The following is a 57,671-nucleotide window of genomic DNA, read 5'->3' on the forward strand; positions in this document are numbered from 1 at the left end:
GCAGACCTACAGGACGACCGAAGTGTTCGTGTGCGCGGCGCTCATCTATCTGGGCCTGAACTTCATCGTCGTGCGCCTGCTCGGTGCGCTCGAATGGCGGCTCTCCGGTCACCTGCGCGCGCCGAAGCCGTCCGCCGCACCCGCCGCGACGACACGCAATCCCCGGCGCGTGGCGTCCTGAGCGTCCTCGTCCTTTCCAGGAGAATCCGATGAACACCGCTGCTCCCGTTGCGCTGTCGGTCAAGAACATCCACAAGTCGTTCGGCGATCACCACGTGCTGAAGGGCATCTCGCTCGACGCGCACGAAGGCGACGTCATCTCGATCCTCGGCGCGAGCGGCTCGGGCAAGAGCACCTTCCTGCGCTGCCTGAACCTGCTCGAAACGCCCGACGACGGCTCCGTCGCGCTGGCAGGCGAGGAACTGAAGATGAAGCGGGCGCGCGACGGCAAGCTGCAGCCGGGCGACCGGCGGCAGGTCGATCGCATCCGCTCGCAGCTCGGGATGGTGTTCCAGAACTTCAATCTGTGGTCGCACATGACCGTGCTCGACAATCTCGTCGAAGGGCCGTTGCGCGTGCTGAAGCGCAGCCGCGCGGAAGCGGTCGAGGAAGCCGAGGCGCTGCTCGCGCGCGTCGGCCTCGCGGACAAGCGCGGCTACTATCCGGCACACCTGTCGGGCGGCCAGCAGCAGCGCGTCGCGATCGCGCGGGCGCTCGCGATGCATCCGAAGGTAATGCTGTTCGACGAACCGACGTCGGCGCTCGACCCGGAGCTGGTCGGCGAAGTGCTGCGCGTGATGCGCTCGCTCGCGGAGGAAGGGCGCACCATGCTGGTCGTTACGCACGAAATGGGCTTCGCGCGGCACGTGTCGAATCGCGTGATGTTCCTGCATCAGGGCGAGGTCGATTCGGACGGGCCGCCCGACGCGTTGTTCGGCGGCCAGTGTTCCGAGCGCTTCCGCCAGTTCGTGTCGAGCCATCACGACCGCGCCGCGAACTGAGGACGTCATGACCGTATTCCGTTCTGCACGGCCGCTCGACTGGCGGCAGATTGCGGCCGTCGCGGCCGGCGAACCGCTGGGGTTGACCGACGCCGCGCGCGAGCGGATCGCCGCGGCGCGCGGGCTCGTCGACGAGATCGTCGCGCGCGGGATTCGCGCCTATGGCGTCAATACCGGCGTCGGTGCGCTGTGCGACGTGATCGTGTCGCCGGCGCAGCAGAGCACGCTGTCGCGCAACATCCTGATGAGCCACGCGGTCGGCGTCGGCATGCCGCTCGGCGCGGCCGAAACGCGCGCGATCATCGCGGCCGCGATCAACAACTTCGCACACGGGCATTCGGGCGTGCATGCCGATGTCGTCGAACAGCTCGTCGCGCTGCTCGAACACGATTGCCTGCCGGAGGTGCCGGCGCACGGCTCGGTCGGCTACCTGACCCACATGGCGCACGTCGGGCTCGTATGCATCGGGCACGGTCATGCGCGCCATCGCGGCGAGCGCGTGCGCGGCGACGAGGCGCTGCGCCGCATCGGTCGCGAACCGCTCGCGCTCGGTGCGAAGGAAGGCCTGAGCCTGGTCAACGGCACGCCCTGCGTCACGGGGCTCGCCGCGCTCGCGCTGGCGCGCGCGGAGCGGCTGCTCGACTGGGCCGACTGGATCGCGGCGGCGAGCTTCGAGAATCTCGGCGGGCAGCTTGCCGCGTTCGACCCGGCGTCGCTCGCGCTGCGGATCTCGCCCGGCATCGGGCACGTCGGCGCGCGCCTGCGGGCGATGCTCGCGGGCAGCCCGATGCTCGCCGCGGCGAGCGGGCGGCATACGCAGGATCCGCTCAGCCTGCGCACGATCCCGCACGTGCACGGCGCGGCGCGCGACGTGTTCGCGGTGACGGCGGAAGTCGTCGACCGCGAGCTCGCGTCCGTCACCGACAATCCGATCGTCGCCGGTACGCGCGACGCGCCGGTCGTTCATTCGCAGGCGCATGCGGTCGGCGCGGGCATCGCGCTGGCGATGGACAGCCTCGCGGCGGCCATGGCGCAGGTGGCGGCCATCGCCGAGCGGCGGCTGGACCGTCTCGTCAATCCGCTCGTGAGCGGGCTGCCGGCGTTTCTCGCGGCGCCCGGCGGCACGTGTTCGGGGTTCATGATCGCGCAGTACACGGCGGTCGCGCTCGTCGCGCAGAATCAGCGACTGGCGGCGCCGGCGAGCCTCGACGGCGGCATTACGTCGGGGCTGCAGGAAGATCACCTGTGTCATGCGACGCCGGCCGCGCTGAAGGCGCTCGACATCATCGAGAACGCGACGCGCGTGCTCGCGATCGAGTTGCTGGCCGCCGCGCAGGCGTACGATCTGCAGGCGAGCGAAACGGAGCGGGCGGCGTCGACCGATGCGCTGTGGCGACAGGTGCGCGAACGGGTGAGCGCGTATCACGACGACCGGCCGCTTGCCGACGACATCGCGATCGCGGCCGGGATCGTCGCGGGCGAGCCGCCGTCCGTGCTGTAGCGGCACGACGCGCGACGCGTGACGCGCGGCGGGGCATCCAACCTTCATTCGGTCGAGGGCGCATGAACGAAACGGAACGATACATACCGGCGCGGCGGGCGGTCGCATCGGGCGACGACGTGCCGGCACGCGCGCTGCCGGCGTACCAGCAGATCAAGCGCTACGTCGTCGAGCGGATCGCGAACGGCGACTGGAAGCCGGGCGGCGCGATTCCGACCGAGGCCGAACTGGTCAAGGAGTTCGGCGTTGCCCGGATGACGGTGTCGCGCGCGCTGCGCGAGCTGACCGCCGAGCGCGTGCTGACGCGCATCCAGGGCGCCGGCACGTTCGTCGAGCGCCGGCATTACGAATCGACGGTGCTGGAAATCCGCAACATCGCGGACGAGATCGCGGAGCGCGGTCACCGGCACAGCGCACGCGTGCTGCTGATCGAGCGCAGCGTCGAGCCGGAAGCGATCGATGCGCTGGGGCTGCGGTCGGGTCCCGTGTTTCATTCGCGCATCGTGCACTACGAGGAAGACGAGCCGATCCAGTTCGAGGATCGCTACGTCAACCCGGCATTGTTTCCCGACTACCTGGAGCAGGATTTCACGATCGAGACGCCGAACCATTACATGGTGCGGCTGGCGCCGATCCAGCGCGCGGAGTTCCGGATCTACGCGGAGAAGCCGAATGCGCAGGTGCGTCGGCATCTCGTCATGGAAATCGGCGAACCGTGTCTGTTATTGAGCCGCCGCACATGGGTCGGCGAGCACGTCGCCACGTCGGTCAGGCTGTGGCATCCGGCGTCGCGGTTTCATCTGGCGGGGAGGATGTAGGGTATCGGCGCCGTTGGCGTGCAGCCGTTTGCGTATGGGTCGAGATGCCCGGGATGTCGCAGTCGGGCACTTGCTCGACGCGCCTGCCGCAGCCGGCGGCGGACGAAAGATCGGCGGCCGCGCTGCGTACCTTCCCCACGGGATGCTCGGCCTCGATTGCCGAGCCGGCTGCCGCAATGGCGTCACGATCTTGCGCGGCGCTCGTGCGCGCCTGATGCTGCGTGGCCGTGGCCGAGCGCATGCTGTCGATGGCGTTGACGTATGCGATGGAGCGCAAGCAGTTCGGCAAGCCGATCGCCGATTTCCAGCTCGTGCAGGCGATGCTCGCCGACAGCAAGGCCGAAATCTATGCGGCGCGCTGCATGGTGGTGGATGCCGCGCGCCGGCGCGACGCGAAGCTGCCGGTGAGCACCGAGGCGTCGTGCGCGAAGCTGTTCGCGTCCGGGATGTGCGGGCGCGTGGCCGATCGCGCCGTGCAGATTTTCGGCGGCGCGGGCTATATGGCCGAGTACGGTATCGCGCGCTTCTATCGCGACGTGCGCCCTGTTCCGCCTCTACGAGGGCACGACCCGGATCCAGCAGTTGGTGATCGCGCGCAACATGATCCGTGATGCGCGATGACGGGCGTCGGAAAAGGTGCCGCAGTGCCGCGGCGGGATGGAGCCGGCACGCCGAACGACAGCGCGGCGAATGGCCGGCGGGCGCCGGCGCGGCCGGGCTCGAACGGCGCGCGCCGCGACGATGCGAACCGGGCATGGGTGAAAGGCGCCCCCCATTACGACTGGATGGATCACGCGCCGCCTTTCGATATTCGCGACTGATCGGCCGCCGGCCTTTCATCCGACATGCGTCGGCCGACGGCCCGCAGGCGGAGTCTCGCGCCCGGTCGGCTGGATACCATTTGCTGTCGCGATGTCGATTGCCGTTTGCGCAAAGTGTGGCAAGAATGCTGATGGCCGGCAGCCGGCCCGATGCAGCTGTGCGCGACGACGCGATCCGCGTGCCGGCCACCCGATCCGGCGGCGGACAGGTCGCGCCGACAGCTTTCTTCAACCCCAACGATCCATGGCAGCCGTGACTCCTATCCCCATCCAGTCCATCCTGATCGCGAACCGCTCGGAAATCTCGATTCGCGTGATGCGTGCCGCCGCCGAGCTGAACATGCGTACGGTGGCGATCTATTCGAAGGAAGACCGGCTCGCGCTGCATCGCTTCAAGGCGGACGAGAGCTACCTGATCGGCGAGGGCAAGAAGCCGCTCGCCGCGTATCTGGACATCGACGACATCCTGCGCGTCGCGCGGCTGGCGAAAGTCGATGCGATCCATCCGGGCTACGGCTTCCTGTCCGAGAATCCCGATTTCGCGCAGGCCGTGATCGACGCCGGCATTCGCTGGATCGGCCCGTCGCCGGACGTGATGCGCACGCTCGGCAACAAGGTGGCCGCGCGCAACGCGGCGATCGCCGCCGGCGTGCCGGTGATGCCCGCGACCGCGCCGCTGCCGGACGATCTCGCTGCATGCAAGGCGCTGGCCGCGGAAGTCGGTTATCCGCTGATGCTGAAGGCGAGCTGGGGCGGCGGCGGGCGCGGGATGCGCGTGCTCGAGAACGAGCGCGATCTCGAGACCCTGCTGCCCGTCGCGCGGCGCGAGGCGCTGGCCGCGTTCGGCAACGACGAGGTGTACGTCGAAAAACTCGTGCGCAATGCGCGCCACGTCGAGGTGCAGGTGCTCGGCGACCTGCACGGCACGGTCGTGCATCTGTACGAGCGCGACTGCACGGTGCAGCGGCGCAACCAGAAGGTGGTCGAACGCGCACCGGCGCCGTATCTCGATCACGACGGCCGTCACGCGCTGTGCGAATCGGCGCTGCGCCTGATGCGCGCGGTCGGCTATACGCATGCGGGCACCGTCGAATTCCTGATGGACGCCGACACCGGCCAGTTCTACTTCATCGAAGTGAATCCGCGCATCCAGGTCGAGCACACGGTGACCGAGATGATCACCGGGATCGACATCGTGAAGGCGCAGATCCGCATCACCGAAGGCGGCCGGATCGGGTTGGCCGAGGACGCGACGGACGGCGACGGCGCGCTCGTCGCGCGCGCGGCCGGCGTGCCGGAACAGCAGGCGATTCCGCTGAACGGCAACGCGCTGCAATGCCGGATCACGACCGAGGATCCGGAGAACGACTTCCTGCCCGACTACGGGCGGCTCACCGCGTATCGCAGCGCGGCGGGCTTCGGCGTGCGTCTCGACGCCGGCACCGCCTATGGCGGCGCGGTGATCACGCCGTACTACGACTCGCTGCTCGTGAAGGTGACGACCTGGGCGCCGACGGCGGCCGAATCGATTCATCGGATGGATCGCGCGCTGCGCGAGTTCCGCATTCGCGGCGTCACGTCGAACCTGCAGTTCCTCGAGAACGTGATCAACCACCCGGCCTTCATCGCGGGCGACGTGACGACGCGCTTCATCGACAAGACGCCGGAGTTGCTCGCATTCGCGAAGCGCGGCGATCGCGCGACGAAGCTGCTGCGCTATCTCGGCGAGCTGAACGTGAACGGCAACGCCGAGATGAGCGGCCGCACGCTGCCGGCACTGCCGTTGTCGAAACCCGTGCTGCCGAAGATCGATACGGCCGTGGCGATCCCGGCCGGCACACGCGATCGCCTGCGCGAGCTCGGCCCGGAGAAATTCGCGAGCTGGATGCTCGACCAGAAGCAGGTGCTGCTGACCGACACGACGATGCGCGACGCGCACCAGTCGCTGTTCGCGACGCGCATGCGCACGGCCGACATGCTGCCGATCGCGCCGTTCTACGCGCGCGAGCTGTCGCAGCTGTTCTCGCTCGAATGCTGGGGCGGCGCGACCTTCGACGTCGCGCTGCGCTTCCTGAAGGAAGACCCGTGGGAACGGCTCGCGCTGCTGCGCGAACGCGTGCCGAACATCCTGTTCCAGATGCTGCTGCGCGGCTCGAACGCGGTCGGCTACACGAACTACGCGGACAACGTCGTGCGCTTCTTCGTGCAGCAGGCCGCGAGCACGGGCGTCGACGTGTTCCGCGTGTTCGACTCGCTGAACTGGGTGCGCAACATGCGCGTGGCGATCGATGCGGTGGGCGAGAGCGGGATGCTGTGTGAAGGCGCGATCTGCTACACCGGCGACCTGTTCGACACGTCGCGCGCGAAGTACGACCTCAAGTACTACGTCGGCATCGCGCGCGAACTGCAGCAGGCCGGCGTGCACGTGCTCGGCATCAAGGACATGGCCGGCATCTGCCGTCCGCAGGCGGTCGCGACGCTCGTGAAGGCGCTCAAGGAAGAAACCGGGCTGCCGGTGCATTTCCATACGCACGACACGAGCGGGATCGCCGCGGCGTCGGTGCTCGCGGCGGTCGGTGCGGGCTGCGACGCGGTGGACGGCGCGCTCGACGCGATGAGCGGGCTCACGTCGCAGCCGAACCTGTCGAGCATCGCGGCCGCGTTGGCCGGCAGCGAACGCGATCCGGGGCTGGATCAGGACCGCCTGCACGAAGCGTCGATGTACTGGGAAGGCGTGCGCCGCTATTACGCGCCGTTCGAATCGGAGATCCGCGCGGGCACGGCCGACGTCTATCGCCACGAGATGCCGGGTGGCCAGTACACGAACCTGCGCGAGCAGGCGCGCTCGCTCGGCATCGATCATCGCTGGACCGAGGTGTCGCGCGCGTATGCGGACGTCAACCGCTTGTTCGGCGACATCGTGAAGGTCACGCCGACGTCGAAGGTGGTCGGCGACATGGCGCTGATGATGGTCGCGAACGACCTGAGCGTGGACGACGTGCGCAACCCGGACAAGGACCTCGCGTTCCCCGAGTCGGTCGTGTCGCTGTTCAAGGGCGAACTGGGTTTCCCGCCCGACGGCTTCCCGGCCGACCTGTCGCGCAAGGTGCTCAAGAGCGAGCCGCCGGCGCCGTATCGTCCCGGCGACCAGATTCCGCCGGTCGATCTCGACGCGGCGCGCAAGCAGGCCGAGGCCGCGTGCGAGCAGCCGCTCGACGACCGGCAGCTCGCTTCGTACCTGATGTATCCGAAGCAGACGGTCGACTACTACGCGCACGTTCGCGCGTACAGCGATACGTCAGTCGTGCCAACGTCGGCGTTCCTGTACGGGCTGCAGCCGCAGGAGGAAGTGGCGATCGACATCGAGCCGGGCAAGACGCTGCTCGTATCGCTGCAGGGGCAGCACGCCGATGCGCAGGACGGCATCGTGAAGGTGCTGTTCGAGCTGAACGGCCAGTCGCGTTCCGCGCTGGTCGAGCAGAAGACGGTCGTGCAGGCGGGCAAGGAGCGGCATGGCCTGCAGCGCGCCGATCCGGGCAATCCGCTGCACATCGCGGCGCCGATGCCGGGTTCGGTGGTGACGGTGGCCGTGCAGCCGGGGCAGCGTGTGACGGCCGGCACGACGCTGATCGCGCTCGAGGCGATGAAGATGGAAACGCACATCGCGGCGGAGCGCGACTGCGAAATCGCGGCCGTGCATGTGAAGCCGGGCGAGCGGGTGGCGGCGAAGGATCTGCTGATCGAGCTGAAGGGCGAGGCCTGACACGCAGATGGGGCGACATCGCGGCGCAGCGCGTCGCGATGCGATGGCCTGGCGTCGCGTCGAATGATGGTCGACGGCGCAGCCGCCGCGCACGAGCTTGCACGTGCGCACGCGGCTGCATCGGGATCCATGTTCCGTACTTTGGTGGTCCGCGCCGCATGCGCTTCGTCTCGAAAGGGGCGGGAGAGCACCGTGCAGCAGAACCGCACAACGATGCGGGACCATGTCCACATTCGACCGCTGTTCAAAGCACGGAACATATCGCCGCTACGATTGACTCGAGTCAAGGAGACCGTCATCTCGTCGGCGACCCGATCGGCACCGACACGAATCCGAAGCGGCGCACGCCACGCCGGTCGGCATCCGTCATGACGCGAGTCGGCCTGAATCCCGGCAGAGAGTGGCGCATAATGTTTTGATGTCGACCCTTGGCAGGAAGAGGGTTTTATGCGCTGCACGATATGCGGATCCGAGAATCCTCCCGGTGCGAGGTTCTGCCAGGAATGCCAGGCCGTGCTGGCCCGCACGTGTCCGCATTGCGGGCATGACACGGAGCCTGCGGCCCGCTTCTGCAGCCATTGCGGGACGTCGCTGGCTACGCCCGCGGCTGCGCCGCCGCCTGCCCGATCATCGGGGCGGGAGCCGCCACCGCCCCCCGTTCATTACACGCCCGATCATCTCGCCGAGCGGATCCGTGCCGAACACGCGGCCATGGAAGCACGCGGCGAGCCCGCCGGCGAACGCAAGACCGTTACCGCGCTGTTTGCCGACATGGCCGGGTCGACCGCGTTGATCCACGATCTCGATCCCGAAGTCGCGCATCGCTTGATCGTGCCCGTGGTCGAGCTGATGATGGAAGCGGTTCATTACTACGAAGGGTACGTGGCAAAATCGCTCGGCGACGGCATCCTCGCGCTGTTCGGCGCGCCGATCGCCCACGAAGACCATGCACAGCGAGCGCTTTTCGCCGCGTTGCGCATGCAGCAGGCGATGCGGCAGCACGGCGATCGCATTCGTCTGCAGGAAGGCATTCCTCTGCAGATTCGCGTCGGCGTCCACACGGGCGAGGTCGTCGTCCGTTCGATCCGTACCGACGACTTGCACACCGAGTACGATCCGCTCGGGCATACGATCCACATCGCGTCGCGGATCGAGGGCATCGCCACGCCCACGTCGATTCTCGTCAGCGAGTCCACCCACAAGCTGGCGGAAGGCTATTTCGAGTTCAAGGCGCTCGGGGCGACGCAGCTCAAGGGCATTCCCGCGCCGCTCTGCGTGTACGAGGTGCTCGGCCTGGGTGCGTTGCGCACGCGCTTGCAACTGTCGGCGCACCGCGGTCTCGCGCGCTTTGTCGGCCGCGAAACGGAAATGGAACACCTGAACCGGGCCCTGGAGACCATGAGGGCCGGGCAGGGGCGCGTGGTCGGCGTGGTGGGGGAGGCCGGCGTCGGCAAGTCTCGCCTGTTCCACGAGTTCAAGGAGCGTTCGCGGCGTGGCGTGCTGGTGCTGGAGACGTTTTCGGTATCGCACGGCAAGGCGTTTCCCAACTTGCCGCTCATCGAACTCCTGAAGAATTATTTCCAGATCACGACACAGGACGACGAGCGGCGCTGCCGGGAAAAGGTCATCGGCAAGGCGCTCGCGCTCGAGCGCAGTTTCGAGGACCTCGTGCCGTACATCCTGTATCTGCTTGGCATCGGCGAAGGCGGGCCGGTACTCGTCGAGATGGATCCGCAGATCCGGCGCGAGCGCACCTTCGACGCGATCAGGCAGCTTCTCGTGCGAGAGAGCCAGAATCAGCCCGTCCATTTGCTGTTCGAGGACCTGCAATGGCTGGACCGTGAAACGGAAGCCTTTCTCACCTACCTGATCGACCACGTGCCGGACGCGCGCATCCTGCTGCTGGTGAACTACCGCCCCGAGTATCGGCCCGCGTGGGCGCGCGCCGCGCATTGGAGCACGCTGCGGCTCGAACCGCTGGGCCCCTCCGATGCGCAGGGGCTGCTCGCGGCGCTGCTCGGCGAGGATCGCTCGCTCGTGCCGCTGAAGCAGCTCATTCTGGAGAAGACGGAGGGCAACCCGTTCTTCATGGAGGAAGTGGTCCAGACGCTCGTCGAGGAGCAGTCGCTGCTTGGCGATGCGGGGCGCTATCGCATCGTCGAGACGCCGGCGACGCTGCACATTCCGACCACCGTGCAGGGCGTGCTCGCCGCTCGTATCGACCGGCTTCCGATCGAAGAAAAGGAACTGCTGCAGGCGCTCGCGGTGATCGGCCACGAGTTTCCGTTCAGCCTGATCCGGCGAATCTGCGGCAACGAGACGGCACGGGACGACGAACTGCGGCGTCTGCTCGCGCATCTGGAAGCGGCGGAATTCATCTACGAGCGTCCCGCGTTTCCCGAAGTCAATTATTCGTTCAAGCACGCGCTGACCCAGGAGGTGGCCGGGCGCTCGTTGCTCACGGAGCGGCGCACCACGCTGCACGAGCGCACCGCGCAGGCGATCGAGGTGCTGTTCCCGACGCGCATCGCCGATTACTGCAGCGAGCTTGCGCACCACTACAGTCAGAGCGGCAACATTCCCAAGGCGGTCGAATACCTGCATCGTGCGGCCCAGCAGGCGTTGCGCCATGCCGCCCATCACGATGCCATGAATCACCTCGGCGCGGCGCTGGCGTTACTGAAGGGCTTGCCCGACACACCCGCGCGTGCGCATTGGGAGCTGACGCTGCTGCTTTCCCTCGGGCCGGTGTTGATGGATGTGCGCGGGTATGGCGCGACTGAGGTGGGCGCGACCTACAGGCGCGCGCTCGAGTTGTGCGAGCGCACCGGAGAGGCATCGCAACGCTTCGCGACGCAGTTGGGATTGCGGATACATCACGGGGTGCGCGGCGACCATGCGCTCGGCATGGAGCTGGGCATGCAGATGCTCCGTACGGCCCAGGATGCGAACGATTCAGGCCTCCTCATCGAAGCACAGAGCGCACTGGGGGCGTGCTTGTTTCTGCAGGGCGATTTCGGCGCGGCGCGCACAAACATGGAACAGGCCCTGGCGCTCTACGATCCGGAGCGGCATCAGGCACACGTCTTCACGCACGGAGTGGATCCTGGCATCCGGGCACTCAGTTTCCTCGTGCTGATCCTGTGGATCCAGGGGTATCCCGACCAGGCGCTCAAACGCAGCGCCGAAGCGCTTGCGCTCGCCCAGAACCTTGCGTATGGACCCTCTCTGGCGTTCAGTCTGACCTATACGGCGCACTTGCATCAACTGCGGCGGGAGCCGGTGCTGGCCGCCGAGCGCGCGGAAGCGGTCATTGCCGTATCGACCGAGCACGGCTTGCCGTACTGGCTCGCGTGGGGGACGATTCTGCGAGGCTGGGCGACGAGCGCGCAAGGCAACATCCAGGACGGCATCGCGCAGATGCGGCAGGGCCTCGACGCGCAGCGGGCAGCCGGCGGCGAAGACCAGCGTCCTTTTTCGCTCGCGCTGCTCGCCGACAGCTACTGGCGCGCGGGTGACGAGAGCGCGGCACGGGGCTTGCTGGAAGAGGCCATGGCGATCGTCGAGAAAACCGGCGAGCATTGCTACGAGGCCGAGCTGTACCGGCTCGCGGGACGCTATCTGGCTGGCGGCGCGGGCAAGGAAGGCACGGCACAGGAATGCGACGACGAGGCTGTCGACTGCTTTCACAGAGCGATCGAGCGAGCGCGCCGGCAGGGTGCCCGGGCGCTGGAACTGCGGGCGGCGTCGGACCTCGCCCGGCTGCTGCAACGGCAGGGGAAGACCGTGGAGGCGCGGCAAGCACTCTCCGAGGTGTACGCCTGCTTCACGGAAGGCTTCGACACGAGCGACCTGCGAGAGGCGAAAACGCTGCTGGATGCATTGGGGGACGCGCGAACAGAATGAGTGGACCTGCGGCGCACGACGACCCATCGTGTGACCGCGTGCCGTCCACGACCTGCCGCTGCTTGAGGAGACGGGCATGACAACCACGCACACGAGACGCCGCAACGATGTCCCGCGCAAACCGATCGCGCTGGCCTTGCAGGGGGGCGGGATGCACGGCGCATTCACCTGGGGCGTGCTCGACCGGCTGCTCGAGGACGGCAGGCTCGAAATCGATGGCGTCAGTGCCACCAGCGCGGGTGCGATGAACGCCACCGTACTCGCCTACGGGCTACTGAAGGGCGGCGAGGACGGTGCGCGCGAGGCGCTGCACGACTTCTGGCAGGCCGTCGCGCAATCGGCCGAGCACTACAACCCGCTGCGCTGGATGCCCTGGCTGAAGGGCACGCACAGCTTCGGGCTCGATCATTCGCCGCTTTACGCATTCGCCGACATGATGCTGCGCGTCTTTTCGCCGTATCAGTTCAATCCGAACAACCTGAATCCGCTGCGCGAAGTGCTCGAGCGCCGGGTCGACTTCGACGCGCTGCGCAAGCACTGTCCGATCCGGTTGTACCTGTGCGCGACCAACGTCGAGACGGGGAAGATACGTATCTTCACGGGCGAGGATGTCAGTGCCGACGCGGTACTGGCATCGGCATGCGTGCCGACGCTGTTCCAGGCGGTCTCGATCGATGGCGAGTATTTCTGGGATGGCGGCTACATGGGCAATCCGGCCATCTATCCGCTGATCTACAACTGCGCGACGCGCGACGTCGTGATCGTGCACATCAATCCGCTCGTGCGCCGCGGTATACCCATCACGGCGGCGGAGATTCTCAACCGTATCAGCGAGATCAGTTTCAACTCGTCGCTGATGCGCGAGATGCGCGCCATCGCGTTCGTCACCGACCTGATCCAGCAAGGCACGATCAAGCGCGGCGAGATGAAGGAAATGCTGATCCATTCCATTCGCGCGGACGACGCGCTGAGCGCGTTGAGCGTATCGAGCAAGTACAACGCCGACTGGGGATTCCTGAGCGAACTGTGCGACCACGGGCGACGCGAAGCGGATGCGTGGCTCGCGCATCACTACGGCCACATCGGGCAGCGGTCGAGCATCGACATTCGCAGGGAATTTCTCTGAGTGCATCGCGGTAATGTCGGCATGGGGCGAGCGTGCGCGGGCGCCCCGGGCCAAGGAGCGAACGTGAACCGGACGCAGGCGCGGTTCGTCGCGTTGTGGTCGTACTGCGGCGGGACGCATGCCGAGGATGTCTATCGCATGCTCGCGCGATGCTATACGGAGCCGGCGCGCCACTACCATACGCTCGTGCATGTCCGGCGATGCCTGCGTCATCTCGACCTGGCGCGCGGCTCGATTCCCGAACCGGACGCCGTCGAACTCGCGCTCTGGTTCCACGACGTGATTTTCGTTCCTGGCGCGCAGGACAACGAACAGCGCAGCGCGGACTGGTTCCGATACCAGGCAGACGGGCGAATCCGCGCGTGCGACCCGATCTGCGCGATGATTCTCGCGACGACCCACCAGGGCATCGCCGCGGACCCGGATACCCGTTTCGTGTGCGACATCGACCTGGCCGTGCTTGGCGCGTCCCGCAGCCGATTCCGCGAGGATGGCCGGCGCCTGCGCGCGGAGCGCCCCGATCTCGACGACCAAGCTTACGATCGTCACGAACGGAAGATTCTGCGCGGACTGCTCGAACGCCCGCGCATTTATCTGACGGATTTCTTCTACACGCGCTGCGAGGCGCCGGCACGCAGAAATCTGAGCTGGCGGCTCGGCTTGCCGATTCCGGCGTGACGGCACCGGCACGTTCCGGCACGAATCGCACCGCGCGCCCCCGATGGGCGCGGCACGCCCGCAGCGTCAGCCGCGCCGGCGGCGGCCGTTCGTGCCGGCGGCGAGCTGCGCCAGCGTGGCGGGCACGCCGTTCAGGAACGCGTCGACCAGTTCAGGAACGCGTCGACCAGTCGTGCGATTTCGGTGTCGAGATCGTCCGGCACCGGCAGCCCGTAGATCCACTTGCGGATACCGAAATAGACGATGCTCGCGTGCAGGCTCCGGGCCAGCTCGATTTCCGCATTGCGTCGCGCTTCGGTCGTCGGCTCGGCGAGGTCGTATTCATGCCGCAGCTCGCGCAGCACCGGCAGGAATACGCGGTCGCGCAGCCGCGACAGGTAGCGCGTGTTGCAGCCCTCGCGGCTGAGCCCGGCGAAGATGAACGTGCGGCCCCCTTCGCGTCGCAGTACGGTTCTCGCGTACGCGCGGTAGAACGCGACGAGCCGATCGTGCAGCGAGCGCGCGCGATCGGCGATCAGTTCTTCCCAGTCGGCATTCCACGTGTAGATTTCGTCGTACACGCGATCGATCAGCGCGTCCTTGCTCGGAAAGTATCGGTACAGCAGTGGCTGGGTAATACCGATCTGCCGCGCGAGCTGCCGGAAAAGCCGTGCGTCGCGACGTGATCGATCGCCTTCTCGACGATCTGCCGCTCACGCGCTTCCGGCGTGAGCCGGCGACCCGACGCGACCGCATTGCCGCCGACGTTCGTCCCGCGCTCGCGGGCCGGCGTGCTGCGTTTTCTTGCTGTCATTTGACAGCTCCCGATTGTGCGCATGCCCATGCTATCGATTGAAAAATAGCGCGATCGGCGCCCCGGATAGGGCGCGCGACGCGGCACCTGTCGCGCCGCGAAATCCGTTGCGGGACGGTCCTGTGCAGGACGGCGCTCGCACCGGCGCCTCATGCCCCGGGCCGCATATTCAGAAAAATTCAGGATGCCGCCATGACTTTAAGGCGCATCTTCACTAGTCTTGCTTTCGAATCGCCGCACGGGCCGCGCGCCCGTCGGCAAGCTCAAGGAGAACTCGATGATTGCCCCGAAGTTGCGACAGGTATTGCTGACGACCGCCGTGTTCGGCGCATTGCTGGCGAGCGTGCCGGCCCATGCCGATACGACGCATCTGGTCGAGTCCACGTCCGGGCGTGTACCGGCCGTCGCGGTCGGCCCGCAATACGATACGACGCACGTCTGCGTCGCGCCGGAAGATTTCGACCGCTTTACCGACAGCTTCGTCGCGACGTTCGGCGGCAAGAAGTCGAAGCAGGGCGTGTTCCAGGTCACGCCGACGCCGAGCCAGACGATGTCGCAGCTCGTGCTGACGCCGGTCGGCACGGTTTCGGTGTTCGGCTTCAAGACGCCGATCCCATATCCGTTCTGCGACGAGCGCACCGGCTATCTCGTCACCGACATGGACGTCGCGGTGAAGTCGGCGCGCGCGCACGGCGCGGACGTGATCGTCGACACGTTCCCGGACCCGATCGGCCGCGACGCGATCGTTCGCTGGCCGGGCGGCGTGAACATGCAACTGTACTGGCATACCGAAGCGCCGCACTACGATGCGCTGCAGACGGTGCCGGAAAACCGCGTGTACGTGTCGCCGGAAAGCGCGAACAAGCTGGTGCACGATTTCGTCGCGTTCTCGCGCGGCAAGGTCGTGTCGGACGTGCGCCACGCGCCGGGCGTCGAGATCGGCCGGCCGAACGACACGTACCGCCGTATCCGCATCGAATCGGGCTTCGGCAAGATGACCGTGCTCGCGACGGATGGCCATCTGCCCTACCCGTTCGGCCGCGAGATGACGGGCTACGAAGTGTCCGATCTCGCCGCGACGCTGAAGCAGGCGCAGGCGGTCGGCGTGACCGTGCTCGTGCCGACGTTCACGTCGGACGGTCGCGACGCGGCGCTCGTACAGTTCCCCGGCGGCTATGTCGCCGAGATCCACGCGCGGTCGAAGTGATGGGACCCCGGTCGAGGAAAGGCGCGTGGCGCGGCATGCTGCCGGCCGCCGTACTGGCGGCGGGCGCCGCGACGTATGCCGGTACGGCAGCCGGCGCCGATGCGTCGTCGGCGTCGCCCTCGGCCGACGGCACGTCGTGCACCGCGAAGCGGCCCACCGTGCTGTTCAACCGCTGGCAGGAAGACTGGTCGGTACTCGCGAATCCGTGCGTGCCGCGCAAGCCGCTCGATGCGCTGAAGTACATCCCGCTGGGCGGCGACCCGTCGACGTACCTGTCGCTCGGCGCGAACCTGCGCGAGCGCTTCGAGCTGAACAACGCGCCGCTGTTCGGGCTCGGCGCCGCGCACGACGACAATTACGTGATCCAGCGCGCGAACGTGCACGCGGACCTGCGCGTTGCCGGGCATTTCCAGGCGTTCGTGCAGTTCGAGGATGCGCGGCCGTTCGGCAAGGATACGGTCGGGACGGTCGATCGCAACCAGCTCGATATCGAACAGGCGTTCGTCGCGTACGTCGACCAGCTGGGCGGCGGCACGTTCAAGACCCGCATCGGCCGTCAGGAGATGGCGTTCGACTTGCAGCGGTTCGTGTCGGTGCGCGACGGGCCCAACGTGCGCCAGGCATTCGACGCACTGTGGGCCGATTACGAAATCGGCAAATGGCGGCTGATCGGCTATGTGACGCGCCCGGTGCAATATCGCAACGACGCCGTGTTCGATGACGTGTCGAACCGTCACCTGAGATTCGACGGCGTTCGCTTCGAGCGATCCGGCGTGGGGCCCGGCGACCTGTCGGCCTACTGGTCGCGCTATACGCGCGATAACGCACGCTATCTCGCCGGGGCCGGCACCGAACGGCGCGACGTGTTCGACGTGCGCTACGCGGGCAAGTCGGGGCAACTGGACTGGGACGCCGAGGCGATGCTGCAGACGGGGCACATCGGACCGGACACGATCGGCGCATGGGCGTTCGGCACGCTGGGCGGCTACACGTTCACGCAGACGCCGGGCACGCCGCGCATCGGCATTCAGGTCGACGGCGCGTCGGGCGACAGGCATCCCGGCGACGGGCGCATGGGCACCTTCAACCCGCTGTTCCCGAACGGCTACTACTTCACGCTTGCCGGCTACACGGGCTACAGCAACCTGATTCACGTGAAGCCGTCGCTGACGTTCAAGCCGGCCAGCAACGTGACGGTGCTGACCGCGGTCGGTTTCCAGTGGCGCGCGACGACGGCCGACGCGATCTACGGACAGGGGATGTCGGCCGTGCCCGGCACGGCCGGAAAGGGCGGTGGATGGACGGGCATGTATGCGCAGGCGCGCGTGGACTGGCTCGTGAACGCGAACGTGGCGCTGGCCGTCGAGGCCGTGCACTTCCAGCTTGCCGACTCGATTCGCGCGCTCGGCGCGCGCAATGCCGACTACGTGGGCATGGAAGCCAAGTTCGGCTGGTAACGCGGCGCGCCGTGCGATTCAGTGCGGCGCGCGAGCCGGCGCTTCGGCGGCGTCCGTGAACGCGCGGCGCGGAGCGTTCGTGTCGTCGTCTTCGTGCGTATCGCAACGATGCGCCGCATGCCGCTCGCATTCCATCTGCCGGCCGACGGCATGGAGCGCGCCGGGTGGCCGCCTTCGGAACGATTCATGGGTCGCTCAGGATTATTCCGGATCCCGACGGGTAAGCTCGGTGTCACGGCATGACGTCGACTAAGCAACGTGCTCGAGCGCGTCGCGAACAGGCGGTATAGGGTCGGCGCCGCGCACATCGCGTTTCCCGGGCTCGGGCACTTGCGCAAGGACGGCGAACGGTACGACCGGGTGCCGCATCAACTACGACGCGACGCCGCTGCAATAGCGTGAGAAATAGCGAGAGAAACAGCGTGTGAGCGTGCCTTCGGCACGGGCGGCTCAGCGCGACACGCCGCGCCGCCATGCGCCGGGCGGATGGCCGACGATGCGCGCGAAGACGCGGTTCAGGTGGCTCTGATCCGCGAAGCCGCAGACCACCGCGATTTCCGCGAGCGTCATGTCGGTCGTCTCGATCAGCTGGCGGGCATGGGCCACGCGCTGTTCGAGCAGCCATTGATGCGGTGTGCGCCCGGTCGTTCGCGAGAACGCGCGAATGAAATACCCGCGCGACAGCTCGCATTCGTTCGCGACTTCCTCGATCGACACGCCGAGATCCGCTTTCTCCATCAGAAGCTCTTTCGCGAGCGCGACCTTGGCCGGCGACAGCACGCCCTTGCGCTGCAGGTCGCGCGCGCGCGCATTGCCGTAACGGCGGGCCAGGTGCGTGCCCATCGCGAGCCCCATCTGCTCGACGAACAACGCGTTCAGCGCGCCGGACCCATCGAGGCTGTCGGCGACCGCGTGCGCGAGGTGGCCCAGCACCGCGTCCTGCACGTCGGGCGCGCAACTCAGGCCGCCGATTTCGAGGCCGTCGTGCTCGCGGCCGAGGTCGTCCAGGTAGCGATGCGACAGCTCGACGAGGACGAAGTCGAACTTGCCGTACAGGTCGGCGCGGAAATTCCGCGAAAAGTCGCGAACGTAGATCGAGTTGTGCTGAAACCGCCGCTCGGATTTGTCGGAGCCGCGATAGATCGTTCGCCGGTGACCGTCATTCAGCGACACGCCGACCAGGAAGCCGCGATCGCTGGCCGCCATCTCGATGCGCTCGAACTGTTCGCCGCGCATGCATTTGCGGTGAAGCGTCAGGCCGCCTGCGGACCTTTCAATATCCTTGGACAGCAGGTTTGACACGCATCCGAGCGTGTCTTTCGGCGGTGCCGCCGGTGGCATGACGAGGGGATTGGGCATGTCGGAAAATCCTTCGGAGTGGGACGGCGGGCGAGCGTCCTTGCGTCCGGTACATACTGCGGGCCGGATAGGCCGAAGATAACTTGAACAAATGTCCACTGCTTGACGAAATGCTTGCAGCGGACTGCTGCGCGCGGTGCCGGGGCACGATCGGCACGCAAACGCGCGATATCGCAATGATATCGCCCGATCCGCATTTTCGCCGCGCCTGATCGGCCGCCGCCGCCGGCGCGGGGCATCAGCGCATTTTCCTTCAAGATTTCTGAAAATATCGGGTTTACACTTGGCCTACTTTTTTTCGAGACTTTGAACCCGCCCTGAAGGGCAGGCCGGGTGCGGACTCCCGCCCCGGTGATCTGCTGCGTTCACATGGCGGTCATCGTGGGGAACCTGGAGGCGGCCATGATCCAGATCGGCGCTTTATCGGTGGATTTCGAGCAGCGGGACATTCGCCGTCACGGCGCGTCGCTGCGTATTGGCGCGCGCGCGCTCGACATACTTGAAGTACTGCATCGCGCCAACGGTTCCGTCGTGTCGAAGGACGACATCATGGATGCCGTCTGGCCCGGCCTGATCGTCGAGGAAAACCGGCTGCAGGTGCATGTCGCGACGTTGCGCAAGGCGCTCGGCGCGAGCCGCGACCTGATCAAGACCGTCCCGGGCCGCGGGTACCTGCTGATCGCGAATCCGCCCGTCGCGCACGCGGTGGCGCCGCGCCCGGCTGACGCGGCACCGGACGCCGAAGCGGCGCACCCGACTCCGTTCGTCGGGCGCCGGGCCGAAATCGAGCAGATCGTCGACATGATCGACCGCGTGCCGGTCGTCACGCTCGTCGGCGCGGGCGGCATCGGCAAGACGAGCCTGGCCGACCGGGTGGCGCACGTGCTGCGCAGCCGGGCCGGCGAGCGCGTGCTGTTCGTGGAACTGGCGCGCGCCGCGACGCACGACGACGTGCTGCTCGCGATTGCCGCGGAACTGGGGCTCGAAACGGACCGCGTGCCGGCCGTCGGCCGGATCGGCGATGCATTGGCCGTCTCGCGCTGCCTGCTCGTGCTCGACAACGCGGAGCACGTCGTCGACCTGGTTGCCGACCTCGTCGAGTCGCTGACGGCGCGTGCCGCGCCGTTGCGGGTGCTCGTGACGAGTCGCGAACCCCTGCATATCTCGATCGAAGCCGTGTTTCGCGTGAGTCCGCTGGCGGTGCCCGACGGCGCGGCAACGGCCGACGAGATCGTGCGTCATGCGGCCGTCGAGTTGTTTCTGGCGCGCATTCGCGCGGCCACGCCCGATTGCGTGGTCGACGCAGCCGGCATCAGGCTGGTCGGCGATATCTGCCGGCGGCTCGACGGGCTTCCGCTCGCCATCGAACTGGCTGCCGCGCGCGTGGCGACGCTCGGGCTCGAGATCGTCGCATCGCGTCTCGACGACCGGCTGAACCTGCTGACGGGCGGGCTGCGCTCCGCATTGCCGCGCCATCAGACGCTGCGCGCGACGTTCGACTGGAGCTACGTGCTGCTGGATCCGGCCGCGCGTGCGCTGTTTCGCCGGATGGCGTGCTTCGTCGGCCCGTTCACGTTCGATGCCGCCCGCGAAGTCGCGATGGATCCCGACATGTCGCCCGCCGACATGACCGCGGTGCTCGGCGAACTGGTCGCGAAGTCGCTCGTGACCGTCGAGTTCAACGGCGCGCAGGCGCGCTATCGCCTGACCGAATCCACGCGCGCGTACGCACTCGAGAAATTGCACAACGAGGGCGAGTTCGAGCGCATCGCCGAGCGTCATGCGCGCCATGAACACGCGCAAGCGGAAGCCCGCGCGTCGGCTCACGCGCAAGCCACGCGCGTGGCCGATACGCCCGCGGCGCTCGAGCCGCCCGTCCCGGAAGCCGACGCATTGGCGCTCGCGTTGCGGGAGCCGGCGCGGATGCGCGACGCGTCGATACCGGCGCGGCGCGCGCTCGATGCAATCGACGCCGGCGCGCTCGGAGCCGTCGATGCGGCGCGCGAGATGCGGTTGCGCGCCGCCTACGCGTCGGCGCTGCTGCATACGGACGGCGATACGCAGACGGTCGCCGCGATGTGGGAGCGCACGCTCGGTCTCGCCGGGCGGGTCGGCGACGACGCATTCGACGCATGTGCGCTGGTCGGGCTGTGGAACACGATGCTGGCGCGCGCCGACATTCCCGAATCGCTGCGCTATGCGATGCGCTTCGAGCGGGCCGCCGAGCGGCGCGGCGACCGATCGCAACGGGTGCTGGCGAACGCGATGGTCGCGACTTCGCTGCATTACTTCGGCGAGCATGCGCAGGCGCGCGAGCGGCTGGAGGCGGCAACGGCCGAGCTGGCCGAGGCGGGCGAGGCGTCTTGCGCGGTAGCGGCGCTCGGCGTCGACGTTGCGACGCTCGGCCGGACGATGCTGGCGCGGCTCGTCTGGATGCAGGGCGAGCCGGAATATGCGATGCGGCTCTGTGCGCAGGCGGTCGAATCCGCGCGGCGCAGCGGGTCGGCGCTGGCGTCGTGCATCGTGCTCGGCGCCGCGGCCGTGCCGATCGCGTTGCGTTACGGCGATCACGACGTGATCTCCGACTATCTCGCGGCGCTGCGATCGGCCGCCGAGGCGAACGGGTTCGACATCTGGCTCAGCCACGCGGAATGCCTTGCCGGGCAGTTCGACATGCAGGCCGGCCATCCCGGCGCCGGGCTGGCGCGGCTCGAGCCCGCGCTGCGACGCATCGAGGCGAGCGGATGCCGGCGCCTGCTCGCGCCGCTGGTGGTCGCGTATGCGGAAGGGCTGACGCGCACGGGTCGCGCCGCCGAGGCCGGCGCGAAGCTCGACGCGACGCTCGCGTGCTGTCGCGCGCGAGGCGAGCATCTGTTCGTGCCGGAACTGCTGCGGGTCAGGGGGCTGGTGATGCTCGAACAGGCGCGCACGGCCGACGCGGAGCGCGCGATCGCGTGCGAGGCGGACGGGCACCGGCATCTGCGGATGGCGATCCAGGCCGCGAACGCGCAGGGCGCGGCAATGTGGGCGCTGCGCGGCACGCTCGATCTCGCCGATCACCTGATCGAGCGCGGGCATATCGCGCAGGCGTCGTCGCTGGTGGCCAACCTGTCCGGGCACGTCGACCCGCAATCGCGCGCGTTCGACGTGCGCCGCCTGGCGCGGGTGAAGAGCTTCATCCGCCCGGAGACGACGCAGCCGGCGGGCGATGCGCGCATGCGGCACGAGACCGCCGACGCAATGCAATCGGCGGCATGACGGCGCGTGCGGACCGCACGGGACACGCCCGCGCACCGTGGCCGGCCGATCGTTCAATATTCAAGGGAGGGTGGATGGTCCGTGTAACGTCAAACCGCAGGCATGCCGCGCGCGGTCGCATGCCGGCCTGCGGCGCGAGCGGGGAGGCTGACGGTGCTTAGGGCGACGCAATGCGCGGAATCGGCGGACCTCATCGTCTACAACGGCAAGATCGCGACGCAGGACGACACGCAGTCGTTCGTGACCGCGCTCGCGGTGAAGGACGGCCGGATTCTCGCAGCCGGCAGCGGACACGAGGTCATGCGCCATGCACGCGAGCACACGCTTCACATCGACCTGAACGGCCGCACCGTGATCCCGGGGCTGAACGACTCGCACTTGCACGTGATCCGCGGCGGCCTGAATTTCAACCTGGAACTGCGCTGGGACGGCGTGCCGACACTGGCCGAGGCGCTCTGCATGCTGCGTCGCCAGGTACTGCGCACGCCGGCGCCGCAGTGGGTGCGCGTCGTCGGCGGCTGGACCGAGTTCCAGTTCGCGGAAAAGCGCGGGCCGACGGCCGCCGAACTCAACGCGATCGCGCCCGATACGCCGGTCTTCGTGATGCATCTGGGCGACAGCGCGCTGCTGAACGCCGCCGCGCTGCGCGCGATCGGCTATGGCCGCGACACGTCCGATCCGCCCGGCGGCGAGATCCAGCGCGATCGTGCCGGCCGGCCGACCGGCATGCTGATCGCCCGCCCGGACATGGCCGTCCTGCACGCGGCGCTCGAGAAGGGCCCCAGGCTCGGTTTCGACGAGCAGATGAATTCGATGCGGCACTTCATGCGCGAACTCAACCGCCTCGGCGTGACCAGCGCGATCGACGCCGGCGGCGATTTGCAGGCCTATCCGGACGATTACGCCGCGATCATGGCGCTCGCCGAGCGCGGGGAGATGACGGTGCGCATCGCATACAGCCTGTTCGCGCAGCACCCCGGGCACGAAACCGACGACTACGCGCGCTGGATGACGCTGGCGAAGCCCGGCGACGGCGATGCGTTCCTGCGGATGAACGGCGCCGGCGAACTGCTGGTGTATTCCGCGGCCGATTTCGGCAATTTCCTCGAACCGCGTCCGGAGCTGCCCGACGCGCTCGAGGCGGAACTGACCGCGGTCGTCCGGCTGCTGGTCGGGCGCCGCTGGCCGTTCAGGCTGCACGCGACGTACGACGAGTCGATCGGCCGCTTCCTGAACGTGCTCGAAGCCGTGAACCGCGACGTTCCGTTCGACGGCCTGCGCTGGTTCTTCGATCATTGCGAGACGATTTCGGATGCGAACATCGCGCGCATCGCGGCGCTCGGCGGCGGCGTGACGGTCCAGCACCGGATGGCGTTTCAGGGCGAGTACTTCGTCGCGCGCTATGGCGCGCAAGCCGCCACGCGCACGCCGCCGATCCGCGCGATGCTGCAGGCCGGCCTGCCGGTCGGCGCCGGCTCCGATGCGACGCGCATCGCGAGCTACAACCCGTTCGTGTCGTTGTACTGGATGGTGTCCGGGCGCACGGTCGGCGGTACCGTGCTCTACCCGGAAGAGAACCGGCTGAGCCGGATGGAGGCGCTGCGCCGCTATACGGTCGGCAGCGCGTGGTTCTCGAACGAAGACGATCGCAAGGGTGCGCTGGTACCCGGCCGGTATGCGGATTTCGCGGTGCTGACGGACGACTACTTCACGATCGACGAGCCGCGCATCAAGCATCTGTCGTCGGTCCTGACGATCGTCGACGGCAAGGTCGTGCACGCGGACGACGAATTCGCGCCGCTGGCGCCGCCGCCGCTGCCGGTGAGTCCCGCGTGGTCGCCCGTGGCCGAGTTCGGCGGCACCGGCGGGCGGCGTCCGGCCGCGTCGGCGCAGCCGCGTGCCGCGGCCGATGCCGGCCGCGAGACCGGTTTCGTGCGCGCATACGGACGCCGTTTCGTGCGGCGCCTGCATGCGGCCGCAACGGAACGCGTCGAGCCGTACGACGCATTCGGTTGCCTCGGCGCGGCCTTTTAGGCGATGGATGCCGGCACGTGCGACGGCCAGCTCGACCCGTGCCGAGCGAAGAATAAGCCACTTTCCGGCCCCGGCACGGGGCAGAAGAAGGAGACGAGATGAGTGCTGCGCACACGTGCGCGCCGGCAGATGACGAAGTCGCGGGCGTCCGCATTCCGAGGACGACGGTCGCGATCGAGGCCGCGGAAGCCGCGCGCGCGTCGCTGCCGCGCGCGATTGCCGATCACGCTTGCCGGGTATTCGTGCTCGCATCGCTCGCCGCGCGCGATGCTCGCGATGCGAGCGAAAGGTGCGATGCCGAGGCGCTGTACGTGGCCGCGATGTACGCGAACATGGGATTGAGTCCCGCGTATTGCCGCTCGACCGCGCGCTACGAACTCGACAGCGCCGATGCCGCGCACGCGTTCCTGCTGCGGCACGGGTCGCCGCAGCCCATGTGCGACGACGTATGGCGCGCAATCGCGCTGCATACGACGCCCGGCGTGGCCGCCCGCGTGTCGCCGCTGGCGCGCGCATTGTCGTCCGCGGTCGCGACGGACCTGATGGCCACCGGCTTCGAGGCGTATTCCGCCGACGCGCGCCGTGCGCTGCTCGCCGCGTACCCGCGCGGCGACGGGTTCGGCGCCGCGTTCCTCGACGCGGTCGCGCGCGGGGTCGCGCACCGGCCGGCATCGACGTTCGGCACCTGGAGCGCCGACGTGCTCGAGCGGGCCGATCCGGACTTTCACCGGCCGAATTTCTGCGGACGCGTGCTGGGCGCGCGCTGGAACGACGCCTGAAGGGGCCGTTGCGAAGAGGCGGGCGGCTTTGGCCGCAGCCGGCATGTCCGGCCGGGCATTGCGCCGGGCCGCCGGGCCGCGGTCGCGTTCAGCCGCGCTGGCCCTGCAGCGTCGGAATCTGCGCGAACAGGGTCGCCAGCCAGTCGACGAAGATCTTGAGCTTGACGGGCGTATGCCGATTGGGCGGATACAGGATCGAGATCGGCCGGGGCGGCGCGTTGAAATCGGTCAGCACCTCGCGCAACCGTCCCGATTTCAGGTACGGCTCGACCAGGTACAGCGACGTCTTGATCAGGCCGATGCCCGCGACGCCGCATTCGATGTAGGTATCGGCATCGTTGACCGCGACCGTGCCGCACATCTGCACGATGCGCGTTTCGCCGTCGACGACGTAGTCCCACGGCCGAGGCCGGCCGGTGTCGGCCGAGATGTGGGTGACCGCGACATGCTGCGCGAGATCGTCGACCGTTTCGGGCGCGCCGCATCGATCGAGATACGCGGGGGCCGCGCACGTGCAGGTGGTCAGGCTGCCGATCCGCTTCGCGATCATGCCCGAGTCGTCGAGCGCCCCGATGCGCACCACGCAGTCTACGCCCTCGCCGACGAGGTCGATCTGGCGATCGGTCACGCCGAGTTCGATCGAGATGTTCGGATGGGCGGCGAGAAACGCGGGCAGCGCCGGCACCATGATCTGCTTGGCCATGGCGGGCGGCAGGTTCACTTTCAGGCGGCCGCGCGGCACGTTGCGCGCCTGCGATACCGCCGCTTCCATGTCGTCGATTTCGCGCAGCACCCCGACGCAGCGTTCGTAGTAGGCCTGCCCGTCCTCGGTCAGCGAGATGCGGCGGGTCGTGCGGTTCAGCAGCCGGCAGCCGAGGTGCTGTTCGAGCGTGCTCAGCAGGGCGGACACGCGCGGCGTGGTGAGCCCGGTCGTATCCGACGCGCGCGTGAAGCTGCCCGTTTCGACGATGCGCGTAAACACGCGCATCGAAAGCAAGGTATCCATCGTTCAGAAATCTCCAGCCTGTCGAGAGTCGGCGCCGGTTCGTGCCGGCGCGATCGGTTGTGTGATGCCGCTATGCGTCGATACGCTTCCTGAGCCCTTCGCCGGCAAACGGCATGTCGCGCGGGCGTTGGCCGGTCGCGTCGAAGATCGCGTTGGCGAGCGCGCCGGCGGTCGGCCCCATCGACGCTTCGGCCGCGCCGAGAAACGGTGCGCCGGGACGGTTGATCAGGTGCACCTTCACGCTTTGCGGCGCGGCCTGGAAACGCAGGATCGGATAGCTGCTCCAGTCGAAGCTGCGGATGCGCTGCGTGTCGTAGTTCAGCGCCTCGTACAGCGTCCAGCTGGCAGCCTGCACGATGCCGCCCTCGATCTGGTTGCGGATGCCGTCCGGCGACACGATCTGACCGGCATCGACGGCGACCTCCGCGCGATCGAGAATAACCTGTCCGGTTTCTGGCACAACGGTGATTTCAACCGCCATTGCGACATAGGCCATCAGGTTCTTGTACTTGCCGAACGCGAACCCGACGCCGCGGTTGCGTGCGCGCGGCGGCCGCGGCCATCCGAAGTGCGACGCGACGAGCCGGATCACCTGCTGCGCGCGGTGGTCCTGCATGTGGCGCAGCCGGAATTCGACGGGATCGATGCCGGCCGCGTGCGCGAGCTCGTCCATGAAGCTTTCGATCGACCAGACGTTCGTATGCGCGCCGAGCGAGCGCATGGCCGACGTCTGCAGCGGCATCGTCGGCGAGAAGTGATTCACGATGTGCATGTTCGGGAGCGCATACAGCGGGATCGCATTGCGATCGCCGCCGCCCTCGGGCTGCAGCATCGGCGTCGACGGCGCGGGGACGAACGGCGGCTCGAGCATTCGCGCGGGCAGCAGCCGGCCGGCATTGACGATGCGTTCGTTGTGCGAGCTGCTCCACAGCGCGTACTTCCAGTCGACGATACGGCCGCCGGCGTCGAGCGACGCGCTGATTTCGGTGACCATGGCCGGCGTGAAGTGATCCCACGTGTGCTCCTGCTCGCGCATCCATTGAACGCGGATCGGCTTGCCGGGCATCGCGGCCGCGATCAGCGCCGCATGCGCGGCGGCATCGTCCGCGCCGTTGTGCCCGTAGCAGCCCGAGCCCTCGGTGTGAATGCAGCGGATCGCCGCCTTCGGCATCGACAGCATCTCGGCGAGCGCGTCGCGCAGCGGATAAACGCCTTGCGAGTGGGTCCACACGGTCAGCATGCCGTTCTCGAGATGCGCGACCGAACAGGACGGCCCGATCGAGCCGTGCAGCAGGTAGTTCTTCCGGAACGTGGCGCTCAGCGTCTTCGCCGCGGGCGCGGCGGCCGCATGCGTATTGGCGATCTCGATGTTCTGCGTGGCGATGCGCTTCAGGTCTTCATGGACGGTTGCGCGATCCGGCAACGCGCGGCCCGCCGACCAGCGGCTGCCGGCGGCCAGCGCGCGCTGCGCGACGACCGCCTGCCATTCGCCCTGTGCGACGACGGCAAGCATGCTGCCGTTGCGCACGATCCGCACGACGCCCGGCATCTTCAGGATCGCGGCTTCGTCGAACGACTGCAGCTTCGCGTCGTACACCGGCGGCATCACGACGCGCGCATGCAGCATGCCGGGAAGTTCGATGTCCTGCACATAGCTGACGCCGCCCGTGACCTTGTTCGGAATGTCGACGCGCGGCAGCGACGTGCCGATCACGGCGAACGTCGACGGCGGCTTGAGCGGCGACGTCGGCGTCGCGTTGCGGTGCAGGTCGACGATGCGGACCGCGTCGCCATAGCGCATCGTGCGGCCGTCCGGCGCCTTGATGAGCGCGTCGGCGACCGTGAGCGAGCGCGGATCGACGCCGAACTGCTTCGCCGCGCCGTCGACCAGCAGCGCGCGCACCTGCGCGGCGGCGTTCAGCAGCGCGGAGCCGCTGTCCGCCATCGTATGGCTGCCGGCGGTCAGGCCTTCGTCCGGCGATGCGCCGGTGTCGGCGGTCAGGAACGTGATCAGCGAGGGCTTCATGTTCAGCTCCTCGGCCGCCACCTGCAGCAGCGCGGTGCGCACGCCGGTGCCCAGCTCGACCTTGCCCGTGAATACGGTGACCTTGCCATCGGGCGCGATCTTGATCCACGCATCGAGCAGCGGGTTCGTCTTCAGGCTGCCGGCCAGCGTTTCGGTGGCTTTGGCTACGTGGACGGCCGCGCCTTCGTCCGCGATCACGACCTCGGCGGCGGCGCGAGCGGCCGGCGCGAGACTGAACGCGACGAACAGCGCGCCCGAGACCATGAAGTGCCGGCGGCTTTCGTCGATGTCGTCGGGTGCGTTCATCAGAATTTGCTCCGAGAAACCCCGCCATTTCCCCCAAGGGGACTTCCTTCGGGGCGAATGGCGGGAAGGAAAGGAGTGCTGTTGACAGGCAGCTTCTTCCACGGGTTAGGATCACCAACATGATCCTTGTCTACCGCTACCGCGTGAAGTCGCTCAACGGACTGCTCAACAAGCAGAGCCGCGCGGTGAACACCGTCTGGAACTTCTGCAACGACACGCAGAAGCACGCGCTCAAGTGGAACAAGAAGTGGCCGACAGGATTCGACCTGAACGTGCTGACCACCGGCAGCAGCAAGGCACTCGGCATTCACTCCGGTACGGTCAACGCAACGTGCGAGCAATACGCGAAGTCGCGCAGTCAGCATCGACGCCCGCACCTGCGCTATCGCGGCAGGAAATCGCTTGGCTGGGTGCCGCTGAAGGGCCGTGACCTGAAGCGAGAGGGCGACGCGTTCCGTTTCGCCGGCAACACCTTTCGCGTGTTCAACAGCCGACCGCTTCCCGAAGGCAAGATCAAGGACGGAACCAACTTCGCACAGGACGCGCGCGGTAACTGGTTTCTCAACATCGTGATCGAGATGCCCGATGTTCAGGCTCGCCCGATCCGTTCGGGTGTCGGTATCGATCTCGGCCTGAAAGACTTCGCCACACTTTCGACCGGCGAAAAGCTGCCTAACGATCGGTTCGGTCGATGCGCGGCCGAGAAGCTCGCGAAAGCGCAACGGGCGCGAAAGCACAAGCGGCATATCGCGAAGTTGCACGCCAAGGTGGCAAATGCCCGTGCCGATTTCCAACACAAGCTCGCGCTCGATCTGGTGCGGCGTTTCGATTACATCGCAGTCGGCAACGTGTCGGCCGCGAAGCTCGCCAGAACCAGGATGGCGAAGAGCGTCTACGACGCATCCTGGTCGTCCTTCCGAAACAAGCTCCGTTACAAGGCGATCGCGCACGGGGCCACGTTCGAGGAAGTCGACGAAAGCGGTTCCACCCAGTCCTGTTCGGCGTGCGGGTCGAAAGACAGCACGACGCGGCCGAAAGGTATCGCGGGACTGAGAGTAAGAGAGTGGGCCTGCAGTGACTGTGGTGTCGAGCATGATCGAGATACCAACGCTGCTGTGAACATTCTCCGATGCGGACGTGCATCGCCAGCTGTGGGAATCCTCCGCCTTTAGGCGCGGAGGAGGACGTCAACAGAGCCCTTTGGTGATCGTGACCGGAGCGCCGGCCGGTTGCGGATCCGGCAGGCCCGCGACATGGCGCACGGCCGCCAGGATCCGCAGGTGGGTGCCGCAGCGGCACAGATTCGGTTCCATGTGGGTACGCAGTTCGCGTTCGGTCGGTTTCGGGTTGCGTTCGAGCAGTGCCTGCGCGCGCATGATCATGCCGGCGATGCAATAGCCGCACTGCGCCGCCTGGTGATCGATGAACGCCTGCTGAAGCTTGCCCGGCCGCTCGGCGGTGCCGAGGCTCTCGAGGGTTCTGACGCTGCGCGCGCCGACCGCGGAGACCGGGAGCAGGCACGAGAACGTCGGCTTGTCGTCGACGATCACGGTACAGGCGCCGCACTGTCCGAGGCCGCAGCCGAACTTTGCGCCGTGCAGGTGCAGGTCGTTGCGCAGCGCGTAGAGAAGCGGCGTGGACGGATCGATGTCGAGCGTGTGCCGCGCACCGTTGACGGTGAGGGTGATCATCGCGTGCTGTCCTCCTTTCTGAGCTTCGCCGCCATGGCTTCGATGCCGTTCCACGCGGGGCGATCCGAGTACGCTTCGCGGATATAGGCGGCGAGGTCCGCGATCTGGCGGTCGTCGTACTGGTCGATGAACGACGGCATGTAGTTGAGCGTGTCCTCGCCATGCCAGCCGATGCCGTTGAACATCATCTGGATCGCGTTGCGCGGCGTGTCCGCGGCGACCGCCGTGCTGAACGCGAGCGTCGGCCGCTCGCCGATCGACTGCATCGGCGCCGCCGGCCCGTGGCACTGCGCGCACGATGCCTGGAACAGGACCGCACCGCGTTGTCCGGCGGGCGTCGCGGGCTGGCGCGCGGCTTCGACTGCGCTGGCTCGCGGGCTGGCCGGCCTCTGGATCGACAGGATGTACGCGGCGATCGCCTCGACGTCGTCCACGGGCACGGTCGCGAGATCGCGCGTGACGGGCAGCATCGGTCCGGCGGCCGCGCCGTGCTCGCTCGCGCGGCCGGTGCGCAGGTACGTCACCAGTTGCGCCTGCGTCCACGGTCGTGCCGCATTGGCGAGCGTATTGAGCGGCGGCGCTTCCCAGCCGTCGACGATGCCGCCGTCGAACGCCTTGCCCGCCTGTTCGCCGCCGATCGCATTCAGCGGCGAATGACAGGATGCGCAGTGGCCGAGACCGTCGACAAGCATCTTGCCGCGATTCCACTGCGCGGATTGCGACGGGTCCGGCGCGTACGCACCTTCGCGCAGGAACAGGACGTTCCAGAACGCGACCAGCGGACGGAAGTTGAGCGGGAAGATCAGCGCGTTCTTCGGTGTCTTTGCCTGAACCGGCTCGCGCGTCATCAGGTACGCGTAGGCGGCCGTGATGTCGTCGTCGGACATGCGCGTGAAATGAATGTACGGGAAGGCCGGGTAGAGCGGATGACCGTCGCGGGCGATCCCGGTGCGCAGCGCACGCGCGAAGGCGTCGCGCGACCAGCGGCCGATGCCGGTATCGGCGTCCGGCGTGATGTTGGTCGCGTAGATCGTGCCGAACGGCGTCGCGAGCGGCAGCCCGCCGGCGAACGGCTTGCCGTCCTTCGCCGTATGGCAGACGACGCAATCGCCGAGTGCGACCACGCGCGCGCCGGCCCGCACGAGTTGCGGATCGAACGACGCGCGCCCGGGCGGATCGATCGGCGCGATCGACGGTCGGATCATGACGGCTGCCGCGATCGCCAGGCCGGCGACCGCGACGCCAGCCAAGCCGGACCAGAGTCGTTTGTGCTTCATGCGCGCTCCACGCGAACCGGCTGCTCGTGCCTGATTCGACGTGCGGGACGATGTGCGGCTGAAATCATGCGTCACTCCAGGATGGGCGCCAGGCGCAGGCAAACGCCCGCGCGACGGCTCGTGAAAGCAGTCTACGCGTGCGCTGGCACCATTTCCTGAAGCTGCGCTGAAACGTTCTGAAGTTAGCGCGTCGTGGTTACCGGCAGCCGGAACGTCAGCGTGGTACCGCCGCCGGTGCGCGGCGCGGCCTCGAGCGTGCCGCCGTGCGCCTCGATGATCGAGCGGCAGATCGCGAGGCCCATCCCCATGCCGTGCGACTTCGTCGTGAAGAAGGGATCGAAGATCTGGCCGGCGATGCCGGCGTCGATGCCGGCGCCGCGATCGGCGATGCGGATGATCACGTGGCCGTCTCCGGCGTGCGACGCGACGTCGAGTTCGCGCGACGCGGCCGGGCCGTCCATCGCGTCGAGCGCGTTGGTGACCAGGTTCAGGATCACCTGCTGGATCTGCGTGCGATCCGCCATCACGCGGATGTCGTCGCAGTGCAGGTCGACGCGCAGTGCGACCTGCTTGGCGTCGATTTCGGGCGCCGTGAGATGCAGCATGTCGCGAATCAGCGCGTCGATCGCGAGCGGGGCCAGCGCGAGCGGCGCCTGGCGGGCGAGCGATCGCAACGCGCGGACGATGTCGGCGGCCCGCACGCCGGACGCGCGAATGTCCTCGAGGCTCGCGAGCGCTTCGCCGAGGTCGGGCTGCGTGCCGCGCAGCCAGCGCATGCAGGCACCCACGCTCGTCACGATGCTGGTGAGCGGCTGGTTGATCTCGTGCGCGATCGACGCGGCCAGTTCGCCCATCACGGTCACGTGCGCGGTGCGTGCGAGCTCGGTCCGCGCGTGCCGCAGCGCGGCCTCCGTCTCGAGCCGGCGCGCGTTCTCGTCGATCAGTTCCGCATAGAGCCGTGCGGATTCGAGCGCGTTGGCCGCCTGCGGCGCCAGTACTTCCAGCATCGCGATGCGCCGCGGCGAAAACACGCCGTTGGTCAACGCATTCTCGAGATAGAGCACGCCGATCAGCGCGCCCTGTTTCAGCAGCGGCAGGCAGACCAGCGAGCGCGTCGGATGCGCGCGCAGGCTGTCGACGTGATCGGGTGCGCCTTCGCGTTGCGCGTTCGCGAGCACGACCGGCTTGCGGGTTCGCACGGCGGTGTTCAGGATCGACAGCGGCACGTCGTCGTCGGTGGGTTCGCGGCGCGCAATGTCGACGTTGACATCGCTGCCGGCGATGCGCGCGGTTGCCTCGATCGTCAGCCGGTCGTGCCGTGCGAGCAGCAGCAGGCCGTAGCGCGCGCCCGCATAGACGATCATGTTGCGCATCAGCGTCTGGATCAGGCGCTCCAGCACGATTTCCTCGGACAGCGAGTGCGCGGCGCGCATCGCGAGCGCTAGATCGAGATCCTCGCGCGCGGGCACGGCCGGCTCGCCCGGCAACGGATCCATCACGAGGAACGGGTGCTGCGACTCCAGCGCCTGCGTCTTGCCGGTCGCGCCCCAGCGCCGGTAGCACGCATGCGCGAGCCGCAGGTGATGGCGGCCCGGACCGCTCAGCCCGAGCGACGCGGCGTGGCGCGCGGCCAGCTCATGCGCGAGCGCCTGTTCATGCACGAAACCGCGCTCCGCCGCGAGGCTGGCGGAGGCTTCGTACTGCTGCATCGCGACGACATGCTCGCCGCGCACGCGCGCGAACTCGGCGTCGATCAGCGCGAGCTTGTTGCGGAACGTCGCCGGATTCCGTTCGCTCCACGCGGCGAAGCGCGCGCGCTGCGGCGCGAAGCGTTCGAGCAGCCGGTCGGGCGGCGTGGTGCCGCCGTCGCTCGCGATGCCCGCCAGCACGCCGAACAGCTGGAAGTCGGACTGCATGATGTGGGCGGGCGTCGACCACGCGAAAGGTGCGGCCGCATCGAGCGAGGCGCGCGCGGCGTCCGCGTCGCCGAAGATGAACGCCGCCTGGCCGGCGAGCACGTCGGTCCAGAACTGCAGCACCGACATCGGCGTCCTGGTCGACGCACGGGTGCGCCAGGTGCCGATCGGCCGGTCGAAGCCGAGCTGCAGCGCATCGACGAATTCCGACTGCGTCGAAACGAGGTCGACGATGTCGTCGTAACGCGCGCCGCGCGCGATCTTCAGCAGCGGATCGATCTCGTCGCGGATCGCGGGCAGCGCTTCGCCCATCGACAGCAGGTCGCTGACGATGTGGTTGCAGCTGTAGCACATCCAGCGCAGCTCGGCGCTCGCGTTGCCCGCCGCCTTCGCATCGCGCGCGCATTCGAGTGCATACGACAGCGGCCGGGTCCAGACGCTGACCTGGTCGAGCGCGATCAACGTCGCGGAGCGATAGCGCTCGAACCCGTGGCGGTCGACCAGCGCGAGCGCGACCTGCGCGAATTCGAAGCCCTCTTCGTACGCATCGCGATGCTGGGCGATGCTGACGCCGTACCACGCGAGGCCCTGCACCGACGCGGCGGTGACGCCGTGGCGCAGGGTCAGCCGGACCATGGTCGCGAAATGCAGCAGCATCAGCCCGCCGCTCGGATAGAACATCGCGGCTTCGAGCGCGGTCAACAGCGCCATCGTGGCTTCCACGCGCGTGTCGGTCATCACGGGCAAGTCGACGAGGGTGCGGATGGCGCGGCCGTCGAGCGCCTCCTGCACCGCGTCGCAGGCCGCCGCGAGATCGGCCTCGACCGGTTCGGCGGGCAGTTCCACGCCGAGCAGCGCCAGCCCGGCCAGCGCGACGTCGACGGCCTGCCGGTAGCGCGATTCCACCGTGAGTTGCGCGGCTTTCAGCCGGTGGGCCTCGGCACGGTCGGCCGGCGTGCGCGTACGCGCCATGAGCTCGTCGATCGCGGTGGCGGCCTGCGCGGTTTCGCCGGTGGCGAGGAGCAGGCCGCAGCGAAGGATGCCGATCCGGCTCGCGAGACCATAATGCTGCGGCCACGCCTGCGGGCCGAGCAGCGATTGCGCGGACGCGAGAAACGACAGCGCGCGATCGCGCGCGGCGGCCGGCGCTGCCGCCTGCGCCGCCGCGACCAGCACCTCCGCGAACGCGAGCGCGAGCGTGTGCTCGAGCGGCGCGGCTTTCGCCTGCTCGATCTGGGTGGCCAGGGCGAGCAGGCAGTCGGTCGACGAACGGTCCAGGCGGGCGAGCATCGCGGCGGCGATCCGGGTATGGCGCAGCGCGCGCTCCGCGCGGTCGGTGAGCGCGTACACGGCCTCGAGGATGCGGTCGTGAACGAAACGCCAGCGGTTGCCGGCATGCGACACGAGGCCGGCCTGACGCGCCGGGTCCATCCAGAAACTGAGTTCCGCGCGCGTCTTGCCGGCGGCGGCGCACAGCAGCGCATCGTCGGCGTCGATGCCGATGCAGGCCAGCAGCGACAGCAGCATTCTCGATTCGTGCGGCAGCCGCCGCATCCGGATCTCGAGCAGGCTGACGACGTTCTCGCTCAGGGAGCGCGCGTCGATATCGACCGAAGACCATTGCCATGTCTGCCGCGCCGCGTCGTAGTCGAGCAGCCGCTCGTCGATCAGCGTACGCAGCAGTTGCTGGATGTGGAACGGATTGCCGCCGGTGTTGCGGTGAACGATGTCGCTCAGCCCGGACAGCCGATCCGGCGTGTCGCGGAGCATGGCGGCCAGCATGTGAGGGACCTCGGCGGCGCCGAGCGGCGCGAGCGTCAGGGTCGACACGCGCGTGCGGTCGAGCTGCTGCAGGAAGCGGCGGAAGGCCGGCGTGAGATCGTGCTGCGGCCCGCTCCGATAACCGGCGACGATGCAGAAATTTGCCGGCGGGTCGGCCGCGATCGATGCGAGAAGCGCGAGCGTCGCGTCGTCGGCCCACTGGATGTCGTCCAGCGTCACGACCAGCGGTTCGGCCGGCGCCGCGAACGCGCGGAAAGCGTTCACGACGATCTGGCAGAGCCGGAATGCCGGAATCGCATCGGCATGGTCGAACACGACGGGCTCGACATCGAGCAGCCATGTGATCTCCGGGAAGATGCGCGCCAGCAGGCTGGCCTGACGGCCCACGCAGTCGTGCAGCCGCGCGGCGATCGCCGCCATTTCGTCGTGCCGGGCCAGCGTACTGCCGAACAGCGCGCGCAACGCCTGCAGCACGGGCGCGTAGGGCCGGGCGGGCTGGAACTGGTCGACCTTCGCCGACGCGCACCATGCGGTGCGCGACGCGGCACGCACGTCGCGCGTGAAAGCCTCGATCAGCGCGGTCTTGCCGATGCCGGCCGCCCCGTCGATCAGGACGATGGCCGCCTCGCCGGTCCGCGCGACGGTCGCGCGTATCGCATCGAGCCGGCGGGACTCGTGCTCGCGGCCGACCAGCAGGTCGGCCGTGTGCAAGCCGGCGAGCGGGTCGCTGCCGCCGAGCGTGAACGGCTCCACGAGGCCCGAGGCCAGCCCGTCGTGCCGGATGCGTTCGAGATCGCGCTGCACCGTTTCGCAGGACGGATAGCGGTCGGCAGGTTCCTTCGCGATCAGCTTCAGGATCAGCTCGCTCAGGATGGCCGGCACGTCTTCGCGAAAGGCCGTGGGCGGCGTCGGTTGCATGGCGACGTGCGCATAAACCCATTCGGATGTCGACGTGGCCTGGTACGGCAGCGCGCCCGTCAGCAGGCGAAACAGCGTAATGCCGAACGCATAGAGATCGGAGCGCTCGTCGACGCACGCGCCTTCCGATACCTCGGGCGCGGCGAACGCCGCGAAATCCGTGCGGATCGTGCGTTCGGCGATGTGTTCCGCGCGACGGTCGCGGGCATGGGCAAACGAGCGGAGCATGACCGTGCCGTTCGGCGCGACGACGAAACTGGCCGGCTGCAGATCGCCGTGCAGCCAGCCGCGCCGATGCAGTTCGCCGAGCGTGCGCGCGGCCTGGATCGCGGTATCGAGAAAGACCTCGAGCGGCAGCGGCTCGTCGGCCAGCGTGTCGAACGCCCGTACGTCGACGCGCGGATAAACGAGCACCGGGCCGTCGGCCGCGCGGATCAGCGCGGCGGGAATCAGCGCCCACGCCGGGTCCAGCACGTCGTTCAATGCGAACTCGCGCTCGAATTGCCGGCAGCGCAGATCGAATTCCCAGCGGGTCTGGCATGCCGACCACACGCGCCCCGTATCGGCGTCCGTCAGGTCGAACTTCAGGATGTCGCCGCAGCGGACCGCATTGGACAGGCTGGCACGCGCGAACCAGTCGGCATCCATTCGATTCGCGTTGTCCGGGGCGCGCAAGGCTGGGTTCACGATGGCGTAGCAGGCGGGTTGAAGCAGAGTGTAAGCGGCTCGAGAACGGCATCGGCCGGGCTGAATGCGCGCGTGGCGGCGGCCCGTGCATTGTCCGTCAGCTCGCGAGAATTTGCAGTAACCGCGGCAGGCTCGACGGCCGAGGCCGGCGCCGCACTAAACCTATGGATAATGGTCGGCGCGCCTGTCGGGCCATACGATCCGTTTATGCGCCTCGACGTGCCGCGATGCGGCCGAAGGGGCAGAGCAGAGGGGGCCGCCTCGCGAGGCGGCGCACGGTTTGACGCAGCATGGGCGGGTGCGGATCATGTACAGGTTCGGTCGGGTGACGGTATCCCTTGAGTGCCGCGAAGTCTACGTCGACGGGCAGCCGCGATATATCGGTGCCCGCGCGTTCGAGATCCTCGAGCTGCTGGTGAAGGCGGCCGGCAGGCTCGTATCGAAGGAAGAAATCATGCAGGTCGTGTGGCCGCACACGATCGTCGTCGAGAACAACATCCAGGTGCACGTGTCGACGCTGCGCAAGCTGTTCGGCGGCAAGCACGGCTGGATCCGGACCGAACCGGGCCGCGGATATCGCCTGGCGGCGCCGGTCGACCTGTCCCGCACCGAGCGCGAGCCGGAGCGGTTCGACGCGGCGCCCGGCGCACGCGCCGGCGGCGTATCGCGCAAATGTCCGCTGATCGGCCGGGAGCGCGAAGCGGCCGAGCTGCACACGCTGCTCGAACGCGAGGCGCTCGTCACGCTGGTCGGCCCCGGCGGTGTCGGCAAGACGCATCTCGCACAGGAGGTCGTCGCGGCCTGGTCGGCGGGTTGCGGCATCGAGTCGATCCGGATCGATCTCGCCGGCCGGCCGGGCGGTGCGACGCTCGAATCCGCGGTGCTGGACGCACTCGGCGCGCCGGGCGACCCGGCCGCCGAGCCGGCGGATGTCGTGCGCGCGATCGGCGGGCGGCGCGTCATGCTGGTATTCGACAACGCCGAGCAGCACATCGATGAACTCGCGGACCTCTGCGAAGCGATCACGGCGGGAAATACCGGCGCGCTGCTCGTGGTGACGAGTCGCGAACCGCTGCGGGTCGCCAGCGAGCGCGTGTATCGGGTCGGGCCGCTGCCGGTGCCGCCGGCCGGTGCGAACGGCGACGAGATCCTCGCGTGCGGTGCCGTCCGCATGTTTCTGGCGCGCGCGCGCGCGATGGGCACCGACATTCCCGCGGATAGGCAGACGCTCGACGCGATCGCGACCATCTGCCGCCGCCTGAGCGGCCTGCCGCTCGCCCTCGAGCTCGGCGCGGCCCGTGTGGCATCGCTCGGGATCCAGGGGCTGGCCACCGATCTCGACAAGTCCGTCCTGTCGCTGTCCGGCGGCCTGCGTACGGCCCATCCGCGCCAGCAGACCCTCAGGGCCACGATCGAGTGGAGCTACCGGTTGCTCGACGACGCGGAGCGCATCGTGCTTTGCCGTCTCGCGGTGTTTCCGGATGCATTCCAGCTCGACGCGGCGTGCACGCTTGCCGCCTGCGATGAACCGGCCGCCGATCAGGTGCTCGACTGCGTGGTCAGCCTGGCGTCGAAATCGCTGCTGGTCGTCCATTCCGTCGGGCTTTCGAAGCGCTACTCGCTGCTCGAGGTCGTGCGCGCCTATGCGCTCGAGAAGCTGGCGGAGTCCGGCGAGGCCGGTCGCGTTCATGCCCGGTATGCGTCGTTCGTGGCGGAGGAGCGCGCGGATGCGCCGCAGCCGGCGGCGGTCGCGTCCGCGCAACCGGTGTCCGAGCTCAGGCGGTGGGCGTGATACGTCTGTCGATACCGCTCGAGCGGTATGGCGACGTTGTGAATTGACACAGATTTCGGGTTCTCATTTCATGGGCATGGTTTGCATCATCGATGACGATGCGTCGGTCCGCAAAAGTCTTGCCAGCCTGTTGAAATCGGCTGGCTATTCGGCGTTGCCGTTTGCATCGGGCGAGGAATTCCTCGCGAGCGGCCCGCCGGACGATGCGGTTTGCGTGCTGATCGACCTGAAGATGAAGGGGATGAGCGGCCTCGACGTTCAGCGCCTGCTGGTTCAGCGCAACGCGACGCTTCCGGTCATCTTCATGTCGTCGCACGGCGACGACGAATCGGTCCGTCGCGCGCTCGCGCAAGGCGCGGTCGCGTTTCTGCGCAAGCCGTTTCCATCGGACGACATGATCGATCTGATCGACCAGGTTGCAGCGGGCGGGCGCCCTGCCTGACGCCTTCGACCGGCCGCGCCACGGTTGCGCGGCATTTCGCGCGGCTCCCGGCTCGTTTACCATTCGATAATGAACGGAACGCCTACACAGGGAACGCAATGGCAAGCACGCCGGACATGACGTCGATCGTCTATGTGGTCGACGACGACGAAACGCTGCGGCGCGCATTGAGCGCGCTGCTGCGTTCGGCCGGTTTTCACGTCGAGACCTTCGCGTCGTCGCGGGCGTTTCTCGCGTTCGAGCGGCCCGACGTGGCGAGCTGCCTGATCCTCGACGTGCGTCTTGCCGACGAGAGCGGGCTGGCCGTTCAGGAGGAAGCGGTGCGCACGGGGCTGAACGTGCCGATCCTGTTCATGACGGGCTACGGTGACGTGGCCACCACGGTCAAGGCGATGAAGGGCGGCGCGCTCGACTTCCTGACGAAGCCGTTCGACGACGACGCGATGCTCGAGGCCGTCGGCCGCGCGCTGGCCGGGGATCGCGAGCGTCTCGTGCGCGATCGCGCACTGCGTACGCTGCGTCACGCCTATGCGTCGTTGACGCCGCGCGAACGCGAAGTGATGAGCCATGTGGTCGCCGGCCTGATGAACAAGCAGATCGCGTCGCATCTCGGCCTGCAGGAAATCACGGTGAAGGTGCACCGGGCGCAGGTCATGAAGAAGATGCAGGTGCGCACGCTGCCCGACCTCGTGCGGCAGGCCGAAGCGCTGGGCGTGCGCCCGGGCGGCGCGCCCGAATGAGCCGGCGCGCCGGCCACGGGCGAGCGGCGCTGGATCGGTGAGGGGCGTATCGACGCGCGCGGCAACGGAACGGCGAAACCGGCGCCGGCCTGAAAAATCCTGAACCGAGCTGAAGGGCGCGCCGGCCCGGCGCGCCGTGCGGCGACGTTTACGCCTTCAGGAATGCGAGCAGTTCGGCATTGATCCGCTCGGCGTCGACCACGCACATGCCATGCGCGCCGCCGGGGATGATCTTGAGTTGCGCGTGCTTCACGATCTTCGCGGACAGGCGCGCGGAATCGTCGATCGGCACGATCTGATCGTCGTCGCCATGCAGGATCAGCGTCGGGACGTCGATCTTCTTCAGGTCCTCGGTGTAGTCGACCTCCGAGAATTCCTTCACGCACAGATACTGGCCATACACGCCGCCCATCATCCCCTGTGCCCAGAATGCGTCGATCGTGCCCTGCGATGCCTTCGCACCGGCGCGATTGAAGCCGAAGAACGGCACGGCGAGATCCTTGTAGAACTGCGAACGGTTCTCGGCGACGTTCTTGCGGATGCCGTCGAACACGTCCATCGGCAGGCCGCCGGGATTGGACGGGGATTTCACCATCTGCGGCGGCACGGCGCCGATCAGCACGGCCTTCGACACGCGCTTCGTGCCGTGACGGCCGATGTAGTGCGCGACTTCGCCGCCGCCGGTGGAGTGGCCGACGAGCGTCGCTTCGCGCAGGTCGAGCGCATCCATCAGCGCGGCGAGATCGTCCGCGTAGGTATCCATGTCATTGCCTTGCGACGGCTGGCTCGATCGGCCGTGACCGCGGCGATCGTGCGCGATCACGCGGTAGCCGTGCTGCACCAGGAACAGCATCTGTGCGTCCCAGGCATCGGCGCACAGCGGCCAGCCGTGCGAGAAGACGACCGGGCGGCCGCTGCCCCAGTCCTTGAAATAGATCTGCGTACCGTCTTTCGTGGTGATGGTGTTCATCGCATGGGCTCCTTGATGGGCGGAAGAGACGTGTTTGGGGGCGGCAGCGGCGGCGGCGGCCGGCAGTGCGGCGGCTGCAACGGCGGTCGCGCCGGCAAGCAGCATGTCTCGGCGGCGTGCCGAGGGGACGGCGTCGATGTCTGCGGGTCGCATTGAAGCTCCTTGAACGTGCGGTGGAACGATGCCGCGTGGAATGGGTGGTCCGGCTCTGCCCGCATGCGGCAATCTCGCGGGCAGACGGCGTGCGTTCGCTCGTGCGCCGGCAGGCGCATGAGGGGAGCGAACGAACGTCGACGGGAGCCTATCGCGGGGCCATGCGGCCTGTACTGAAATCCGGCTGAATTGTCATGAACCGGTCGTGCCGCGCGCGCGTGCGGGGCGGCCAGAAGAATTAAGCCGCGCATCAAGACTCTTCAGCGGCCGCCCGCTATTGTCATCATCGAGTCGTCCCGTCGCGGGTCGCCGCCGGTTCGCATCGGCGGGTGACGATCGTGATGGCACGGGTACGAAACGTCCGAATCTCTCGCCATTTGCCTGGATATGCCGCCATGGACGCATTCGATCGCTGGGAGCACGTGATGACGCTGCTCGATCCGTCGCCCGGTGCAAGCTGCCGCGCGTCGTCGCCGCTTCGCGACCGGGAGGTCGCGCGCCACCGTCATCGCGACGATGCACGAGGTGCGTCAAGCGGCGCCGCGCGCCGCCGGTGCGCGATCGTCGCGATCGAGCGGCAGACCGATTCGTCGGTACTCGTGTCGTGGAGCGATCCGACGTACTGCCGGTACGACGAGCAGCGCTGGATCAGCGCAAAGTCCCGCTCGCTGGGGCGTTGCGCGCTGACCGGCCAGCCGATTCGCACCGGCGATGCGATCTACAAGCCGCAGTGGCGCGGATCGAAGCGTCCCGCGAATTGCCGGGAGGCGATCCTCGCGTCCGAACTGGACCGGTTCATCGTCGGTATGTCCCGTTCCTGACCGGGGGCGGGACATACCGTTCATTGGCCGCGGCCGGCGGCCGCAACGCTTTTCATCGCCGAGGAAACTTCATGAGTACGTTCACGACACGCGACGGCGTCTCGATTCACTACAAGGACTGGGGCGCGGGGCGCCCCGTCGTGTTCATTCACGGCTGGCCGCTGAATGCGGACATGTGGGACGTCCAGATGCATCACCTGGCATCGAACGGCTTTCGCTGCATCGCGTACGATCGGCGCGGTTTCGGCCGGTCCGGCCAGCCGTGGACGGGCTACGACTACGATACGCTGGCGGACGATCTCGCGACGCTGATCGAGACGCTCGGATTGCGCGACGTGACGCTCGTCGGTTTTTCGATGGGCGGCGGCGAGGTGGCCAGATACATCGGCCGGCACGGCGCGCGCCACGTCGCGAAGGCCGTGCTGATCGGATCGGTGACGCCGCTGGTCGCGCGGCGCGACGATCATCCGGACGGCGTCGACGTCGCGGTGTTCGACGGCATTCGCTCGGCCATCGTGGCGGACCGCGCGGCATTCTTCGAGCAATTCTGGCCGTTGTTCACCGGTTCGAACCGGGCGGATTCGACGATCTCGCGCGCCGCGCTCGACTGGACTTCGTTCATGGCGTTGCAGGCCGGATTGAAGGGCACGCTCGATTGCGTCCGGGCATTTTCCGAAACCGATTTCAGGGCGGATCTCGACCAGTTCGACGTACCGACACGCGTGATTCACGGCGACGACGACCAGACGGCGCCGCTCGCATTGACGGGGGCCGCCACGGCGGCGCGCGTGCCGCATGCGACGCTGAGCGTCTACGAGGGCGGCCCGCACGCGCTGTATCTGACGCATGCGCAGCGATTGAACGACGAACTGCTGGCGTTCGTGCGCGCGTGACATGGCGGGCGGGCGTGCCCGCCACGCCCGTTTCGAACCGTGCACGAGGCTGCGGAGGCGCGTTCGGCGATCGTCCTGCGTGCGCACGGATTCCCGCGTCAGTCGGCGCGGGAAAAAACGGATTCCGAATCGGTAATCGTTTTGCCGTAAAAAAACGATTCATCGGTGAATTATGGCTTCTCATGTCCCGCATGAATGGCACCGTGTCGTGTCGCGTAGAGAGGGCACGCGGCGCGCGGATTCCGACGATTCAAAAAATTTGCGCTTACCGTTCCGATAATTCGAATCAATATACGCAGCAGATGCCGTAGCATGGGGGGCCAAATCGAAGTCGCTCTGGATAGCGCATCGATAAATGTCATCGATTAGAAACGCCCATGATCCGCATTGGAACACTTCACGTTTTTCTCGACAGACGTGAAATTCGCGCGAACGGAAAACTGTTGCGCATCGGCAGCCGTGCCTTCGAAATTCTCGAAATCCTGATTCAGGCAAATGGCGCGCTGGTCTCGAAAGACGAGATCATGCGGCGTGTGTGGCCACACACGATCGTGGAGGAAAACAACCTGCAGGTGCATATCGCGTCGTTGCGCAAGGCGCTCGCCTGCGACCGGAATCTGATCGTCACGGTGCCGGGGCGCGGCTATCGGCTCGTCGGCGGACAAGCCCAGGCACAAGCCCGAGGCGAAAGCGGCGCCCCCGTGCGTCCCGCGCCGTCGCGGCTCGCGCCCGCGCCGACGGCGCTCGTCGGGCGGGAGCAGATGGTCGCCGAAGTCCTCGCGGCGCTCGATGTGTCGCGCGTCGTGACGCTGGTCGGTGCCGGCGGCACCGGCAAGACGCGCATCGCGATCGAAGCCGCGATCCGGGCCGAGGCACGCTTTGCGGATGGCGCGGCGTTCGTGTCGCTGGCGACGGTTGCGTGCCCGCAATTCGTCCCCGATGCGCTGGCGGACGCGTTGGACATCGCGCTGCCGGCCCGGTCGGCGACGCTCGAAGCGGTGCTGGCGAGCGTCGCGCGTCGCCGGATGCTGCTCGTGCTCGACAATTGCGAGCATCTGCTCGATGCGGCGGCGCGCATCGCGGCCGTGTTGACCGAGTCCGATACCGGGCTGCGTGTGCTGGCGACGAGCCGCGAGGCGCTTCGCATCCACGGGGAGCGGCAGTGTCCGGTTGCCCCGCTCGATGTCCCCGACGAGCGCGTCGGCGCAGCCGAGATGCTGGGCACGAGCGCCGTGCAATTGTTCGCGGCACGCGCGCGCGCCGCCGACCCGCGCTTTCCGCTCGACGAACGCAGCGTGTCCCTGATGGCGTCGGTTTGCCGGCGTCTCGACGGCCTGCCGCTCGCCATCGAGCTGGCCGCTGCCCGTGCGGCCGTGCTCGGTATCGACGTGCTGGCCGCGCATCTCGACGACCATTTCAGGCTGCTGACCAGCGGCTTTCGCACCGCGTTGCCGCGCCACCGGACACTGCAGGCCATGTACGACTGGAGCTACCGCTTGCTGGGCGACGCGGAGCGTGTGCTGCTGCGATGGCTCGGCGTGTTCCGCGACGGTTTTTCGATCGAGGCGGTGCGGGATGTCGTCGGAACGAGGGGCGGGGGCGATGCGGATCTGCTCGACACGATCGCCGGCCTCGCGTCGAAGTCGCTCGTGAGCGTCGAGAATGCGCACGGCGCGCCGCGCTACCGGCTGCTGACGACGACGCGCGCCTACGCCCTGCAGCAACTCGCGGACAACGGCGAATGCGCGGCGGCCGCACTTGCGCATGCACACTACTTCCATCGGTTGTTCACGCGGGCGCCGGGCGGCGGCGGTTTGCCGGCCGACGCGCGGCTCGATCTGGTTCGTCGCGAACTCGGCAATCTGCGCGCGGCGCTCGACTGGGCATTCTCGCCGGACGGCGACGCCCGGACGGGCATCGCGATGGCGGCCGTGGCGGTGCCGTGCCTGTTCGAGCTGTCGCTTGTCGGCGAGTGTCGGGAACGCGCGCGCGCGGCGCTCGATGCGATGCGGGATCGGGACGCGGCGTCGCTCCGTGCCGATGCGCGCGTTCGCCTGCTGGCCGCGTACGCCGCCGCGCCCGAACGTACCTCCGGATCGACGTGGGGCGTGCACGATGCGTGGCCGGAAGCGAACGCGCTTGCATGCGAGGCCGGTGAAGCCGATGAAGCAGACGGGGCCGGGCCGCTGCCGCGCGAACCGTAACGGCGCGCGTGGCCGGCGCAATCACGCTATGTCAGACCGATGCGCGGCCTGGACGCGCGGCGCGAGAAGGCGATGCGGTGCGTTCGCGATGGGTGCCGGCGGCCACGGCGGGATCACGCCAGCGCGAGGAACCGGTCGACGAGATCGGGGCGATCGAGCTGCTCGACCCACCAGAGCAACGCACGGCCGGCTTCGTCGCCGCGCCACGCCAGGTAGCAATGCGTGGTGTCGCGCATGCCGGTCACCTGGCGGGCGACCAGCTTGCCCTGCGCGATCGCGCGGGCCGCGATGCAATCCGGCAGCGTGCCCACGGCGAGCCCTTCGCACTGCGCGGCCAGTTTTGCCGCGAGGGTGGGTACCGCGAGCGTCGGCTGCCCGGCATCGACAGCGACCGAGCGCGGCTGCAGTTCGCGAGACGTATCGCTGATGACGGCGCCGCGATACGCGACGACCGACGCCATCGACAGCGGTTCGGGCATCGCCGCGAGCGGATGGGTGGGGGCGATTGCGAACACGTGCCTGAGCGTGCCGATCGGTCGCGCAACGATGCCGGGCAGTTCCGGCGGCTCGCCCGCCGCACCGACGACGAGATCCGCGCGGCGCGAAACCAGTGCGTCCCAGGTGCCACCGAGGACTTCGGTGGACAGCCGCAGCCGCGTGTCCATTTCCAGCCCGTCGAACGCATGCACGTAAGGCCAGAGTGCGTCGAACGGCAGGATCTCGTCGATGCAGATGCGCACCTCGGTTTCCCAGCCTTGCTGCGCGCGCTGCGCCTTGAGTTCGAGCTGTTCCGCCGCATGCAGAAGCCGCCGGCCTTCTTCGACGACGACGCGACCCGCATGCGTGAGCTTCGCCCGGCGCCCGCTGCGGTCGAACAGGGTGACGCCGAGGTCGCCTTCGAGCTTTTGCACGAGGTAAGTCAGGGCCGACGGTACGCGATGCAGCAGTTCCGCGGCTTCGGCGAACGTGCCGGTGCGGTCGATCGCGTCCAGCGCTTCGAGCGCTTCGAATGACAGCTTCATGTTGACGTCTTCCCCGCCTAAAGGCTGAAGATTCTCACACTTGAAGATGCACGTCCGCAACGGAGCATGACCTGCCATCGATGGCGGGTCTCTCGCAGCACATTCCGATGCATTCCACAGGCGAGGCGTCGCGCTGCCATGTCAACGCCGTGAACCGCTTTGTCCAGTCAATGACGGTTCGTCACGTCGGCGTCGATTCGTGGCGCTTCGTCGCGGCACCGGACGGCTGCGCGCCGGGCAGCGAGCCGAACATGTGCTGGCTGCACTTCGCCTCGCTCCATGCGGTCTTCAGGTGGATGCCCGCGAGCATCCGGCGAGCGACCGGCAGGATCTGTTCGCCGGCAAGGATGCCCAGCAGGCCGGCCAGCGCAATGGTGGGCGGAGCGGGCGATTGCACGCCGATCAGCGTGTAGACGACGCCGGCGAGAATGCCGGCAAGTATCGAGGCAATGTACGGTTTCATAAGATAAATTGAAGTGAATGACAACCGTGTGAAGGATGCGGACAAATCACGGCCGAGGAACGGACGAAGTTGGAAAAGAGCCTATCAGGCCACGCCGGGCGCGGCGCGAGAATTCAATTGATTTAAGTTTTTTTAAGGATCTGTTTTGCGGGCGTTTTAAAACAGAACGATTAATTGGCATTGCTGCAGGTTTCCGTATTGAATGATGGACGTTGGCAGGAAGACCTCCCAGCACGGCGCATCGGGCGCCCTCACTCCCGCCTTGCCGGCGAGGCAGGCTTTATTTTTCTCCACGTCAAAGGACATCACCGCCATGAGCAATCCGAAGCTTGAAGTTCTTACCCCGCAGAACAGCCAGCTGATCTTCATCGACCAGCAGCCGCAGATGGCGTTCGGCGTGCAGTCGATCGATCGCCAGACGCTGAAGAACAACGTCGTTGGCCTCGCGAAGGCCGCGAAGGTATTCAACATCCCGACCACGATCACGACGGTCGAAAGCGAAGGCTTTTCGGGTCATACCTATCCCGAGCTGCTCGACGTGTTCCCGAACCAGAAGACGCTCGAACGCACGTCGATGAACTCGTGGGACGACCAGAAGGTGCGCGACGCGCTTGCCGCGAACGGCCGCAAGAAGGTGGTCGTATCCGGTCTGTGGACGGAAGTCTGCAACACCACGTTTGCACTGTGCGCGATGCTCGAAGGCGACTACGAGATCTACATGGTGGCCGACGCATCGGGCGGCACCACGCAGGCCGCGCACGATTTCGCGATGCAGCGGATGGTGCAGGCGGGTGTCGTGCCCGTCACGTGGCAGCAGGTTCTGCTCGAATGGCAGCGCGACTGGGCGCGCCGCGAGAGCTATGACGCGGTGATGGCGATCGCGAAGGAGCATTCGGGCGCGTACGGGATGGGCGTCGACTATGCGTACACGATGGTTCACAAGGCCGCCGAGCGTACGCAGACGCCGCACGAGTCGCTCCCGCCCGTGCCGGCGAAGTGACGCAGGCAGTCACGACTATCGATGCCGCTGCGGCGCGTGCCATGCGCGCGCCGCAGCGGCGATACGTCAATGCGGGCGGCGTGACGCGGTCGACCCGCGGACGCCGCCCGCGCAGCGCTTGCGGGGCGGTCGCCTGCATGCCAACTTGTTCGGGAGATTGATCGTATGGAACCTTATCTGGTTTCCCTTGGTGCGGGCCTGCTGATAGGCGTGATCTACAGTGCAATCAAGGTTCGCTCTCCCGCACCGCCGCTGATTGCCCTGGTCGGGTTGCTCGGCATGTTGATCGGCGTGCAGGCGGTCCCCGCCTTCAAGCAGCTCATCGGCTTTTGATCGAAGTGAAGTGAGGTGATGCACATGACCGCAACCGAAACCCAACCGGATCTGATTCTCCGCAACGGCAGGTTCACGACCCTCGACCGCGCGAACCCGACAGCGACAGCCGTGGCGATCGCCGCGGGCCGCTTCGTCGCGGTCGGCAGCGAAGCGGAGGTGATGCCGCTCGCGGGCCGCGCGACCAAGGTCGTCGACCTCGGCGGCCGCGCGGTGCTGCCGGGCCTGACCGACAACCACTGCCACGTGATCCGCGGTGGCCTGAACTACAACATGGAGCTGCGCTGGGACGGCGTGCGCTCGCTCGCCGTCGCGATGGAGATGCTCAAGCAGCAGGTCGCGATCACGCCGGCGCCGCAGTGGGTGCGCGTGGTCGGCGGCTTCACCGAACACCAGTTCGCCGAGAAGCGCCTGCCGACGATCGACGAACTCAACGCGGTCGCGCCCGATACGCCGGTGTTCATCCTGCACCTGTACGACCGCGCGCTGCTGAACGCGGCCGCGCTGCGCGTGGTCGGCTACACGAAGGACACGCCCGAGCCGCCAGGCGGCACGATCCTGCGCGATGCCGCGGGCAACCCGACGGGCTTGCTGCTCGCGAACCCGAACGCGACGATCCTCTACGCGACGCTCGCGAAGGGCCCGAAACTGCCGTTCGAGTATCAGTACAACTCGACGCGCCACTTCATGCGCGAACTGAACCGGCTCGGCGTGACGGGCGTGATCGACGCGGGCGGCGGCTCGCAGAATTACCCCGACGATTACGAAGTGATCCGCAAGCTGCACGACGCGGGCGAGATGACGATCCGCATCGCATACAACCTGTTCACGCAGAAGCCGAACGCGGAGAAGGAAGACTTCGTGAACTGGACGAAGAGCGTCAAGTATCACGACGGCACCGACTATTTCCGCCACAACGGCGCGGGCGAGATGCTGGTGTTTTCGGCGGCCGATTTCGAGGACTTCCGCGTCGCGCGCCCGGACCTGCCCGCGCAGATGGAAGACGATCTCGAAGGCGTCGTGCGCGTGCTCGCGCAGAACCGCTGGCCGTGGCGCATGCACGCGACCTACGACGAAACCATCAGCCGCGCGCTCGACGTGTTCGAGAAGGTCAACGAGGATATTCCGCTGGAAGGGCTGAACTGGTTCTTCGATCACGCGGAAACGATCTCCGAGCAATCGATGGACCGGATCGCGGCGCTCGGCGGCGGCATTGCGGTGCAGCACCGGATGGCGTACCAGGGCGAGTACTTCGTCGAGCGTTACGGTGCGCAGGCGGCCGAAGCGACGCCGCCCGTCGCGAAGATGCTCGCCAAGGGGCTCAAGGTGTCGGCCGGCACCGACGCGACACGCGTGGCGTCGTACAACCCGTGGGTGTCGCTCGCGTGGCTCGTGGCGGGCAAGACGGTTGGCGGAATGCGCCTGTATCCGCAGCGCAACCTGCTCGATCGCGAAACCGCGCTGCGGATGTGGACCGAGTACGTGACGTGGTTCTCGAACGAAGAGGGCAGGAAAGGGCGCATCGCGGTCGGGCAGCTGGCCGACCTGATGGTCCCGGATCGCGATTTCTTCACGTGCGCGGAGGACGATATCGCCGATACGACGGCGTTGCTGACGGTGGTGGGCGGCCGGATCGTGTGGGGCGCCGGGCCGTTCGCGTCGCACGACGCGCCGATTCCGCCCGCGATGCCGGACTGGTCGCCGGTGCGCGCGTACGGCGGCTATGGCGGCTGGGGGGCGACGCAGCGCGACGGCGCGCCGCTGCAACGGGCGGCGGCTGCGGCGATGTGCGGCTGCGCGAGTGCGTGCGGGATGCACGGCCATGCGCATGCCAGCGCATGGAGCCGCACGTTGCCGACGTCGGACGCGAAGGGCTTCTGGGGCGCGTTCGGTTGTTCGTGCTGGGCGGTCTGACATGACGATCGCAACTGGCCGGCGCAGCCCCGGGTGGATCCGCGCGCTTCTTTCTCCGGCATGGGTCGGATCGCTGGTGCGACTCGCGCTCGTTTCCGCTTTCCTCATAGGCGGCGTCAACAAGGCGATGCACTTCGGCGATGCGGTCGCGGAGCAGGCGCATTTCGGCCTGCAACCGGCCGCGCTGTGGGCTGCGCTGGCGGTTGTGGTCGAGATCGGCGGCTCGCTGTGCGTGCTGTTTCGCCGCTTCACGTGGCTCGGCGCCGGCAGCCTCGGCATGCTGACGCTCGTCGCGATGGTGGTGGCGAACGACTTCTGGAACCAGACGGGCGTTGCCCGTTTCATGGCGCTCAACGGCTTTTTCGAACACCTGGGCTTGATTGCGGCGCTCGTCCTTGTCACCATCGTCGGCGATACTCAACGCGGGGAGGGCGACGGCAGTACCTGAGCGCCGGATCGGGCGTCGAAACCAACGGAATGCAGCCTGACGGAAGGCCGTGCGGCAGCGCGTGTCGAGACGATGGCGGGCGGTTTCGTTGCGACGTCCGCGGCAGCAAGTCGCGGCCCCTGGCAGCCGGCGCGACCGTGGTCGCGCCGCCGTCGACTTGCCGCGAACGCGATGCGGCACGCGTGCAGTTCCCGGGCGCCGCATCGCCCAACCTCTACACACACGTGACGAATTGAAATCTGAAGACACCATTCTTTCCGCGGTCGCCGGATTCGTCGATACGCTGAGCTTCGTCTCGCTGTTCGGCTTGTTCACCGCCCACGTGACCGGCAACTTCGTGCTGATCGGCGCGGGCGTTGCCGGATTCGGGCAGGGCATCCTGCTGAAGCTGAGCGTGTTTCCCGCATTCGTGTGCGGCGTGGTCGCGGCGAGCCTGATCGCGCGGTCGCTGTCCGCGCGGCCGGCATGGCAGGGCACGCGTGCGCTGCATACGGTGCAGGCCGTGCTGCTGCTCGGCTTCTGTGCGGCCGGCGTGTGGGCGACGCCCATCACGCAGTCCGACAGCCTGCCGGTGCTGGTGGCCGGCATCGTCGGCACGTTCGCGATGGGCGTGCAGAACGCGCATCCGCGCGTCATCGCACGTGCCGGCGTGCCGAACACGGTGATGACGGGCAACGTCACGCAGGCGATTCTCGATGCCGTCGACCTGTTGTCCGCCGGTACGGCCGACAGCGCGCGCGTGGCCGCGCGCGCGCGGTTCGGCAAGATGCTGCCGGCGATCGTCGCGTTCGCGCTCGGCGCAATGGCCGGCGCGATCGGCTTCCGCTACGTCGGATTCTGGGCGCTGCTCGCGCCGGCCGGCGCGCTCGCGGTGCTGGCATTGACGTCGGGCGCGCAGGACACGGCGCCTGCCGCACGGAGCTGAGATGGCGGACACCGCGAGCGCCATGCACGCGGTGTCCCGATCTCAATGCTGGACGCCCAGGCTTTCGCGTTTCCCGTCCTTGAACGTATAGAGCGTCAGCGTGGCGTTTTGCAGATCGCCCTTCGCGTCAAAGCGTGTTTCACCGATGACGCCCTTGTAGTCGGTCTTCTTCAGATACGGAAGGTACTTCGCCGGGTCGGACGAGCCGGCTCGCTTCATCGCGTCGACGAGAATCATGATCGCGTCATACGCATACGGCGCGTAGATCACCACGTCCTGACCATATTTCTGCTTGAAGCGCTTCCTGAAGTTCTCCATCCCCGGCGCGTATTCAGGCGTGATGCCGCCGGCTTCTGCGCAAATGACCTGTCTGCCGTTGAGCGCCGCACCCGCGAGATCGGGTAGTTCGCCGGTACAGATGCCATCGCCGCCCATGAACTTCGAGGCCATCCCGAGCTGCTGCATCTGCTTGATCATCGGGCCGCCCTGGGCATCCATTCCGCCGTAGAAGACAACATCGGGATTTTCGCCTTTCATGGCGGTCAGCACGCCACGAAAGTCGGTTGCCTTGTCGGTGGTGTATTGGCGAGATACAAGTTTCGCACCGGCGGACGTTGCCGACTTCAGGAATTCGTCGGCGATACCTTGTCCATACGCGGTTCGATCGTCGATGACCGCCACGGATCGGGCATTCCATTTCTGCACCGCATATTTGCCGAGCACCGAGCCGAGTTGGCCGTCGTTGGCGACGAGACGAAAGGCGGTGTCGAAGCCTTGCTGCGTGTACTTCGGGTTGGTGGATGATTGCGATATCTCCGGGATGCGGGCGTCGTAGTAGATCTTCGAGGCCGGGATCGTCGCCCCCGAGTTGAAATGACCGACGACGCCCTTGACCCCCGCGTCGACCAGGCGCTGGGCGACCTGGGTTGCCTGTCTTGGATCGCCCGCGTCGTCCTCGACCTGCAATTCGATCCGGACCTTCCTGCCGCCAATAACTGGCGGATTCGCATTCAGGTCGTCGGCGGCCATCCGTGCGCCGCGCTCGACGTCCTTGCCCAGATTCGCGTTCTGGCCCGTCAATGGTCCGGCAAAACCCAGTTTTACAACATCTTCCTGCGCATTGGCGGCGCCCGAAGCGAGCGCGATGGAGGCACTGCCGATCGCGATGACCGATTTCAAGCGTTTCATTTCCGTTCTCCAGTCACGATATGTGTCGTCAAGCTGCCTTGTGTTTCGGTATCCAAATCGAATGGGGTGCATGCCGCGAATGCCGGACCGAATCGGGCGGCGCATCGCGCCGACCCTGGGCCATGTATCGCCTCGCGATCGTCAACGCAAATAGTGCAGGGCAGAAAATTGCCGGCGATACTCGCTGACGGCGGGCGCCACGTCCTCGGGCGCCTTGCGGCCCAGCAGGACGTCGGCGATGAACGCCGCGAGTTGCGGCATGTCGCGAGCGGTCATGCCCCAGCGAACGAGCTCCGGCGTCCCCATCCGCAGGCCGTTGACATCGCCCTGGATCTCGGGGAGCGGCAGCCCGATGCCGCACGCGAGAATGTTGGCCCGCCTGAGTCGCCTGGCCATCGCCTGGCCGCCATCGAATCGATGCGCTTCGATCGCGAACTGGTGCGACGTCGTGATGCCGCGGTTCCGTGCGAACACCGGCAAGTCCAGTTCGACCAGCGCGTCGGCCAGTGCCCTGGCCGTGTCGACCATCTCTGCCGCGTAAGGCCGGCCGCATGCCTGCCAATCGAGCATCGTCATCGCGATCGACGCCGACTTGGCCGCATCGAAGTTGGCCGTCATGCCCGGATAGGCAATGGCGTCGAGCTTCTCCGCCAGCGCAGCGTCGTTGGTCACGATCAACCCGCCGGCCGCGCCGGCCAGGCTCTTGTACGTGCTCATCGTCATCAGATGCGCGCCTTCGGCAAGCGGCTGTTGCCAGGCATGGCCGGCGATCACGCCGCACAGGTGCGCGGCATCATAGAGCACCACTGCATCGACCTCGTCCGCGATGGCGCGCACCTCCTTGATCGGGTGCGGGAACAGGTTGAGGCTCTGGCCGAGGGTGATGACGCGGGGGCGCAGGCGCAGCGCGTCCTCGCGCAGTGCGTTCAGATCGACCGTGTAGCGATCGGCGTCGAATGCCATCAGGTAGGGCTTGACGCCATACATCCCGGCGGCGCCGTTGGCGTGGTGGCTGAAGTGGCCGCCAACCGTCGCGGACGGCACGAACACGGTGTCGCCCGGCCTGGCCACGGTCATGTATGCGTAAAGGTTCGCCAGTGCACCGGAGGCGACTCGAATCTCCGCATAGCGCGCGCCGAAGACCTGCGCCACCAGCTCGGCACACAGGACCTCGATTTTCTCGACGCCCTCCAGTCCCATTTCGTACTTGTCGCCAGGGTAGCCGAGGGACGGCCGCGAACCGACGCCGGCAGCCAGCAGCGCTTCGGCCTTCGGGTTGATGGCATTGGTGGCCGGGTTGAGGTTGAAGCAGTCGCGCTCGTGTATCACGCGATTTTCTTCGACGAAGGCGAGCAGATCGCGCTCGTTCTGATCCGGGGCCTGGCTGGCAAAGCGTCTGACCAGCGACTGGATGTAGTTTTCGGGATCCCTGGGGACCCATGGGCGGGCTTCCAACATGACGATTTCCTTATCACTGGGGGCCGCGCGAGCGCGGGAGAGCGGTCCTCGGGGTTGATCCGGTGTCTTTCGGAAATCATCGTAGGCGGCGAATATGCTCACGTATATTTATCATTTTTGACGTAATACATTAGCCATTCTGGTGAATGGTCTGGTTTTTCCCCTGGGATGAATGCCATGGAAATCGGACGTCTTCGGGCGCTGCTGGAGCTGGCGCGGTGCGGCACGATGGCCGCCGCCGCGGAAGCGCTGTTCCTGACGCCATCGGCTGTCTCGCAGCAAATCACGCAGCTCGAGGAGGAGGCCGGCGTCAAGCTCACGGAACGCATCGGCAGGGGCGTGCGGCTCACTCCGGCAGGCCACGCGCTGGTGGGATACGCGGAGCGGGTCATGGTCGTCCTGGACGAGGCTCGCTCGGAGCTGGCGGTGCTGCGACGAGAGATCGCCGGCGAGTTGCGCGTTGCCGCCTTTCCGTCGATCGCATCGGCGGTGCTGCCCGACACGGTCAAGGCCTTGCAGCGGGTCTTTCCACGCCTCGAGATCATCCTTGAAGAGATGGAGCCGATCGACGGGCTCGCGGCGCTGCGGTCCTGGCGCGCGGATATCGCGCTGATCGACGATCTCTCCATTGTCGGGGGCGACAAGCAGGAGAACGTCGGTGTCGTGCAGTTGACCGAGGATGTGCTGTACGTGGCGCTCGCGGTCGATCATGCGTTGAGCAGACGGCCGTCGCTGAGCGTAGCCGACCTGAGGCATGAAGCCTGGGCAATCGATTCGACGTCGAGCGTATTCGGCGACTTCATCGCCGGCTTGTGCCGTCGTGCCGGGTACGAGCCGCTGATCAACGCCAAGTGCCGCGGCTTCGAGATGGTCGGCGCGATGGTGGCTGCCGGATGCTCGGTGTCGATCGTGCCCGGTCTCAGGCGAGCGCGGCCGCTGGCCGGCGTCGCATGGGTCAAGCTGAAACCGGAAGTGCGCCGCAAGATCTACGTCGCCTATCGTCGCGGCGAGCGCAATCATCCTGCGATCAACGTATTCGTCGAGGAGATCGTCCGGACGGCATCGAGCCTGCTCGGCTAGTACCGGGCCCGGGCGCAAACCGCATTGGGTGTTCGCATCGGTTCGGCCATGAGGAAACGGAATCCTGCCCGCCCCGCATGCCGACACCGCCCGGTCCGGTCCCGATGTTTTCGGCGCGCAACTTTCCGCTATAAATGAAGGGTGATCATGGCCCGGGGCCGCGCGACCGAGTCGCCGCGAGGCGGCCGGACCGGGGGCGGCCGATGCGGCGTCGCGCGGAGGAGGGAGGCGATGCGTGCCGGGAGTCGGAGGGTCCATTCCTTACATGCCGGCCGCGTACAATGCGCACGGCTGTCGAAAGCGTATCGCAAGCGGAATCCGGCGCCTGCACCACCATGCAGGCGGCGCCTGAACGAAACAGGCTCCGACCCCGCCCTCGATGCTGCCCCATCCGTATACACTGCACGACCACGAACAGGGTCGTCCCATTGCGGACCTGCCTGCATCGGATCATGCGAAGCGCCACCGTTCGGCGCACGACGTACGACGTCCCGCGGCAGACGTTCCGTCACACCATCAGGAGATAATCAATGGCACGGCAAGAGCCCGCGCATCAGGAGGGGCAGTCCTCGTCCACCGCGTTGAAGAGCGATTTGCGGTTTCCGGTTGTGGGCATCGGTGCATCCGCCGGTGGTACGACGGCCCTGCAGACTTTCTTCGAGAGTGCGCCGACCGGCATGGACATGGCGTTCGTCGTCGTCATGCATCTTGCGCCGGAACAGGTCAGCCACTTGGACAGCGTCCTGCAGCGCACGACGGGCATGCCGGTGCATCAGGTGACGGCCACGATGCCGGTCGAAAAAAACCATATCTACTGTAGTGTTCGACTCTCTGTAGAACTTAAATGCCAGCCATCGCTCCAATGAGCTATGTTGGTTTGCATCGGAGCGAGTAATTGCGAGTGGCCCCGGACGTAGTACTGAGTGAGGAGCAGGAAGCCGAGCTGACCAAGCTGGTGCGTTCCAAGCTGACGAGCGTGCGTGTGTCGCAGCGCGCCCAGATCGTGCTGCTGGCCGCACAGGGCAAGCAGAACAAGGACATCGCCAAGCAGTTGGGCATTGGGCGCGTGCAGGTCGCGCGCTGGCGGGAGCGCTATCTTGAGTCTGGTCTGGCAGGCATCGAACGCGACTTGCCCCGCGGGGCGCCGGCGGTCAAGGTGGACGTGCAAAAGCTGGTGGAGTTGACCACGCAGACGCAACCGAAAGCGGCGACGCACTGGAGTACGCGCAAGATGGCTGCCGAATTGGGCGTGAGCGCCAGCACGGTCATGCGGCACTGGCAGGCCCACGGCTTGAAGCCTCACGTCGTGCGCGGCTTTAAGGTCTCGCGTGACCCGAAGTTTGTCGAGAAGCTTGAGGACATCGTGGGCTTGTACATGTCCCCACCCGAGCATGCGCTGGTGCTGTGCTGCGACGAGAAGAGCCAGGTGCAGGCGCTGGACCGCACGCAGCCGGGCCTGCCATTGAAGAAGGGTCGCGCACAGACGATGACGCACGATTACAAGCGTCATGGCACGACCACACTGTTCGCTGCCCTGAGCGTGCTCGACGGCCAAGTCATCGGTCAGTGCCAGCAGCGGCACACTCACGCCGAATGGCTGAAGTTCCTGCGCAAGATCGATCGTGAGACGCCCAAGGACAAGACGCTGCACCTGATTGCCGACAACTACGCGACGCACAAGCACCCGGCCGTCCAGCAGTGGCTGGCCAAGCATCCGCGTTTCAACATGCACTTCACGCCGACGTCGGCCTCCTGGCTGAACATGGTCGAGCGCTTCTTCCGCGATCTGAGCACTGAGCGACTGCGCCGCGGCGTGTTCACCAGCGTGCCCGAACTCGTGACGGCCATCGATGAATACGTCGCTCACCACAACACCGATCCCAAGCCGTTCATCTGGACCAAGAGCGCGCGCGACATCCTGCAGAAGGTCATCCGCGCTAACAGCCGCTTAAGTTCCAAACAAAATGAAACACTACACTACGTGATCGCGCCGGGCACGCAACTCGAGATGTCCGATGGCTGCCTGCGCTGTAGCGACCGCGACCGGTCCGAAGGCGCGGCACTCACGATCGACCACTTTTTCCGGACGCTGGCGGACGCGCATGACGCGCGGGCGATCGCCATCGTGTTGTCCGGCACCGGTTCGGACGGCGCTGCCGGCTTGAGCCGCGTCAAGGAGGCGGGCGGCATCACGCTCGCCCAGACGCCGGACGATGCCGAGTATGCGGAGATGCCGCAGCATGCGATTGCGACGACGCACGTCGATATCGTGCTGCCGGCGGTGGAAATGCCGCAACGGTTGCTCGACCTCTGGGCGAATGCGCGACGGATCGAGCGTCAGAGCCTCGAGCTTGCGCAAACGGACCTGAACATCGATCGGCCGGGCGCCAACGATCCGGAACGCGCACTGTCCGACATCCTGATGCACCTGCGGGTACGGACGGGCCACGATTTCAGGCTGTACAAGCGGGCGACCGTGCTTCGGCGCATCGAGCGGCGGATGCAGGTGAACGGCCAGCGCGACCTCCTCTCATACCGCGATTTTCTGCGTACCGCGCCGGACGAGGCGAACGCGCTGCTGGCGGACATGCTGATCGGCGTGACGCAGTTTTTCCGCGACCGCGAGGCCTTCGATTTCCTCGAGCGTGAGGTGATCGCGTCCCTGTTCGCGCCGGAATCCGGCGAGGAGCAGGTGCGTGTCTGGGTGGCCGGATGCGCGACCGGGGAAGAGGCATACTCGATCTCGCTGTTGCTGGCGCGGGCACGCGAGGCGGCGATGTCGAGCCAGGCGATCCAGGTGTTCGCGACCGATATCGACGAAGCGGCGATCGTCCGCGCACGCACGGGCTCCTATCCGCTCTCGATAGCGGCCGACATGCCCGCTCCGCTGCTGCAGCGGTACTTCACCCGCGATGGTGCGCACTACGTGATCGCGAAGGCGGTGCGCGAGCGCATTCTGTTCGCGGCGCATAGCCTGCTGCGTGATCCGCCGTTCTCGCATCTCGACCTGATCTCGTGCCGCAACGTGCTGATTTACCTGGAGCGCGCGGTGCAGCGCCAGATCCTGGAGCTGTTTCATTTCGCCTTGCGCCCGAACGGCTACCTGTTCCTCGGCACGGCCGAATCGGCCGACGCGGCCGACGATCTGTTTACCGTCGTGGACAAGAAACGCAGGATCTACCAGGCGCGCGTCGTCACGCATCGTGCGAAACCGGCCGCGGGTTTCCCGCCGCTGTTCCAGATCGAATCCGGTTCCCCGGACGAGCGGACCGCGCCTCAACCTCCGTTGCGGGTGCCGGCCAGTCCTGCCCAGCGCAATTTCTCCTATTCGGAGCTCCACCAGCGCGCGCTGGAAACGTATTCGCCGCCGAGCGTCATCATCGACAAGGATTCGAACGTGGTGCATCTGTCGGATAACGCCGGCCGGTTCCTGCGGCATGTCGGCGGGGAGCTGTCCAGCAACATCATGACGCTGGTGCTGCCGGACCTGCGGCTCGATTTGCGCACGGCGATTTTCCGTGCGCTGCAAACGGGGACGAGCGTCGAGGCGCGCCGGGTCAAGTGGACGCACGATGCGAGCGTCTCGTGGATCAACATGACCGTCAGGCCGTTTCACGACAAGGTCGCCAGTTCGGAGTTCCTGCTCATCGTATTCGACGAAGTTGCAGGCAGCATGACCGAAGAGGATCAGGCGGAGGCGAGCGGACAGGACCCG

Annotated in this window: 40 protein-coding genes and 5 pseudogenes (2 of these 45 cut by a window edge); 32 read left to right on the top strand and 13 right to left on the bottom strand. The window is 67.3% G+C overall.

Annotated elements, in window-relative coordinates; translation table 11 throughout:
- The 10 genes and pseudogenes from AC1Z3W_RS14950 to AC1Z3W_RS14995 form a co-directional block, all read left to right on the top strand.
- Positions 1-181: the 3' portion of an ABC transporter permease subunit gene (locus AC1Z3W_RS14950; RefSeq protein ID WP_175827191.1), read on the top strand. It extends 566 nt beyond the left edge of the window; only the last 181 of its 747 coding nucleotides appear in the window; its start codon lies beyond the left edge, outside the window; the stop codon is at positions 179-181.
- A 28-nt stretch (positions 182-209) separates the two neighbouring features.
- A complete protein-coding gene (locus tag AC1Z3W_RS14955; RefSeq protein WP_011660730.1) occupies positions 210-1,001 on the top strand; it encodes an ABC transporter ATP-binding protein in 792 nt (263 codons plus the stop codon).
- A 7-nt stretch (positions 1,002-1,008) separates the two neighbouring features.
- Positions 1,009-2,502, top strand: a complete 1,494-nt coding sequence (locus AC1Z3W_RS14960) for an HAL/PAL/TAL family ammonia-lyase (RefSeq protein ID WP_057924206.1) — start codon at positions 1,009-1,011, stop codon at positions 2,500-2,502.
- 62 nt (positions 2,503-2,564) lie between these two features.
- A complete protein-coding gene (gene hutC, locus AC1Z3W_RS14965; protein WP_057924207.1) occupies positions 2,565-3,320 on the top strand; it encodes a histidine utilization repressor in 756 nt (251 codons plus the stop codon).
- A 221-nt stretch (positions 3,321-3,541) separates the two neighbouring features.
- Positions 3,542-3,941, top strand: a pseudogene (locus AC1Z3W_RS14970) (acyl-CoA dehydrogenase family protein); the annotation flags it as partial.
- Positions 3,938-4,141, top strand: coding sequence for a hypothetical protein (locus AC1Z3W_RS14975; protein ID WP_124835403.1), 204 nt, complete (start codon positions 3,938-3,940; stop codon positions 4,139-4,141). The pseudogene AC1Z3W_RS14970 and the gene AC1Z3W_RS14975, both read left to right, overlap by 4 nt.
- A gap of 244 nt (positions 4,142-4,385) precedes the next feature.
- Positions 4,386-7,904 carry a pyruvate carboxylase gene (locus AC1Z3W_RS14980; RefSeq protein ID WP_483507884.1) on the top strand — a complete coding sequence of 1,173 codons (3,519 nt, stop codon included), beginning with the start codon at positions 4,386-4,388 and terminating at the stop codon, positions 7,902-7,904.
- A gap of 447 nt (positions 7,905-8,351) precedes the next feature.
- Positions 8,352-11,810, top strand: coding sequence for an AAA family ATPase (locus AC1Z3W_RS14985; RefSeq protein ID WP_483507885.1), 3,459 nt, complete (start codon positions 8,352-8,354; stop codon positions 11,808-11,810).
- Between the two features lie 76 nt (positions 11,811-11,886).
- Entirely contained in the window at positions 11,887-12,936 is a 1,050-nt protein-coding gene (locus AC1Z3W_RS14990) for a patatin-like phospholipase family protein (protein ID WP_124835397.1), read from the top strand.
- Between the two features lie 138 nt (positions 12,937-13,074).
- Positions 13,075-13,614: an HD domain-containing protein gene (locus AC1Z3W_RS14995; protein WP_173938480.1), complete on the top strand. Its 540-nt coding sequence runs from the start codon at positions 13,075-13,077 to the stop codon at positions 13,612-13,614.
- Between the two features lie 66 nt (positions 13,615-13,680).
- Here the strand turns inward: AC1Z3W_RS14995 and AC1Z3W_RS15000 are convergent.
- Positions 13,681-14,407: pseudogene (locus AC1Z3W_RS15000) on the bottom strand (TetR/AcrR family transcriptional regulator).
- A 277-nt stretch (positions 14,408-14,684) separates the two neighbouring features.
- Here AC1Z3W_RS15000 and AC1Z3W_RS15005 point away from each other — a divergent pair.
- The 3 genes and pseudogenes from AC1Z3W_RS15005 to AC1Z3W_RS15015 all read left to right on the top strand — a co-directional run.
- Positions 14,685-15,614 carry a glyoxalase gene (locus AC1Z3W_RS15005; RefSeq protein WP_483507886.1) on the top strand — a complete coding sequence of 310 codons (930 nt, stop codon included), beginning with the start codon at positions 14,685-14,687 and terminating at the stop codon, positions 15,612-15,614.
- Positions 15,614-17,071 carry an alginate export family protein gene (locus AC1Z3W_RS15010; RefSeq protein WP_057924213.1) on the top strand — a complete coding sequence of 486 codons (1,458 nt, stop codon included), beginning with the start codon at positions 15,614-15,616 and terminating at the stop codon, positions 17,069-17,071. The genes AC1Z3W_RS15005 and AC1Z3W_RS15010 overlap by 1 nt, the downstream gene beginning before the upstream one ends.
- A 261-nt stretch (positions 17,072-17,332) precedes the next feature.
- Positions 17,333-17,468 (top strand): annotated as a pseudogene (locus tag AC1Z3W_RS15015) (MBL fold metallo-hydrolase); the annotation flags it as partial.
- Positions 17,469-17,521: 53 nt separating this feature from the next.
- On the opposite strand, the gene AC1Z3W_RS15020 reads toward AC1Z3W_RS15015, so the two are convergent.
- Positions 17,522-18,430: a helix-turn-helix domain-containing protein gene (locus tag AC1Z3W_RS15020; protein WP_175827186.1), complete on the bottom strand. Its 909-nt coding sequence runs from the start codon at positions 18,428-18,430 to the stop codon at positions 17,522-17,524.
- Between the two features lie 402 nt (positions 18,431-18,832).
- Between AC1Z3W_RS15020 and AC1Z3W_RS15025 the strand changes: the two genes are divergently transcribed.
- The 3 genes from AC1Z3W_RS15025 (at position 18,833) to AC1Z3W_RS15035 (ending at position 24,501) form a co-directional block, all read left to right on the top strand.
- Complete coding sequence (locus tag AC1Z3W_RS15025) at positions 18,833-21,688, top strand: ATP-binding protein (RefSeq protein ID WP_124835391.1); 2,856 nt, start codon at positions 18,833-18,835, stop codon at positions 21,686-21,688.
- A gap of 153 nt (positions 21,689-21,841) precedes the next feature.
- On the top strand, positions 21,842-23,722 hold the full coding sequence (locus tag AC1Z3W_RS15030) for an amidohydrolase (RefSeq protein WP_483507887.1): 1,881 nt from the start codon (positions 21,842-21,844) through the stop codon (positions 23,720-23,722).
- A gap of 98 nt (positions 23,723-23,820) precedes the next feature.
- Positions 23,821-24,501 (top strand): phosphohydrolase, encoded by a 681-nt coding sequence (locus tag AC1Z3W_RS15035; RefSeq protein ID WP_124835389.1) that lies wholly within the window; start codon positions 23,821-23,823, stop codon positions 24,499-24,501.
- 88 nt (positions 24,502-24,589) lie between these two features.
- Here the strand turns inward: AC1Z3W_RS15035 and AC1Z3W_RS15040 are convergent, their stop codons facing one another.
- Positions 24,590-25,507 carry a LysR family transcriptional regulator gene (locus AC1Z3W_RS15040; RefSeq protein ID WP_057924216.1) on the bottom strand — a complete coding sequence of 306 codons (918 nt, stop codon included), beginning with the start codon at positions 25,505-25,507 and terminating at the stop codon, positions 24,590-24,592.
- Between the two features lie 70 nt (positions 25,508-25,577).
- Entirely contained in the window at positions 25,578-27,839 is a 2,262-nt protein-coding gene (locus tag AC1Z3W_RS15045; protein ID WP_057924217.1) for a molybdopterin cofactor-binding domain-containing protein, read from the bottom strand.
- Between the two features lie 119 nt (positions 27,840-27,958).
- Here AC1Z3W_RS15045 and AC1Z3W_RS15050 point away from each other — a divergent pair, with 119 nt between their 5' ends.
- Positions 27,959-29,011, top strand: a complete 1,053-nt coding sequence (locus tag AC1Z3W_RS15050) for an RNA-guided endonuclease InsQ/TnpB family protein (protein ID WP_483508310.1) — start codon at positions 27,959-27,961, stop codon at positions 29,009-29,011.
- A 15-nt stretch (positions 29,012-29,026) separates the two neighbouring features.
- Here the strand turns inward: AC1Z3W_RS15050 and AC1Z3W_RS15055 are convergent, their stop codons facing one another.
- The 3 genes from AC1Z3W_RS15055 to AC1Z3W_RS15065 all read right to left on the bottom strand — a co-directional run bounded on the left by AC1Z3W_RS15055 (position 29,027) and on the right by AC1Z3W_RS15065 (position 36,071).
- Entirely contained in the window at positions 29,027-29,530 is a 504-nt protein-coding gene (locus AC1Z3W_RS15055) for a (2Fe-2S)-binding protein (protein ID WP_483507888.1), read from the bottom strand.
- The gene (locus tag AC1Z3W_RS15060) at positions 29,527-30,807 is read right to left on the bottom strand and encodes a c-type cytochrome (protein ID WP_483507889.1); all 1,281 of its coding nucleotides are present in this window, start codon (positions 30,805-30,807) and stop codon (positions 29,527-29,529) included. Before AC1Z3W_RS15060 ends, AC1Z3W_RS15055 begins: the two co-directional genes overlap by 4 nt.
- Positions 30,808-30,989: 182 nt before the next feature.
- Positions 30,990-36,071, bottom strand: coding sequence for a trifunctional serine/threonine-protein kinase/ATP-binding protein/sensor histidine kinase (locus tag AC1Z3W_RS15065; RefSeq protein WP_057924220.1), 5,082 nt, complete (start codon positions 36,069-36,071; stop codon positions 30,990-30,992).
- 364 nt (positions 36,072-36,435) lie between these two features.
- On the opposite strand from AC1Z3W_RS15065, the gene AC1Z3W_RS15070 reads away from it, so the two are divergent.
- The 3 genes from AC1Z3W_RS15070 (at position 36,436) to AC1Z3W_RS15080 (ending at position 39,084) form a co-directional block, all read left to right on the top strand.
- Positions 36,436-37,902 carry a winged helix-turn-helix domain-containing protein gene (locus AC1Z3W_RS15070; RefSeq protein ID WP_244104967.1) on the top strand — a complete coding sequence of 489 codons (1,467 nt, stop codon included), beginning with the start codon at positions 36,436-36,438 and terminating at the stop codon, positions 37,900-37,902.
- Between the two features lie 70 nt (positions 37,903-37,972).
- Positions 37,973-38,344: a response regulator transcription factor gene (locus AC1Z3W_RS15075; RefSeq protein WP_057924222.1), complete on the top strand. Its 372-nt coding sequence runs from the start codon at positions 37,973-37,975 to the stop codon at positions 38,342-38,344.
- A gap of 98 nt (positions 38,345-38,442) precedes the next feature.
- Positions 38,443-39,084, top strand: a complete 642-nt coding sequence (locus tag AC1Z3W_RS15080) for a response regulator transcription factor (RefSeq protein ID WP_483507890.1) — start codon at positions 38,443-38,445, stop codon at positions 39,082-39,084.
- Between the two features lie 148 nt (positions 39,085-39,232).
- On the opposite strand, the gene AC1Z3W_RS15085 is transcribed toward AC1Z3W_RS15080, so the two are convergent.
- The gene (locus AC1Z3W_RS15085; RefSeq protein WP_057924224.1) at positions 39,233-40,054 is read right to left on the bottom strand and encodes an alpha/beta fold hydrolase; all 822 of its coding nucleotides are present in this window, start codon (positions 40,052-40,054) and stop codon (positions 39,233-39,235) included.
- Positions 40,055-40,602: 548 nt separating this feature from the next.
- Here AC1Z3W_RS15085 and AC1Z3W_RS15090 point away from each other — a divergent pair.
- The 3 genes from AC1Z3W_RS15090 to AC1Z3W_RS15100 all read left to right on the top strand — a co-directional run bounded on the left by AC1Z3W_RS15090 (position 40,603) and on the right by AC1Z3W_RS15100 (position 44,125).
- A complete protein-coding gene (locus AC1Z3W_RS15090) occupies positions 40,603-41,028 on the top strand; it encodes a DUF3331 domain-containing protein (protein ID WP_057924225.1) in 426 nt (141 codons plus the stop codon).
- Between the two features lie 71 nt (positions 41,029-41,099).
- The gene (locus tag AC1Z3W_RS15095) at positions 41,100-41,921 is read left to right on the top strand and encodes an alpha/beta fold hydrolase (protein ID WP_124835377.1); all 822 of its coding nucleotides are present in this window, start codon (positions 41,100-41,102) and stop codon (positions 41,919-41,921) included.
- A gap of 377 nt (positions 41,922-42,298) precedes the next feature.
- On the top strand, positions 42,299-44,125 hold the full coding sequence (locus AC1Z3W_RS15100) for an ATP-binding protein (protein ID WP_483507891.1): 1,827 nt from the start codon (positions 42,299-42,301) through the stop codon (positions 44,123-44,125).
- Between the two features lie 113 nt (positions 44,126-44,238).
- Here the strand turns inward: AC1Z3W_RS15100 and AC1Z3W_RS15105 are convergent, their stop codons facing one another.
- The 3 genes from AC1Z3W_RS15105 to AC1Z3W_RS15115 all read right to left on the bottom strand — a co-directional run bounded on the left by AC1Z3W_RS15105 (position 44,239) and on the right by AC1Z3W_RS15115 (position 45,925).
- The gene (locus tag AC1Z3W_RS15105; RefSeq protein ID WP_124835373.1) at positions 44,239-45,147 is read right to left on the bottom strand and encodes a LysR family transcriptional regulator; all 909 of its coding nucleotides are present in this window, start codon (positions 45,145-45,147) and stop codon (positions 44,239-44,241) included.
- Positions 45,148-45,328: 181 nt separating this feature from the next.
- On the bottom strand, positions 45,329-45,610 hold the full coding sequence (locus AC1Z3W_RS15110) for a XapX domain-containing protein (protein WP_057924228.1): 282 nt from the start codon (positions 45,608-45,610) through the stop codon (positions 45,329-45,331).
- Positions 45,611-45,766: 156 nt separating this feature from the next.
- Positions 45,767-45,925, bottom strand: a complete 159-nt coding sequence (locus AC1Z3W_RS15115; protein WP_160327427.1) for a hypothetical protein — start codon at positions 45,923-45,925, stop codon at positions 45,767-45,769.
- Between AC1Z3W_RS15115 and AC1Z3W_RS15120 the strand changes: the two genes are divergently transcribed.
- From AC1Z3W_RS15120 to AC1Z3W_RS15140, 5 genes are all read left to right on the top strand, one after another.
- Positions 45,924-46,610: a hydrolase gene (locus AC1Z3W_RS15120; RefSeq protein ID WP_175827177.1), complete on the top strand. Its 687-nt coding sequence runs from the start codon at positions 45,924-45,926 to the stop codon at positions 46,608-46,610. The two genes, AC1Z3W_RS15115 and AC1Z3W_RS15120, sit on opposite strands and share 2 nt — an antisense overlap.
- Positions 46,611-46,775: 165 nt before the next feature.
- The gene (locus AC1Z3W_RS15125; RefSeq protein ID WP_057924229.1) at positions 46,776-46,943 is read left to right on the top strand and encodes a DUF1427 family protein; all 168 of its coding nucleotides are present in this window, start codon (positions 46,776-46,778) and stop codon (positions 46,941-46,943) included.
- Positions 46,944-46,967: 24 nt separating this feature from the next.
- Positions 46,968-48,857, top strand: a complete 1,890-nt coding sequence (locus AC1Z3W_RS15130) for an amidohydrolase (RefSeq protein ID WP_483507892.1) — start codon at positions 46,968-46,970, stop codon at positions 48,855-48,857.
- A 1-nt stretch (position 48,858) separates the two neighbouring features.
- Positions 48,859-49,305, top strand: coding sequence for a DoxX family protein (locus tag AC1Z3W_RS15135; RefSeq protein ID WP_483507893.1), 447 nt, complete (start codon positions 48,859-48,861; stop codon positions 49,303-49,305).
- Positions 49,306-49,537: 232 nt separating this feature from the next.
- On the top strand, positions 49,538-50,230 hold the full coding sequence (locus tag AC1Z3W_RS15140; protein ID WP_057927629.1) for a YoaK family protein: 693 nt from the start codon (positions 49,538-49,540) through the stop codon (positions 50,228-50,230).
- Between the two features lie 42 nt (positions 50,231-50,272).
- Here AC1Z3W_RS15140 and AC1Z3W_RS15145 read toward each other — a convergent pair whose 3' ends face one another.
- Together AC1Z3W_RS15145 and AC1Z3W_RS15150 are read right to left on the bottom strand one after the other, a co-directional pair.
- The gene (locus AC1Z3W_RS15145) at positions 50,273-51,418 is read right to left on the bottom strand and encodes a branched-chain amino acid ABC transporter substrate-binding protein (protein ID WP_175826589.1); all 1,146 of its coding nucleotides are present in this window, start codon (positions 51,416-51,418) and stop codon (positions 50,273-50,275) included.
- 141 nt (positions 51,419-51,559) lie between these two features.
- The gene (locus AC1Z3W_RS15150; protein WP_483507894.1) at positions 51,560-52,876 is read right to left on the bottom strand and encodes an aminotransferase class I/II-fold pyridoxal phosphate-dependent enzyme; all 1,317 of its coding nucleotides are present in this window, start codon (positions 52,874-52,876) and stop codon (positions 51,560-51,562) included.
- A 177-nt stretch (positions 52,877-53,053) separates the two neighbouring features.
- On the opposite strand from AC1Z3W_RS15150, the gene AC1Z3W_RS15155 reads away from it, so the two are divergent.
- The 4 genes and pseudogenes from AC1Z3W_RS15155 to AC1Z3W_RS15170 form a co-directional block, all read left to right on the top strand.
- On the top strand, positions 53,054-53,956 hold the full coding sequence (locus tag AC1Z3W_RS15155; RefSeq protein WP_057927632.1) for a LysR family transcriptional regulator: 903 nt from the start codon (positions 53,054-53,056) through the stop codon (positions 53,954-53,956).
- A 530-nt stretch (positions 53,957-54,486) separates the two neighbouring features.
- Entirely contained in the window at positions 54,487-54,822 is a 336-nt protein-coding gene (locus tag AC1Z3W_RS15160) for a chemotaxis protein CheB (RefSeq protein ID WP_483507895.1), read from the top strand.
- 29 nt (positions 54,823-54,851) lie between these two features.
- Positions 54,852-55,916, top strand: a pseudogene (locus tag AC1Z3W_RS15165) (IS630 family transposase); the annotation flags it as partial.
- Between the two features lie 21 nt (positions 55,917-55,937).
- A pseudogene (locus AC1Z3W_RS15170) lies at positions 55,938-57,671 on the top strand (CheR family methyltransferase); its annotated part runs 963 nt beyond the window's last position; the annotation flags it as partial.

This window comes from Burkholderia sp. 10_S31, from assembly GCF_056930375.1.

Excerpts from the sequence above, each read along its gene's own strand:
- AC1Z3W_RS15055 (WP_483507888.1), bottom strand. The coding sequence starts at position 29,530 with ATGATCACCCTCACCGTCAACGGTGCGCGGCACACGCTCGACATCGAT.
- AC1Z3W_RS14955 (WP_011660730.1), top strand. The coding sequence starts at position 210 with ATGAACACCGCTGCTCCCGTTGCGCTGTCGGTCAAGAACATCCACAAG.
- AC1Z3W_RS14985 (WP_483507885.1), top strand. The coding sequence starts at position 8,352 with ATGCGCTGCACGATATGCGGATCCGAGAATCCTCCCGGTGCGAGGTTC.
- AC1Z3W_RS15045 (WP_057924217.1), bottom strand. The coding sequence starts at position 27,839 with ATGAACGCACCCGACGACATCGACGAAAGCCGCCGGCACTTCATGGTC.
- AC1Z3W_RS15095 (WP_124835377.1), top strand. The coding sequence starts at position 41,100 with ATGAGTACGTTCACGACACGCGACGGCGTCTCGATTCACTACAAGGAC.
- AC1Z3W_RS15125 (WP_057924229.1), top strand. The coding sequence starts at position 46,776 with ATGGAACCTTATCTGGTTTCCCTTGGTGCGGGCCTGCTGATAGGCGTG.
- AC1Z3W_RS14980 (WP_483507884.1), top strand. The coding sequence starts at position 4,386 with ATGGCAGCCGTGACTCCTATCCCCATCCAGTCCATCCTGATCGCGAAC.
- AC1Z3W_RS15075 (WP_057924222.1), top strand. The coding sequence starts at position 37,973 with ATGGGCATGGTTTGCATCATCGATGACGATGCGTCGGTCCGCAAAAGT.
- AC1Z3W_RS15120 (WP_175827177.1), top strand. The coding sequence starts at position 45,924 with ATGAGCAATCCGAAGCTTGAAGTTCTTACCCCGCAGAACAGCCAGCTG.
- AC1Z3W_RS15135 (WP_483507893.1), top strand. The coding sequence starts at position 48,859 with ATGACGATCGCAACTGGCCGGCGCAGCCCCGGGTGGATCCGCGCGCTT.
- AC1Z3W_RS15060 (WP_483507889.1), bottom strand. The coding sequence starts at position 30,807 with ATGAAGCACAAACGACTCTGGTCCGGCTTGGCTGGCGTCGCGGTCGCC.
- AC1Z3W_RS15025 (WP_124835391.1), top strand. The coding sequence starts at position 18,833 with ATGATCCAGATCGGCGCTTTATCGGTGGATTTCGAGCAGCGGGACATT.
- AC1Z3W_RS15080 (WP_483507890.1), top strand. The coding sequence starts at position 38,443 with ATGGCAAGCACGCCGGACATGACGTCGATCGTCTATGTGGTCGACGAC.
- hutC (WP_057924207.1), top strand. The coding sequence starts at position 2,565 with ATGAACGAAACGGAACGATACATACCGGCGCGGCGGGCGGTCGCATCG.
- AC1Z3W_RS15105 (WP_124835373.1), bottom strand. The coding sequence starts at position 45,147 with ATGAAGCTGTCATTCGAAGCGCTCGAAGCGCTGGACGCGATCGACCGC.
- AC1Z3W_RS15115 (WP_160327427.1), bottom strand. The coding sequence starts at position 45,925 with ATGGCGGTGATGTCCTTTGACGTGGAGAAAAATAAAGCCTGCCTCGCC.
- AC1Z3W_RS15145 (WP_175826589.1), bottom strand. The coding sequence starts at position 51,418 with ATGAAACGCTTGAAATCGGTCATCGCGATCGGCAGTGCCTCCATCGCG.
- AC1Z3W_RS15065 (WP_057924220.1), bottom strand. The coding sequence starts at position 36,071 with ATGGATGCCGACTGGTTCGCGCGTGCCAGCCTGTCCAATGCGGTCCGC.
- AC1Z3W_RS15090 (WP_057924225.1), top strand. The coding sequence starts at position 40,603 with ATGGACGCATTCGATCGCTGGGAGCACGTGATGACGCTGCTCGATCCG.
- AC1Z3W_RS15010 (WP_057924213.1), top strand. The coding sequence starts at position 15,614 with ATGGGACCCCGGTCGAGGAAAGGCGCGTGGCGCGGCATGCTGCCGGCC.
- AC1Z3W_RS15005 (WP_483507886.1), top strand. The coding sequence starts at position 14,685 with ATGATTGCCCCGAAGTTGCGACAGGTATTGCTGACGACCGCCGTGTTC.
- AC1Z3W_RS15160 (WP_483507895.1), top strand. The coding sequence starts at position 54,487 with ATGGCACGGCAAGAGCCCGCGCATCAGGAGGGGCAGTCCTCGTCCACC.
- AC1Z3W_RS15035 (WP_124835389.1), top strand. The coding sequence starts at position 23,821 with ATGAGTGCTGCGCACACGTGCGCGCCGGCAGATGACGAAGTCGCGGGC.
- AC1Z3W_RS14990 (WP_124835397.1), top strand. The coding sequence starts at position 11,887 with ATGACAACCACGCACACGAGACGCCGCAACGATGTCCCGCGCAAACCG.
- AC1Z3W_RS14960 (WP_057924206.1), top strand. The coding sequence starts at position 1,009 with ATGACCGTATTCCGTTCTGCACGGCCGCTCGACTGGCGGCAGATTGCG.
- AC1Z3W_RS15040 (WP_057924216.1), bottom strand. The coding sequence starts at position 25,507 with ATGGATACCTTGCTTTCGATGCGCGTGTTTACGCGCATCGTCGAAACG.
- AC1Z3W_RS15150 (WP_483507894.1), bottom strand. The coding sequence starts at position 52,876 with ATGTTGGAAGCCCGCCCATGGGTCCCCAGGGATCCCGAAAACTACATC.
- AC1Z3W_RS14975 (WP_124835403.1), top strand. The coding sequence starts at position 3,938 with ATGACGGGCGTCGGAAAAGGTGCCGCAGTGCCGCGGCGGGATGGAGCC.
- AC1Z3W_RS15155 (WP_057927632.1), top strand. The coding sequence starts at position 53,054 with ATGGAAATCGGACGTCTTCGGGCGCTGCTGGAGCTGGCGCGGTGCGGC.
- AC1Z3W_RS15130 (WP_483507892.1), top strand. The coding sequence starts at position 46,968 with ATGACCGCAACCGAAACCCAACCGGATCTGATTCTCCGCAACGGCAGG.
- AC1Z3W_RS15020 (WP_175827186.1), bottom strand. The coding sequence starts at position 18,430 with ATGCCCAATCCCCTCGTCATGCCACCGGCGGCACCGCCGAAAGACACG.
- AC1Z3W_RS15085 (WP_057924224.1), bottom strand. The coding sequence starts at position 40,054 with ATGAACACCATCACCACGAAAGACGGTACGCAGATCTATTTCAAGGAC.
- AC1Z3W_RS14995 (WP_173938480.1), top strand. The coding sequence starts at position 13,075 with ATGCTCGCGCGATGCTATACGGAGCCGGCGCGCCACTACCATACGCTC.
- AC1Z3W_RS15050 (WP_483508310.1), top strand. The coding sequence starts at position 27,959 with ATGATCCTTGTCTACCGCTACCGCGTGAAGTCGCTCAACGGACTGCTC.
- AC1Z3W_RS15100 (WP_483507891.1), top strand. The coding sequence starts at position 42,299 with ATGATCCGCATTGGAACACTTCACGTTTTTCTCGACAGACGTGAAATT.
- AC1Z3W_RS15110 (WP_057924228.1), bottom strand. The coding sequence starts at position 45,610 with ATGAAACCGTACATTGCCTCGATACTTGCCGGCATTCTCGCCGGCGTC.